47 protein-coding genes and 2 pseudogenes (1 of these 49 running past the window's edge) are annotated in these 57,671 nt (G+C 40.8%); 22 read left to right on the top strand and 27 right to left on the bottom strand.

Annotated features, from left to right (window positions below; all coding sequences use genetic code 11):
* Window positions 1–196: pseudogene (locus IQ259_RS10090) on the top strand (IS630 family transposase); the annotation flags it as partial.
* 90 nt (window positions 197–286) lie between these two features.
* Here IQ259_RS10090 and IQ259_RS10095 read toward each other — a convergent pair.
* The 6 genes from IQ259_RS10095 to IQ259_RS10120 form a co-directional block, all read right to left on the bottom strand.
* Window positions 287–2,521 (bottom strand): tetratricopeptide repeat protein, encoded by a 2,235-nt coding sequence (locus IQ259_RS10095; protein WP_370568013.1) that lies wholly within the window; start codon window positions 2,519–2,521, stop codon window positions 287–289.
* A 452-nt stretch (window positions 2,522–2,973) separates the two neighbouring features.
* A complete protein-coding gene (locus IQ259_RS10100; RefSeq protein WP_193884261.1) occupies window positions 2,974–3,417 on the bottom strand; it encodes a type II toxin-antitoxin system VapC family toxin in 444 nt (147 codons plus the stop codon).
* Window positions 3,414–3,665 (bottom strand): hypothetical protein, encoded by a 252-nt coding sequence (locus tag IQ259_RS10105; RefSeq protein ID WP_193884263.1) that lies wholly within the window; start codon window positions 3,663–3,665, stop codon window positions 3,414–3,416. The genes IQ259_RS10100 and IQ259_RS10105 overlap by 4 nt, the downstream gene beginning before the upstream one ends.
* A 402-nt stretch (window positions 3,666–4,067) precedes the next feature.
* Complete coding sequence (gene tkt / locus IQ259_RS10110) at window positions 4,068–6,080, bottom strand: transketolase (protein WP_193884265.1); 2,013 nt, start codon at window positions 6,078–6,080, stop codon at window positions 4,068–4,070.
* 367 nt (window positions 6,081–6,447) lie between these two features.
* A complete protein-coding gene (gene fabF, locus IQ259_RS10115) occupies window positions 6,448–7,695 on the bottom strand; it encodes a beta-ketoacyl-ACP synthase II (RefSeq protein ID WP_193884267.1) in 1,248 nt (415 codons plus the stop codon).
* Between the two features lie 149 nt (window positions 7,696–7,844).
* Window positions 7,845–8,099 (bottom strand): acyl carrier protein, encoded by a 255-nt coding sequence (locus IQ259_RS10120; protein WP_193884269.1) that lies wholly within the window; start codon window positions 8,097–8,099, stop codon window positions 7,845–7,847.
* Between the two features lie 450 nt (window positions 8,100–8,549).
* Here IQ259_RS10120 and IQ259_RS10125 point away from each other — a divergent pair, with 450 nt between their 5' ends.
* The gene (locus tag IQ259_RS10125; protein ID WP_193884378.1) at window positions 8,550–9,455 is read left to right on the top strand and encodes a CoB--CoM heterodisulfide reductase iron-sulfur subunit B family protein; all 906 of its coding nucleotides are present in this window, start codon (window positions 8,550–8,552) and stop codon (window positions 9,453–9,455) included.
* Between the two features lie 314 nt (window positions 9,456–9,769).
* Window positions 9,770–10,666: a DUF1338 domain-containing protein gene (locus IQ259_RS10130; RefSeq protein WP_193884271.1), complete on the top strand. Its 897-nt coding sequence runs from the start codon at window positions 9,770–9,772 to the stop codon at window positions 10,664–10,666.
* On the opposite strand, the gene IQ259_RS10135 is transcribed toward IQ259_RS10130, so the two are convergent.
* Entirely contained in the window at window positions 10,667–10,882 is a 216-nt protein-coding gene (locus IQ259_RS10135; RefSeq protein ID WP_193884273.1) for a DUF2839 domain-containing protein, read from the bottom strand.
* A gap of 366 nt (window positions 10,883–11,248) precedes the next feature.
* Complete coding sequence (locus tag IQ259_RS10140; protein ID WP_193884275.1) at window positions 11,249–12,805, bottom strand: ATP-dependent DNA helicase; 1,557 nt, start codon at window positions 12,803–12,805, stop codon at window positions 11,249–11,251.
* A gap of 128 nt (window positions 12,806–12,933) precedes the next feature.
* On the opposite strand from IQ259_RS10140, the gene IQ259_RS10145 reads away from it, so the two are divergent.
* The 3 genes from IQ259_RS10145 to IQ259_RS10155 all read left to right on the top strand — a co-directional run bounded on the left by IQ259_RS10145 (window position 12,934) and on the right by IQ259_RS10155 (window position 16,429).
* Window positions 12,934–13,896, top strand: coding sequence for a M48 family metallopeptidase (locus IQ259_RS10145; protein WP_193884277.1), 963 nt, complete (start codon window positions 12,934–12,936; stop codon window positions 13,894–13,896).
* A gap of 575 nt (window positions 13,897–14,471) precedes the next feature.
* Window positions 14,472–14,900: a hypothetical protein gene (locus tag IQ259_RS10150; RefSeq protein WP_193884279.1), complete on the top strand. Its 429-nt coding sequence runs from the start codon at window positions 14,472–14,474 to the stop codon at window positions 14,898–14,900.
* Window positions 14,901–15,280: 380 nt separating this feature from the next.
* Window positions 15,281–16,429: an AI-2E family transporter gene (locus IQ259_RS10155; protein ID WP_193884281.1), complete on the top strand. Its 1,149-nt coding sequence runs from the start codon at window positions 15,281–15,283 to the stop codon at window positions 16,427–16,429.
* 135 nt (window positions 16,430–16,564) lie between these two features.
* Here IQ259_RS10155 and IQ259_RS10165 read toward each other — a convergent pair whose 3' ends face one another.
* Window positions 16,565–18,172 (bottom strand): hypothetical protein, encoded by a 1,608-nt coding sequence (locus tag IQ259_RS10165; protein WP_193884283.1) that lies wholly within the window; start codon window positions 18,170–18,172, stop codon window positions 16,565–16,567.
* 254 nt (window positions 18,173–18,426) lie between these two features.
* Here IQ259_RS10165 and IQ259_RS10170 point away from each other — a divergent pair, with 254 nt between their 5' ends.
* Window positions 18,427–20,046, top strand: a complete 1,620-nt coding sequence (locus tag IQ259_RS10170; RefSeq protein WP_193884285.1) for a glycosyltransferase family 39 protein — start codon at window positions 18,427–18,429, stop codon at window positions 20,044–20,046.
* A gap of 119 nt (window positions 20,047–20,165) precedes the next feature.
* On the opposite strand, the gene IQ259_RS10175 is transcribed toward IQ259_RS10170, so the two are convergent.
* Window positions 20,166–20,567 carry a fasciclin domain-containing protein gene (locus tag IQ259_RS10175; RefSeq protein WP_193884287.1) on the bottom strand — a complete coding sequence of 134 codons (402 nt, stop codon included), beginning with the start codon at window positions 20,565–20,567 and terminating at the stop codon, window positions 20,166–20,168.
* A 783-nt stretch (window positions 20,568–21,350) separates the two neighbouring features.
* Here IQ259_RS10175 and IQ259_RS10180 point away from each other — a divergent pair.
* The gene (locus IQ259_RS10180; protein WP_193884289.1) at window positions 21,351–21,836 is read left to right on the top strand and encodes an allophycocyanin; all 486 of its coding nucleotides are present in this window, start codon (window positions 21,351–21,353) and stop codon (window positions 21,834–21,836) included.
* Window positions 21,837–22,069: 233 nt separating this feature from the next.
* Here the strand turns inward: IQ259_RS10180 and IQ259_RS10185 are convergent, their stop codons facing one another.
* Complete coding sequence (locus tag IQ259_RS10185; protein ID WP_193884290.1) at window positions 22,070–22,450, bottom strand: hypothetical protein; 381 nt, start codon at window positions 22,448–22,450, stop codon at window positions 22,070–22,072.
* Between the two features lie 475 nt (window positions 22,451–22,925).
* Here IQ259_RS10185 and IQ259_RS10190 point away from each other — a divergent pair, with 475 nt between their 5' ends.
* Window positions 22,926–24,797: a chloride channel protein gene (locus IQ259_RS10190; protein WP_193884292.1), complete on the top strand. Its 1,872-nt coding sequence runs from the start codon at window positions 22,926–22,928 to the stop codon at window positions 24,795–24,797.
* 84 nt (window positions 24,798–24,881) lie between these two features.
* Here IQ259_RS10190 and IQ259_RS10195 read toward each other — a convergent pair whose 3' ends face one another.
* Window positions 24,882–25,295 carry an AbrB family transcriptional regulator gene (locus IQ259_RS10195; protein ID WP_193884294.1) on the bottom strand — a complete coding sequence of 138 codons (414 nt, stop codon included), beginning with the start codon at window positions 25,293–25,295 and terminating at the stop codon, window positions 24,882–24,884.
* A 492-nt stretch (window positions 25,296–25,787) separates the two neighbouring features.
* On the opposite strand from IQ259_RS10195, the gene IQ259_RS10200 reads away from it, so the two are divergent.
* The 3 genes from IQ259_RS10200 to pyrR are packed head-to-tail and all read left to right on the top strand — an operon-like array spanning window position 25,788 to window position 27,822.
* On the top strand, window positions 25,788–26,234 hold the full coding sequence (locus IQ259_RS10200) for an RrF2 family transcriptional regulator (RefSeq protein WP_193884296.1): 447 nt from the start codon (window positions 25,788–25,790) through the stop codon (window positions 26,232–26,234).
* Between the two features lie 42 nt (window positions 26,235–26,276).
* Window positions 26,277–27,245 (top strand): adenosylcobinamide-phosphate synthase CbiB, encoded by a 969-nt coding sequence (gene cbiB, locus IQ259_RS10205; protein WP_193884298.1) that lies wholly within the window; start codon window positions 26,277–26,279, stop codon window positions 27,243–27,245.
* Between the two features lie 40 nt (window positions 27,246–27,285).
* On the top strand, window positions 27,286–27,822 hold the full coding sequence (gene pyrR, locus IQ259_RS10210) for a bifunctional pyr operon transcriptional regulator/uracil phosphoribosyltransferase PyrR (protein WP_193884300.1): 537 nt from the start codon (window positions 27,286–27,288) through the stop codon (window positions 27,820–27,822).
* 67 nt (window positions 27,823–27,889) lie between these two features.
* Here the strand turns inward: pyrR and IQ259_RS10215 are convergent, their stop codons facing one another.
* Both IQ259_RS10215 and IQ259_RS10220 read right to left on the bottom strand, forming a co-directional pair.
* Window positions 27,890–29,782, bottom strand: a complete 1,893-nt coding sequence (locus IQ259_RS10215; RefSeq protein WP_193884302.1) for a response regulator — start codon at window positions 29,780–29,782, stop codon at window positions 27,890–27,892.
* 334 nt (window positions 29,783–30,116) lie between these two features.
* Window positions 30,117–32,963 (bottom strand): PAS domain S-box protein, encoded by a 2,847-nt coding sequence (locus IQ259_RS10220; RefSeq protein ID WP_193884304.1) that lies wholly within the window; start codon window positions 32,961–32,963, stop codon window positions 30,117–30,119.
* A gap of 653 nt (window positions 32,964–33,616) precedes the next feature.
* Here IQ259_RS10220 and IQ259_RS10225 point away from each other — a divergent pair.
* A complete protein-coding gene (locus IQ259_RS10225; RefSeq protein WP_193884305.1) occupies window positions 33,617–34,102 on the top strand; it encodes a molybdenum cofactor biosynthesis protein MoaE in 486 nt (161 codons plus the stop codon).
* Window positions 34,103–34,195: 93 nt separating this feature from the next.
* Here the strand turns inward: IQ259_RS10225 and IQ259_RS10230 are convergent, their stop codons facing one another.
* The 3 genes from IQ259_RS10230 to IQ259_RS10240 form a co-directional block, all read right to left on the bottom strand.
* Window positions 34,196–36,412 carry a dynamin family protein gene (locus tag IQ259_RS10230; RefSeq protein ID WP_193884307.1) on the bottom strand — a complete coding sequence of 739 codons (2,217 nt, stop codon included), beginning with the start codon at window positions 36,410–36,412 and terminating at the stop codon, window positions 34,196–34,198.
* A 173-nt stretch (window positions 36,413–36,585) separates the two neighbouring features.
* Entirely contained in the window at window positions 36,586–38,667 is a 2,082-nt protein-coding gene (locus tag IQ259_RS10235; protein WP_193884309.1) for a dynamin family protein, read from the bottom strand.
* 16 nt (window positions 38,668–38,683) lie between these two features.
* Window positions 38,684–39,010, bottom strand: coding sequence for a DUF3040 domain-containing protein (locus tag IQ259_RS10240; protein WP_193884311.1), 327 nt, complete (start codon window positions 39,008–39,010; stop codon window positions 38,684–38,686).
* Window positions 39,011–39,513: 503 nt separating this feature from the next.
* Between IQ259_RS10240 and IQ259_RS27755 the strand changes: the two are divergent.
* The 5 genes and pseudogenes from IQ259_RS27755 to IQ259_RS10260 all read left to right on the top strand — a co-directional run.
* Window positions 39,514–39,609, top strand: a pseudogene (locus IQ259_RS27755) (Uma2 family endonuclease); the annotation flags it as partial.
* Window positions 39,599–39,784 carry a hypothetical protein gene (locus IQ259_RS10245; protein WP_193884313.1) on the top strand — a complete coding sequence of 62 codons (186 nt, stop codon included), beginning with the start codon at window positions 39,599–39,601 and terminating at the stop codon, window positions 39,782–39,784. The pseudogene IQ259_RS27755 and the gene IQ259_RS10245, both read left to right, overlap by 11 nt.
* Window positions 39,785–40,242: 458 nt before the next feature.
* Window positions 40,243–41,217: a cysteine synthase A gene (locus tag IQ259_RS10250; protein ID WP_193884315.1), complete on the top strand. Its 975-nt coding sequence runs from the start codon at window positions 40,243–40,245 to the stop codon at window positions 41,215–41,217.
* 444 nt (window positions 41,218–41,661) lie between these two features.
* Window positions 41,662–41,994, top strand: a complete 333-nt coding sequence (locus IQ259_RS10255; protein ID WP_193884317.1) for a ferredoxin — start codon at window positions 41,662–41,664, stop codon at window positions 41,992–41,994.
* Window positions 41,995–42,048: 54 nt separating this feature from the next.
* Window positions 42,049–42,894, top strand: a complete 846-nt coding sequence (locus tag IQ259_RS10260) for a DUF5331 domain-containing protein (protein WP_193884318.1) — start codon at window positions 42,049–42,051, stop codon at window positions 42,892–42,894.
* Between the two features lie 54 nt (window positions 42,895–42,948).
* Here the strand turns inward: IQ259_RS10260 and IQ259_RS10265 are convergent, their stop codons facing one another.
* From IQ259_RS10265 to IQ259_RS10305, 9 genes are all read right to left on the bottom strand, one after another.
* Window positions 42,949–43,284, bottom strand: coding sequence for a XisI protein (locus IQ259_RS10265; RefSeq protein WP_193884320.1), 336 nt, complete (start codon window positions 43,282–43,284; stop codon window positions 42,949–42,951).
* Window positions 43,272–43,688, bottom strand: coding sequence for a XisH family protein (locus IQ259_RS10270; RefSeq protein ID WP_193884322.1), 417 nt, complete (start codon window positions 43,686–43,688; stop codon window positions 43,272–43,274). The genes IQ259_RS10265 and IQ259_RS10270 overlap by 13 nt, the downstream gene beginning before the upstream one ends.
* 156 nt (window positions 43,689–43,844) lie before the next feature.
* On the bottom strand, window positions 43,845–44,699 hold the full coding sequence (gene purU, locus IQ259_RS10275) for a formyltetrahydrofolate deformylase (protein ID WP_193884324.1): 855 nt from the start codon (window positions 44,697–44,699) through the stop codon (window positions 43,845–43,847).
* Window positions 44,700–44,861: 162 nt separating this feature from the next.
* Entirely contained in the window at window positions 44,862–45,473 is a 612-nt protein-coding gene (locus IQ259_RS10280; RefSeq protein ID WP_193884326.1) for a DUF4340 domain-containing protein, read from the bottom strand.
* 52 nt (window positions 45,474–45,525) lie between these two features.
* Entirely contained in the window at window positions 45,526–47,217 is a 1,692-nt protein-coding gene (locus IQ259_RS10285) for a Gldg family protein (protein ID WP_193884328.1), read from the bottom strand.
* Between the two features lie 118 nt (window positions 47,218–47,335).
* Window positions 47,336–48,148 (bottom strand): ABC transporter permease, encoded by an 813-nt coding sequence (locus IQ259_RS10290; RefSeq protein WP_193884330.1) that lies wholly within the window; start codon window positions 48,146–48,148, stop codon window positions 47,336–47,338.
* A complete protein-coding gene (locus tag IQ259_RS10295; protein WP_193884380.1) occupies window positions 48,149–49,150 on the bottom strand; it encodes an ABC transporter ATP-binding protein in 1,002 nt (333 codons plus the stop codon). It lies immediately after the preceding gene.
* A 79-nt stretch (window positions 49,151–49,229) separates the two neighbouring features.
* Window positions 49,230–49,943: an MIP/aquaporin family protein gene (locus IQ259_RS10300; RefSeq protein ID WP_193884332.1), complete on the bottom strand. Its 714-nt coding sequence runs from the start codon at window positions 49,941–49,943 to the stop codon at window positions 49,230–49,232.
* A 717-nt stretch (window positions 49,944–50,660) separates the two neighbouring features.
* Window positions 50,661–51,977, bottom strand: a complete 1,317-nt coding sequence (locus tag IQ259_RS10305; protein WP_193884334.1) for an efflux RND transporter periplasmic adaptor subunit — start codon at window positions 51,975–51,977, stop codon at window positions 50,661–50,663.
* Between the two features lie 735 nt (window positions 51,978–52,712).
* On the opposite strand from IQ259_RS10305, the gene IQ259_RS10310 reads away from it, so the two are divergent.
* Entirely contained in the window at window positions 52,713–52,925 is a 213-nt protein-coding gene (locus IQ259_RS10310; protein WP_193884336.1) for a hypothetical protein, read from the top strand.
* Window positions 52,926–52,978: 53 nt separating this feature from the next.
* Here the strand turns inward: IQ259_RS10310 and IQ259_RS10315 are convergent, their stop codons facing one another.
* A complete protein-coding gene (locus IQ259_RS10315) occupies window positions 52,979–54,802 on the bottom strand; it encodes an ABC transporter ATP-binding protein (RefSeq protein WP_193884338.1) in 1,824 nt (607 codons plus the stop codon).
* Window positions 54,803–55,529: 727 nt separating this feature from the next.
* On the opposite strand from IQ259_RS10315, the gene IQ259_RS10320 reads away from it, so the two are divergent.
* The 3 genes from IQ259_RS10320 to IQ259_RS10330 all read left to right on the top strand — a co-directional run.
* Window positions 55,530–55,907 (top strand): hypothetical protein, encoded by a 378-nt coding sequence (locus tag IQ259_RS10320; protein ID WP_193884340.1) that lies wholly within the window; start codon window positions 55,530–55,532, stop codon window positions 55,905–55,907.
* 237 nt (window positions 55,908–56,144) lie between these two features.
* Entirely contained in the window at window positions 56,145–57,269 is a 1,125-nt protein-coding gene (locus IQ259_RS10325) for a TOMM precursor leader peptide-binding protein (protein WP_193884342.1), read from the top strand.
* Between the two features lie 47 nt (window positions 57,270–57,316).
* On the top strand, window positions 57,317–57,671 hold the 5' end (the start) of the coding sequence (locus IQ259_RS10330; protein ID WP_193884344.1) for a YcaO-like family protein. 956 nt of this gene lie beyond the right edge of the window; 355 of the gene's 1,311 nt are visible here — the first part of the coding sequence; it begins with the start codon at window positions 57,317–57,319; the stop codon falls past the right edge of the window.

Consider the following 57,671-nt stretch of genomic DNA (forward strand, 5'->3'; position numbering starts at 1 on the left):
CTTTGCTCCTAACTGCCCATCCCAAAATCCTATAGAAGATATTTGGTTACAAGCAAAAACCTGGGTTAGACGTTTTTGCGCTTTAATTCCAACATTCTCTCATTTAAAGTGGATGTTTGAGTGGTTTCTCCGAAACACTACCTTTGATTTTCTCTCTCTCCAGATGTACGGAGCTTTTTCAGAAATCAAATACTAGTCCTATATCCCTGTTCTGTCACTCTCCGAAAACATTTGCTATTGCTGAATTCTAGAGCTTTTGCATAGCAAGCGATCGCACGATTATTTTCTAATCACAAATACAAGACCCATTTTTTTCTAATAGGATAGCTTGTATTGATTGCCTCATAAGACTTCTAGCAATTGCCCTCCCGGAAAGTGACAAAAGCGGGATATCTATTTCTGCGGCTTCGCCTAAATCAACCCACTTGGGTTCACCTTTGGAGCGCAACACCGCCGCTGCATAACGTGGTTTACCCCACTTCTGAGCATCCGTTTTAGCTTTGGCATTGAATGGTTCATACTGGACAATTTCTACCAAGGCTGCATCTTTTGGTATTTTGGCTTGAATCGCGGCTAATTCTACTGGTTGGGTTTGCTGACGAAATTCGGCACTTTTAGTACTGATAGCTGCTTCTAACTTTTCTTTTTCTGCTTCGAGTTGTTCTAACTGAGTTTTTAAGTTAGCAGTTTGCTTTCCTGAATCAGAAAAAACTAATGCGGAGAGTTGCTGTTGTACTTGCAGCCATTGAGTGAATAATGTTTGAGTTTCTGGGTTTTTGTCGAGTTGAGCGCGTAGTATTTGGATGCTGCCAGCTACGGCATCTAATACCAAACCTTTACGGCGGAGTACAGTAGTTAGTGCGAGAGATGCGGCGGCTGGATTGTTGCGAGCTTCTTGTAGGGATAGGGAAATAGTAAAGTCTGTTGTCCCGCTAAAAGTTCTGACATAATCTTGTTTTCGTTGTTCTGAGCCAACAGCAAAAATTAGATTGAGATTTTGTGCTTGCACTTCTAACCCACGACGTAAGAAATCGGTAGTACGGGTAATATCACCCTTTGCCAAATACAGTAGAGCCAAATTATTCAAGCTAGTGGCGACATCAGGATGTTCTTTCCCCAGCACCTTCTCCCGAATAGCTAAAGAGCGGAGATACAATGGTTCTGCTTGGGGATATTTCCCCTGTGTGCGATACAGTAGAGCCAAATTATTCAAGCTAGTGGCGACATCAGGATGTTCTTTCCCCAGCACCTTCTCCCAGATAGCCAAAGAGCGGAGATACAATGGTTCTGCTTGGGGATATTTTCCCTGTGATTTATACAGCGCAGCCAAATTATTCAAGCTAGTGGCGACATTAGGATGATCTTTGCCCAGCACCTTCTCCCGAATAGCCAAAGAACGGAGATACAACGGTTCTGCTTGGGGATAATTCCCCTGTGATTCATACAGCGCAGCCAAATTATTCAAGCTAGTGGCGACATTGGGATGATCTTTGCCCAGCACCTTCTCTAAGATAGCCAAAGAGCGGAGATACAACGGTTCTGCTTGGGGATATTTTCCCTGTGCATTGTACAGTTCTGCCAAATTATTTAAGCTTAGGGCAACATCGAGATGTTCTTTACCATGCACCTTCTCTCGGATAGCCAGAGAACGGAGATACAATGGTTCTGCTTGTTGATATTTTCCCTGTGCTTCATACAGTCCAGCCAAATTATTCAAGCTATTAGCGACATCAGGATGTTCCTTACCCAGCACCTTCTCCCAGATAGCCAAAGAGCGGAGATACAACGGTTCTGCTTGGGGATAATTCCCCTGTGCTTGATACAGTTCAGCCAAATTATTCAAGCTATTAGCGACATCAGGATGTTCCTTACCCAGCACCTTCTCCCAGATAGCCAAAGAGCGGAGATACAATGGTTCTGCTTGGGTATAATTCCCCTGTGCGCGATACAGTAAAGCCAAATTATTCAAGCTTTGGGCGACATCAGGATGTTCTTTACTCAGCACCTTCTCCCGAATAGCCAAAGAGCGGAGATACAATGGTTCTGCTTGGGTATAATTCCCCTGTGCGCGATACAGCGCAGCCAAATTATTCAAACTAAGAGCGACATCAGGATGTTCTTTGCCCAGCACCTGCTCATAGATAGCCAGGGAGCGGAGATACAATGGTTCTGCTTGTGGATAATTCCCCTGTGCGTTATACAGTGCAGCCAAATTATTCAAGCTAGTGGCGACATTGGGATGTTCTTTGCCCAACACCTTCTCCCTAATAGCCAATGCGCGTTCTGCTATGGGAATAGCAGTACTGTATTTACCTTCTTGGTATAACTTGACTAACTGTTGATTCAGTTCGTCAACTTCCTTTAAAGCTGCTTGTTGCTCTGCTGAATATGTGGGGGTTTGCTGTTGCGCTATCCCGGTCACTGGCATACTTAAAACTAACCCTGTTGTCATCGCACCTGCTACCGTCCAAGGTGCAAGACACATACCCGCAGCATTTATCGCACTGAGTAATTTTTTCACTCTCAACTCACAAGCTTGTAGGTTTGGCTATGTATTACATCATGCCGGACTCAGCAGTTTTCGCAAAGCAGTTGTGATAAAAGTCAAAAACCTTTTTATTCCTCTGTGCGCTTCTGGGCTTCTGCGTGTTATCGCAGCGGGGCGTAGCTCAACAAAACCACATCTCACAATACCCAACGCAGAAAATTCACTGACACTTCACCCTCAAAATTAAAACGTTCACCCTTTGAACCTCAACGTTCGAGTAAAAAGCCTGAAACTTCTCACTTCAAACAAGAATGTTTAGCTTTTGAACCTCAACATTCGAGTAAAAAGCTTGAAACTTCTCACTTCAAACAAGAATGTTCGAGTAAAAAGCCTGAAACTTCGCCTTCAGAACTCGAACGTTCTCACTTAAAACAAGAATGTTGTCGTTTAGAAGCTGAAAAGCCGAGATTAGAAGAGCAATCTGCTTACTCTACTTCTAATTCACTCACCACCAAAACTCTCAACTTCGTTACTCGCTTCAAAGCTACATCATTAGTCAAAAAAGCTTCACAACCAGCCATTAAAGCCGCCGCCATTTGCAACGCATCGGGTAAATGAAGCTGATAACGCACCCGAATTCTTGCAGCTTCTCGCGCAATAGCAGCGTTAATATCCACAAAAATTACTTGTTCTTGTTGCAACACATCAACAAAAGCTTGTTCTAAATCCACTAACCCCAGACTGATAGCACCCACCAAACATTCTGATAAGGTTATCCCAGATGCTACTGCTGTAATGTCAGTTGACAAACGCTCAAAAATTGGCTCGACTAAATCTACAAACTGCGGATTGCGTTCTACAAGATAAATTACGGGTGCTGTATCGAGAAATAGGCGCGAAACTCCAACCAACGCCTCACTAATTTTCATTCCTCTCCTCGCAACAACCGTTCTCGATGCTCATCCCCTTCCCGTCGATTCCGCGAAACCCAATCCTGAGCATCCTCTCCCAACAATGGATAGGGAGCCATACCTTTCAAATCGCTCCATTTAAGTTTTTGCGGTGCGTGAGTAATATGTTTCTTCACACGTTCTACCAAATGCCCCATCACTGTCAATTGTTCCTCTGGAGTTAATTGCTCAATATCGTTTAAAATTTTTTCCAGTGATGGACTCATCAGCTTAACTCCATAAACTACTGTAAATTTTAGCGCCTCTACTACGAGACGCTACGCGAACGACGGGCTGCGCCTACGCCTTCACAACTTGATCTAGCCCAAGAGCGATCGCAATTTATTCTAAAATCAAATCATGACCGAAGAATTAGCCAGGGCCGATAATGATTCACCGTGGAAAAAAATAAGTAGTCGGACACAATAAAATTCATGGGTGGAGATAGGTGACAGGTTAAAGGTTACAGGTTACAGTCAAAAATTTGTGTAATTAATTCTGTCTGATTACTTAAATTAGACTTTTCAAATACCCTCTAAGAAACTGTCTCCAGCCTTCCACTTTCAAACAAAAAAAGGCGGGTTATAAACCCACCCTTTAAAATTCAGAAAATATGCTGGTTGTTGCTATTAACCCAACAATTGTTTAGCTTTAGCTAACACATTATCAACGCTAAAACCAAACTTCTCTAAACAAACACCACCAGGAGCCGAAGCACCAAAGCGGTCAATAGTAACAGTATCGCCTTCAGTACCAACGTACTTGTGCCAGCCAAAGCTAGAAGCCGCTTCCACAGCTATACGCTTGGTGACAGCTTTAGGTAGAACTGACTCTTTGTAAGCTGCATCCTGTGCTTCAAATAAATCCCAAGAAGCTAAAGAAACAACACGAACTTTTTTACCTTCGGCTGTAAGCTTCTCCGCTGCGGTGACACACAGGCTCAATTCTGAACCAGTACCTATCAGAATTAACTCTGGTGTACCGTTAGAATCTAAAACGGTGTATCCGCCCTTTGCTACACCTTCAATTGATGTACCTGCTAAATTGGGGACATTTTGACGGGTGAAGATTAACAACGAAGGAGCGTTATTCTTAGCTCTTTCGATCGCTACTTTATAAGCACCGGAAGTTTCGTTACCATCGCCGGGGCGAAGCACTGTCAGATTAGGAATAGCACGCAGGGAAGCTACAGTTTCGATGGGTTGGTGAGTAGGGCCGTCTTCACCTTGACCGATGGAGTCGTGAGTCATCACCCAAATCGCGCCAGCTTGAGACAGGGCGGATAAGCGAATCGCAGCCCGCATGTAATCGGTGAAAATCAGGAAGGTCGCGCCGTAGGGGATTAATCCTGAATTGTGTAACGCAATACCATTACAGATTGCGCCCATAGCATGTTCCCGCACCCCAAAGTGGATATTAGGGTTTTGGTATTGTCCTTTTTGGAAGTCGCCTTTACCCTTGATTTCGGTCAAGTTGGAGTGGGTTAAGTCAGCTGAACCACCAATGAGTTCAGGTAAAACCGCTGCCAATTTATTGAGGCAGGTTTCTGAGTGCTTACGAGTAGCAACTCCTTTGTCTTCAGGGGTGTAGGTAGGTAGTACCTTATCCCAGCCGTCAGCTAGTTTGCCACTCAAGAAACGCTCAAATTCTGCTGTTTCTTGGGGATATTTAGCTTTGTAATCGGCAAAGGTTTTGTTCCATTCAGTTTCGTAGCCTGCACCGCGCTCTACTGCTTTGCGGGTATGGTTGAGGGCATCTTGAGGAACCACAAACGGCTCATGTTCCCAACCCAGGTTTTTGCGGGTCAATGCTACTTCATCTCCACCCAAAGCCGCACCGTGAATGCCAGCAGTGTTGGCTTTATTGGGGGAACCGTAACCGATAGTTGTTGTTACTTTAATGAAAGAAGGCTTATCAGTAACAGCTTTTGCTGCTTCAATAGCTTTGTGAATTGCGGTTAAATCGGTGTTGCCATCTTGAACGTGCTGAACGTGCCAGCCGTAGGCTTCAAACCGCTTAGAGACATCTTCTGTGAATGCCACATCTGTAGAGCCATCAATGGAGATGTGGTTGTCGTCGTACAGAGCAATGAGTTTACCTAATCCCAAGTGTCCAGCAAAAGAAGCAGCTTCACCAGAAACTCCTTCCATGTTGCAACCATCACCCACAATTACGTAAGTGTAATGGTCGACAATTTTGGCATCGGGTTTGTTAAACTTAGCTGCCAGATGAGCTTCAGCTATAGCCAAACCAACTGCGTTAGCAATACCTTGTCCCAAGGGGCCGGTAGTGACTTCTACGCCATCTGTGACAAAGTTTTCGGGGTGTCCGGGGGTTTTGGATTCCCACTGACGAAATTGCTTGATATCTTCGATGCTTACACTGTCATAGCCTGTCAGGTATAGCAGTGCATACTGCAACATAGAACCATGACCGGCAGATAAGACAAAGCGATCGCGGTTAAACCACTTGGGATTTTTGGGGTTATACCGCATAAAGCGATCCCACAGCACAAATGCCATTGGAGCAGCGCCCATCGGCAGCCCTGGGTGTCCCGATTTTGCCTTTTCTATAGCGTCGACAGCCAAGAAGCGGATTGAGTTAATACACAGTTCTTCGAGGGATTGGGTTGCAACAGCCATAATAAGATTGTTTTTAACGACGGGTTAGCACTCTTCGAGCTTCTCATTTACCGGGGTCATTTAATTCCCCTACCGTATCCTCATCATCCCATTCCCGATTGTCTATGGACAAGCGGGATCTCCTGAGTTTCTGGTAATTAATCAAGCTGAGAATTTGGTCATGCTGAACCCTTGGTTCAGCTGGGAATGATATCTATAATACTTTTGTCTGGCTCATCTTAGGAGAGCAAATAAAAAAGGGATTGGGGATGATGAAGAAGCAAGGGTGCAGGGGTACAGGGGTGCAAGGGAGAAATCTTGCTGTAAGTTTTTCCCTCCATCCTTCTGCACCGATCCCTCTTTGTAATACTTAATACTAAATGCCAATTTAGTATTTTTTGAACACCAAGGTGACATTATGCCCACCAAAACCAAAAGAATTAGACAGTGCTACTTCAATTTTTTGAGCGCGGCTGGTGTGTGGAACGTAATCCAAGTCACACTCGGAATCGGGATTTTCGAGATTGATCGTCGGGGGAATGTGATCGTTAGCGATCGCCAGTACGGTTGCTACTGCTTCAATCCCGCCAGAACCACCCAACAGGTGTCCTGTCATCGATTTAGTAGAGCTAACTGCTATTTTATAGGCATATTCGCCCAAGGCTTTTTTAATGGCTGAAGTTTCGTTGGAATCGTTAGCTGGGGTACTAGTTCCATGAGCGTTGATGTAGGTAACATGTTCTGGTGTTAATCCTGCATCCTTGAGTGCTAGTTGAATGGCTCTAGCGGCACCTTCGCCGCCAGGAACTGGGGATGTGATGTGGTAGGCATCACAGGTCATGGCATAACCGACAATTTCCCCATAAATGTGTGCGCCACGACTAAGAGCGTGTTGCAGTTCTTCTAAAATTAAAATTCCCGCACCTTCACCCATGACAAATCCATCGCGATCGCGGTCAAAGGGACGGCAAGCATGAGCCGGGTCATCATTGCGAAATGAGAGGGCTTTACAAGCGGCAAATCCAGCTACAGATAAGGGTGTAACTGCTGCTTCACAGCCACCGCAAATCATTGCTTGGGCATACCCTCCTTGAATCAGGCGAAAAGCATCCCCAATGGCGTTGGAACCTGCGGCGCAAGCAGTAACAGTACAGTTGTTTGGGCCTTTAGCACCAGTGTGAATTGCTGTTAGTCCAGCTGCCATGTTGGCGATCATCATTGGGATCATGAATGGACTACAGCGATCGGGCCCACGGTTTAGGTAGACTGTTTGCTGGTCTTCCATTACCTTAATACCACCGACCCCAGAACCGATGATTACCCCGATCTGTTCTGCGTTTAGCTCGTTAATCACTAACTTTGCGTCAGCAAGTGCCTGTTTTGCTGCTGCAACCCCAAATTGAGAAAATCGATCCATGCGCTTGGCTTCTTTGCGCTCTAGATAATCGTGTGGATCGAAGTTTTTCACTTCACCAGCAATGCGGCAATCATGACTGGACGCATCAAAATGTGTGATGTAGTCAATACCATTGCGTCCGCTTAATAATCCTTGCCAATATTCGGCTGGTGTGTTGCCAATAGGTGTAATCGCGCCAACACCCGTGACCACAACGCGTTTACGTATATAATCTGTCATGACTCAGTTAAAGGTAGCGAGAAAGCTGCAAATAAAGTTCTGAGTGCTGAGTGCTGAGTTTTTGAGTAGGAAGACTAAGTTAGACAGTTAGGAAAACAATTCTTGACTCTTGACTACTCAGCACTTATTACTTAGTACTCAGCACTTTCTTAGGCGGATGCGGCAACTTGATTGTTGATGTAATCAACCGCATCTTGAACTGTCAAAATTTTCTCAGCGGCTTCATCAGGAATTTCAATATCGAATTCTTCTTCAAAAGCCATGACCAGTTCCACGAGGTCTAGGGAATCAGCACCCAGGTCATCAATAAAACTAGCTTGTGGAGTAATCTTGTCACCAGATTCTACTCCTAGTTGCTCGGCGACTGTTTTCTTTACCTTTTCAAAAGTTTCCGCTTGGCTCATACAATAAAATTCCTTAACTGGTTGCTATTAGCCGCTCTTGATGAGTGACGTGGTTTTGAGCATATACATCTTATCGGAAAGCGCGATCGCCCGTATACTACCAAGGTGTTTTCTTCTAGAAAACCTGCTCCTAGCCCCCCAGGATCAGACAAAGTAGTATGGCAAATTAAGCGATCGCATACACTGTATAAATGCTTCTACTTACCAATTGTTACTATTTTTTTGGCTAATGTTCAAATAAATTCCTAAGCTAATCGTCATTTAAATTGCACCATTTTCATGGTAATCAAAGCTGCAAACCCTCTCCCTTGCTCCCTGCTCGCTGCCCCCCTGCGGCCTCAATGTGCAAATTAAATGCTTAACAGCTTAGTGCTGAGTATTAAGTGCTGAGTGAAAAGTAGTGATACAACAGTATTATCGGGGCAACTACCCCAAGTCCAACATAATATTATGGTTTCTCAAACGCTGAAATACGCTTACTTTCCGGGCTGTGTTGCCCAAGGTGCTTGTCGGGAACTTTATCAATCAACTCAAGCCCTCACCCAAGCGTTGGGTATTGAATTGATTGAACTCAAAAAAGCTGCTTGCTGTGGTTCCGGCACATTTAAAGAAGATTCCCAATTACTGGAAGATACAGTCAACGCCAGAAATATTGCCTTAGCAGAAACATTAAATCTACCCTTACTCACCCATTGCAGTACTTGTCAAGGTGTGATCGGTCATGTCAACGAACGCTTAAAAGATTTTCAAAATAGCAACCCTCCTTACATTGAGCAAGTTAATGGCTTGCTACAAAAAGAGAACTGTTCCCCTTATCGTGGCAGTACGGAAGTTAAACATCTCCTGTATGCTTTGGTGACAGATTATGGTTTGGAGGAAATCACCAAGCGCGTTACTCGTAAGTTGAGTGGTTTAAAATGTGCAGCTTTTTATGGCTGCTATCTTCTTCGCGCTCAAAAGTCCATGCCCTATGATGACCCTTTCCAGCCAGAAGCAATGGAAAATGTATTTCGGGCTGTGGGTGCAACGCCAATTTATTATCGTGGGCGCACCCAATGTTGTGGCTGGCCCCTGGCAAGTTATGCCACTACTCAATCTTTTAAAATGGCTGGAATGCACATTCAAGAAGCCTTGGCTAATGGTGCTGATTGTTTAGTTACACCTTGTCCTCTGTGTCATTTGAATTTAGATTCTCGTCAACCAGAGGTCGAAAAAGTCATTGGAGAGAAGCTAGGTTTACCAGTGCTGCATTTACCCCAGTTGATTGCTTTAGCACTGGGAATTAGCCCTCAAAAACTGGGTTTAGAACGCCATATTGTTTCGACAAAACCAGTGTTAGAAAAATTGGGACTATAAAGGCGAAAGTAACCCTTCTCTGCGAGAGGCTGCACTCAGGGTTATTTTTGACTTCCTAGTTACTGCTCACCGAAGAGGCGGAGGGGCGGGGGCAGGGAGCAGGGGGAGCAATCCCTGTGCCGTTCGCGCAGCGTCTCGCAGAGAAGCCGTGAAGCGGAGCAGAACATGGGTATGTTCGCAAAGCGTCTCGTAGAGAAGCCCCGCCCTTCTAGGGCGCTTTTACTGGGGCGGAGTACAATCGGACGCTCAGTTTTCCCCCTTGCTCCCTGCCCCCTGCCTCTTTTGACCTATTCCCTGTTCCCTTCTTCATATATATGAAATCCGAACTTGTTGCTTCCCTCTGGGAATCACTTTGGCAAGACTACAAAGCCAGAGTCAATTACGCCCAAATCTACCAAAACATGATTACAGCAGCGGGTGGAACCGTCGCCAACGACCATATCGCCTTTCGGTCTTTGCGTTTAGTAGTCGATAGTCCACAAGGTGAAATTAACTTGGGTATCAACCACCTGGGACAAATAGCTGAAACCTTGGGTTACGAACCTGCTGGTGAGTATACATTTGCTGCAACTCATCTTTATGCCCGTCACTATCGCCATCCCCAACAAGCAGAATTCGATTTGCCCAAACTGTTTATTAGTGAATTAATTGTTGATGAATTGCCAGAAAATATTGCCCAACTAATTTATCAAACAGTATCAGCAATTCCCGCGATGCCTGTTTTACCAGATAAAAACAATCTTGAAAGCATTACCCAAAAATTAAAGCAAACTTTTACCCGCCCTTGGCAAGTTCCCTTACGTTCGGTTGTGGAAGAAGTGAATAAAGTTACACAATATGGTGCTTGGGTTTTGTTACATGGTTACGCTGTTAATCACTTCACAGGCTATATTAACCGCCAAAGTACTTCTACATATCCTGATATAGATACTACTGCTCATGCTTTAGCTAACTTGGGTGTACCAATGAAAGCCGAAATCGAAGGAGATGTCACCTGTGGTTTACGTCAAACTGCAACCCACGCGGTAACAGAAATGGTGACATTGCTAGATGACAGCACTGGTAAAGAAATCCAGATTCCTTGGACTTATGCTTATTATGAACTTGCCCAGCGTTACATGGTAGAAATTGAACCGGGAAAGCCAGCACTTTTTGATGCTTTTTTAGGGAACAATGCTCAACAATTGTTTGAAATGACACGACGATATTAATTAATCCATTACTTGCCACCAACCAAAAGCTGGGCCAATAAAACGAATAGTCACCCAAGCAACAACCATACCCCCAATTCCAATCCAGGCTCCGCGAGTAGTCCAACTCACAAATAATTCGGATTGGCGTTTGGTGATGGGAACCCAAGACAATATGCGCTCGTCTTGTCCGTATTTTTCTCCCAGTGTTTCTTTGCGACGTTTTGCTTCACCCATAATTAGCAATTCAAAATTCAAATAAGTTTATGTGTCTTCTGCCGGAGATGCGATCGCATCACTAGTACAATAAGGCAAAAGTAAAAAGAAAGAGTACTTATACCGCAAGCTTTTTACCCATTTCAAATAGTCTGCTTCTCTTACAAAGTTTGGCGAAGAGAAGTTGCGTGCGCGGGTTAAGAGCGTTGAGCAAACTTCTCCCAAGGGGAGACGCCAAGGGCGAACGGGGACGGAAACCGACACCGCCAACTTTGCGTTATTTCCGCCATGCTGTACTAGGACAATTTATGAAGTTCAAAATGATAATAGCGTTTGCTGAGATGTGATCGCTATCTGTTGACAAAATGTAAATAGTCAACTTCTTGACTAAGCAGAATTTTCCTCATCGGTGTTAGCAAACAAGCTAGGATCTAAGTAGTTAATTCGTGCTAGAGGACTAAGAGCCGCGAGAATTTGTGAGCCATAGCTACGGTTGACAACTCGACTATCTAGCAAAGCCACTACCCCTTGATTTTCTCGCAAAGGAGCGATCGCTCGTTGCAGTTCATTTAAAGCAGCTGGTAGTAAGTATAACCGGAACCAATCTTGATGCGATCGCTTGTAGTAAGCGACCCTACCAGCTACCAAGGGATTTTCTAAAGATGGCAGAGGTAAAGTAGCGATAATTAACAGATGGGGCGCAGGCAAAACATTTTGATGTTCTCGCCAATATTCCCAACCACTAATCAAAATCCCATTTTCATCTAAACAGGTTTTTTCCACCTGCACCCGTGAACCAAACTCTGAGGCCAAAATTGCCCCTACTTGCGCCTTGAGTGGGACATCTCCCACCAAAACCACTGTTAATCCTGGCGCTGTCGCGCTCAGACATAGCAGTGTGCGGACTTTGTGAATAAAAGCTGGTTGAAATTCTGGTGTGTTGGGTAAAGGTAACTGATAAGGCACATACAGTTGAATAGCTTGAGCTTGACTATCTGAGGAGAACTTTAAACAAGTGACATCATCCAATCCCAGACGCTGACGAAATACAGGTGCTTCAGTTTCCGCTTCTAAAGCACTACCAACTAATACTACTGGCTGTCGTTGCCAAATGGGCGAAAGTATCTTGCCCAGTTCAATGGGGGCGTAATGTAAAGAAAATAAACCTTGACGACGGGCAATGGTTGTCCAAAAAAGATGTGGTGGGCGATCGCTAGGCAAATTTTCGTTAATGTATTTAAACTGCTCCCAAAAATTTTGCCAAACATCAGGAATAGTTTCTAGCTCTAATTCGGCAAAAAGACTGTTAATAATTTCTGCTTCTGGCTGGGAAATTAGATAGCACTCATAGGGATTCGCTGGGTGCTGAAATACTTCTTTGGTTAGTTGTGCTTTAGCAGAAAGAATTGCTTCGACTTGGTTAGGGCAAGCAAGGGTGAGTTCTTCCCAGTCTTGAGGTTGCACATCTTGAATCAGCTGATGGCGTACCCAATCTTCTAAATCATCCACACCATCAATAATTGTGGGAATGCCTGGGGGAAAAGTATCAGAAGCTGTTAGCTGCCCTTTTAACCAAGCTTCTGGAGAAGTCAGGAGTAGCCCTTGGAACTCCGAATGAGGCCAAGCGTCACCTGTCCTGATTGGTTTTTTAGCTTGTAACCACTGTTGTAAGCGGGGAATTTCCACTTGCAACAGACGTTGTTGCACTGTTTCTGAAGCAACAATAATAACAGGGCCATGCCACATCAATGCCGATGCGACAAAGCTAGTGCGATATCGCCCTTGATAGCCACAAGCTGCCCCCACTTGAATTAAGGCGCTACGCCCTAGACGCAAGGCGCGTGCTACCAACCGTGCCATCGTCAAATGATGGGGCCAGGAAGGGAACCCTGCCTGCGATCGCAGGAAGTTATGTAGTGACAAATGAACTTCTGCCTCAATCACACGCTTTTAATCCCATACAAAGTGATTTTTAGTTCTATTAGCCCCATTTCTATTATTCAGTTATCAGTTACCAGTTATTAGACTGAATAACTTAGACTGTTCACTGTTCACTGTTCACTGATTAAATTATGCCAACTTACACAGGAATTTCCAGCGAAGCCTTTAGGCATCCACTGGATCGCCAAGCTGAACAAGCTTTACGAAATTTACCAGGATTTGATTTAATTGCTCGTAAATTTGTGGAATTTGTCTACGAACGCCCGCAGTTAGTCTATCTAATGGGTAACACCATCCAAGTCGGGCCACGGCAATATTCCACTATTTACCAGATATTTCGGGAATGTGTGCGGGATTTGGACATTTACCCAGAACCTACACTGTTTGTCTCACAAAATCCCCAAGCAAATAGCTATGCTTTAGGGCAAGAAAATCCTTTCATTGTCATAAATACAGGCATCCTAGACTTACTAGAGGAAGTCGAAATTAGAGCGGTGTTAGCCCATGAACTGGGGCATATTAAATGTGGTCATACTATTTTAATTCAAATGGCGATGTGGGCGATGAGTGCTGCCTCTGCTCTCGGTGAATTAACCTTTGGTATAGGTAATTTTGTTACACAAGCTTTGATATATGCCTTTTTTGAATGGCGGCGGAAAGCTGAATTGACAGCAGATCGCGCCGCATTGTTAGTAGTTGATGACTTAAATCCTGTGATGTCTTCGATGATGAAGGTGTCTGGCGGTAGTAACAAATATGCCCATGAATGTAGTTTACAAGAATTCATCCGCCAGTCAGAAAATTATCAGGCATTAGACCAGGATGGGCTGAATCAAATATATAAATTCTTGATGTACAATGGCGCTCAGGGTATGATGTTGAGCCATCCCTTTGCTGTAGAACGCCTACGTTATTTAAGGGAGTGGGCTGTATCAGAAGAATATCAGCAAATTCGCCGAGGAAACTATCAGCGATCGCCTGCTAACGGTGCAGTAAATGTTGCAGCAGAAACACCCGCAAGTGAAACAGAAAATTTGCAACGGCAAATTGAAGAATTACAACAAGAAATTAACAGAATGAAAAAATCTCAGTAGGTTGTAGGGTGGGCATTGTAACGCTCACCCTACAACTATTTGTTTTTATTTGTTATTAATGATGAAGTTTGACAAAATCATAATATTATCTTATGTAAATTCTGATTTTATTTGCCCAAATTATGCTAATTCAGATCCCCGACTTCTCAAAGAAGTCGGGGATCTTGTTGTTATAGCAGTAGCCAAGGCAGTTAGGACATCGGCCAATGATAAAACTCATGCACTAAAAGACTTTTAACCCTGTCACCTGTCACCTGTTCCCTATCACCTGCTATACATGGGAATTTTTAAAGAACAGGCTTTTTCTCTGCTTACCTGAATATAAATTTCTGTAGCGTGATTTATTTTTTAAGATTCCCTAATCTCCGATAATACTTTTTAGGGCAGCTTGGCAGAGATAAATATTCAGTAGAAACTTATCTTCTGCATTCTGCTGTGTGCCTTCTAGACATAGGCAACAACATCATCTAAACTACCATCTGTTTGTGGGTGGTCAACATCCAAGATTCAAAACTCCAACTTGAATCTTGCCTAACTACATATGAGCATGAAATTTCGTTTAGGCATTTCTCAAAATGGTAATTAACTTTCCCAAATGGCTGTCTGTTTTAGCTAATATTCTTGCCCTTGTCATTTTTATGCCAGGGATTGCTTTAGCTACGCCTCTACAAATTCATGCTAATTCTAGTGTGATTCTTACCCAGTATAACCAAGCTACAAGTAACTTAATTGCATATTCTGACACTGATTTGACTCCCCAAGAACGCCAACAAATTCAGGCTTTACGTCAACGGCGCAACAAAGAAATTAAGGCAATTTTAAGTTCATCGCAACGTGATCAGATCAAAGAACAATTGCGGGCGGGGAATAATATTTCTCAAGCTATAGAGAGTTTAGATTTACATCAAGATCAACAAAAAATGATTAAAGCTATTATGCAATTAATCAACTTGAAGATGAAAGCTATTTTATCTCGGCATTCGCTCCAAGTAAGACAAGACTAGATGTTGAATTGGAAAATTTTGTAGTTTTATATTTGAGTTAATAGCTGTGTCAATAAAAAGCGATCGCTCTCTGTATCGTGCAGGCGATCGCTTTTGATATGAAATTGTTATAATCGAGGCGATCGCCCTGATCTTTGGTTGCATTTAGGGTAAAGCATTAAGATTGCAGTTTTATAAGAAATATTAAAATTTTGAAATCCATTCCTAGTAAGGAATACAGACTATAATTAAGTATTATTTATTATTAAATTCTATAAAATTAGCCGAAGAGCCAGAAAGTGTATAAGTCCTGTTAAATCAACTGGGCGGAATTGCTAAAATCAGCTAACCTAACTGCATCACCAGAAAATTCTATCACCCCAACAGCTGGGAGTTAGCCTGTGAATCTTGGACAATGGATAGGCTTAATCGCCATAGTTATTTCTCTATACATCTTGTGGCAAATTCGAGAAGTGTTGTTGCTCATGTTCGCCGCAGTAGTGTTAGCAACCACATTAAATCGGTTAGCCAAACGTTTCCAGCACTTGGGGATGAAGCGTGGGTTTGCTGTGCTGCTTTCAGTGGCTATCTTTTTTGCAATTGTTGTAGGGTTTTTCTGGTTGATTGTGCCACCTTTTGTACAGCAGTTTCATGAACTAACTTATCGTGTTCCCCAAGGTTTGGAGCGCTTTAATACTTGGTTAGATGGGCTTAAAACTATAGTCCCCAGCCAATTGATTCCTTATATACCCGATCTCAACAGTTTAATAGAACAAGCTCAACCTTTTGTTAATCGGGTCTTGGGGAGTTCTTTTGCTTTTGTCTCCGGTTCTTTAGAAGTTGTACTCAAAGTTTTGCTGGTGTTGGTTTTAACAGGAATGCTGTTAGCTGATCCTTTGGCTTACCGCAAAGTATTTATCCGAGTTTTTCCCTCGTTCTATAGAAGACGGGTAGATGGAATTTTAGATCAATGCGAAAACTCATTAGAAGGATGGGTTACAGGCGCTTTGATTGCAATGGGTGTAGTAGGACTGATGAGTGTAGTTGGTTTATCAGTCTTAGGTGTAAAAGCGGCATTGGCTTTAGCGGTTTTGGCAGGATTTTTGAACTTGATACCCAACCTAGGCCCAACATTAAGTGTAGTTCCAGCAATGGCGATCGCTTTATTAGATAATCCCTGGAAAGCTGTTGCTGTCTTGATTCTTTACTTTTTCATTCAACAAGCTGAAAGTAATTTGATTACGCCTGTTGTCATGGCGCAACAAGTTTCATTATTACCAGCTGTGACATTAATTTCTCAGCTATTTTTTGTGACCTTTTTTGGCTTTTTAGGACTATTTTTAGCCCTCCCATTAACGGTTGTCGCCAAAATCTGGGTGCAAGAGGTCTTAATTAAAGATGTGTTAGATCAATGGGGAAATCAACATCCAAAAGAAACTGAGTTTGTAGTAGTTTGTAACTCTCATAATACTAATGATAATTGGACAGAAGAAAATCCAGCTAGTAATCAAGCTCCCGCAGTTGAAGATACTTTGCCGCAAGAAGATTAATTTAATAGGCGTTGCAGAATAGAGATATGAATTTAGTGCGATGGGCTACGCCCCACCGCAGGCGATCACTATGGAATGTCCAAAATGTGCATCAACTCATATTCGCAAAAATGGTAAACAACATCACATATGTGTTCAATGCACGCCTTCTTTAGCTTGTACATTAGTAGAAGACGCTGGTTTTTTACCTGAATTACGCACATTCACAACTTTACCCAGTAAGTCGAACCAAAAAGGCGCACCCATTGAAATTGCAATTCCACTGACGAACCAGCCAGCAACCATTGTTAAATAGTTAGTTATTTGAACTGTTTTTTGGCTGTTATTATTGGATACCATGTCAAGTTGCTGGTCTAGGTTAATTTTATTCCAACCAATTGGTAGAGAGATTTCTGTCAAAACTTTGTCTGTTTCATCTCTGAGTAATTTTAAATCCTGTGGTGTATCAGAAGAATTTCTTTCAACTATTTGCCCAGCATTATTTACAATGGCTGTGCGGATAGCTGAATCTTTTGACAATCTGCTGACAATATGGAAGGTATCTGCATTGGCAATAATAGCGATCGCAAAGCCAATTAACAACGCTACACCTTTAGCATTACGCTTGTAAACACCAGAGGCTCGATCCATTGATTTATCAAAGGTTTGCTCAATTTCTCGGCGTAATATATTAATTCCTTCTTCAGTTGTCTTTGCTTTTAATTGGGCGCGTTTTGCTAATGTTGCCATGTTACTTACAACAGATGGTGGTAGTTTTTGACTCAATTGTTCTAGTCTTTGACTGACATGTTGAAATGTCTGGTATGCTTCGCTATCTTTATCTTTAAATTCGTTGACAAATTCTTGATAAATTTCACTCTTAGCATTCAGCAATTCCACAACTTCGTTAATATTCGGTCGCAAGCCTTTTAAACAGATTGTCTGTTCAATATCATCAAAAATATCTTGTCTTAAAACTTTTAATCTCTGTAAAGCTTTACTAAGTAATTCATGGTCAGGCATCTCGGCTGCAAAATATCCGATATATTTATCTAAGCTCTTAGCTATACGATTGATACTAGTATGTAAATCAATTTTACCTTTCTGAAAATCGGCAGTAATTGTTTTAAAATCAATTTCAATAGTTTGATTAAATTCAAGATGTATATTTTCTAAAAATTCCCTGACGGAATCATCTGTATTATCTACCCTTTCTCTTAGCCTTAATAATATGTTTTGAATTTCATTCAACTGTTGATGTGTAAAATTTATCAGTCTTGATTCTGTTAATTTCTGCACTAATTTTGGCAACCCTAAGGTTTCCATCAGAGTTGTAGCAAAAGTTTCCGCTGGTATATAAGAAGGCGCACTGTGCTTTTGTTTGCCGAAATCTTCTTTACCATTTTTGACATAGCCAAAAATACTTTTAGTTCTCTTCTCTCCTGACAGAGAAAACTGCTCCAGAATAGAGGATAACCCCCAAACAAATTTACGAGGTAGGGTAGTTAAAAATCCTTTAGCTTCCTGATTTACGCTTTGAATTAACGGATCATTATATAAGTCATTCACTAGTTGAATTACATTATCATCTTCTGATTTACTGACATCACCGGCGATCAAAATTTCTATTGATTTTTTTAAGTGAACAGCACGCCATTGCAATATCGTCGTAATTAGTTCTTGTATTTCTGAAGCCAATAAACTTAAAATTAAGTATATAAAGACCAAACCAATAGTTATATCTAGTATAAAAGACAAGTTCATCGACAGCTTCCTTAATTAGTAATTAACACACCTGGCTGGTAATAGTTGTATCATTTTTATCAATTAATAAGTGTTAAATAAAATGAAAAAAATCATGGACATTTGCCCAAAAAAATTATCGCTAATCAGAGAAAATTGAGTTAACCTGGGAATTTAGTAATTGTAAAGATAAATGTTGTTAGAGAGTGCAACATTCGAGATGCACTTTGGTCTCTGTGTGGTCAAACCAGCAAGTAAAATGATGATCGTAGAATATGCAAGAAGGAAGCTTTATTTGGGGTCATCTAGAAAAGCCGCATCGTGCGCTTGACAAATGGATTGATCGAACTTGGGTAGTAGTGTTGTTGTTGGCAGCAGTCCTATTGTTTAGTATCAATCTAGGAGGATTGCCTCTGCGCGATTGGGATGAAGGGACTGTGGCACAAATTTCCCGTGAAATTTGGAATGCGCCAGTAGGCTCAATGCGTTGGCTTTATCCCACCTTAGGTGGTGAACCTTACCATAACAAGCCACCTCTGATGCCTGTGTTAATTGCCGGGATTTACCATATTGCCGGTGTCAATGAGTGGACAACCCGTTTACCAGGAGCAATTTTAACAGCGCTTTCTGTACCATTAGTTTATTGCATTGGTCGAGAAATATTTCGCCAACGTTGGGCAGCTATTTATAGTGCTTTAATTTACCTGACAATGTTGCCTGTGGTGCGTTATGGCAGATTAGCAATTTTGGATGGTGTAGTCGTTTGCTTTTTGCTGGTGATGATGCTGTGCGTGTTGCGATCGCGGCGTGATTTGCGCTATTGCTTGGGAGTTGGTGTGAGTTTTGGGTTGATTTGCCTAACTCAAGGGGTTGTAGGCATATTTCTGGGTGCGATCGCCATTGTATTTTTGTATTGGGATACACCTAGATTGCTTAGTAGTTACTATTTCTGGACAGCTATCTTCATTGGGATTTTGCCTGCGGTGGGTTGGTATGTCGCCCAACTCTGGCGTTATGGTTATGCTTTTGCAGAAGTTGGCTTACTGCACCAATCCCTCAACCGGGTTGAAACATTTGTTGTTAAGACTTCTCCAGCACCTTGGTATTACATGATTGATCTGCTGAAGTGGACATGGCCTTGGTTATTATTTTTACCACAAACTGTGCGTTATACCTGGGAAAACCGCAACCTTAGTTGGGCAAAACTAGTGCAGGTGTGGTGTGGTGTTTACTTGTTAAGTATTTCCCTGATGGATGCAAAGCTACCTTGGTATATATTCCCCATCTACCCAGGTTTAGCTTTAGGTTTTGGTGCATTGTTAGCAGAGACAGAAAACTTACCTTTACCGTCATCTTATCCTCGTAGTTGGATAGCTGGTCTGTCCATCCTGGCTGTGATGGCTTCTGCTGGTAGTATGTACTTCAGTTGGGGTATACCACCAAAAACCGATTTACAACTGATTTTTGCCGCAGTTGCTTTAACAATGATTTTGGCAGCCATTTTAGCAGAACGAGGTGACGGGCAATTTTTGAAAATTTTATTTTGGGGAACTTATATTTCACTATTTTTATTAGTGAAATCTAACTATTGGGTTTGGGAATTATCAGAAGCTTATCCCGTTAAACCAGTCGCCACCATGATATCCCGTGCTAATCCCGTTGTGAAAAAGATTTACACATCTTTTCCTCGCCATCGTTCCTCCTTAGATTTTTATAGCGATCGCACTATTATTCCCGCTACTGTTGGCGAACTACAATATTATTGGCACTACAACGGCAAACCATACTTTTTAATCAATGCAGCTGCTATCCACAATCTCCAACTAGAATCAATGAAAGTAATTGATCAAGCTGAAGGTTGGAAATTGATCACAAAAGAAACACCTCGTTTATGAGGGGATTGGAGTTTGCTTTCTGGATAAAAGTATTGACTAAAATATATCTACACATATGTGGGGCGGCGACTATTTGTAGTCGCCGCCCCGCATATACTAATCTCTATCTAAGCATTTACTTAGGCAGGAATCAATACAGTGTCAATAACGTGAATGACACCGTTATCAGCAGCAACATCGGCTGTTGCAACAGTTGCATCATTTACTTTGACACCATTAGAAGCGTCAATTTTCACATCAGAACCTTCAATTGTAGTAGCTGATTTCAGCTTAACCACTTCACCGGATAATACCTTGCCTGAAACGACATGGTAGGTCAGAATTTTCTTGAGCTTTGGAATGTCTTTAAGTAATGTATCTACTGTGCCTTCTGGAAGTTTAGCAAATGCTTCATCAGTGGGTGCAAAGACAGTAAATGGCCCAGCACCTTTAAGAGTATCTACCAGATTAGCAGCTTTGATTGCAGCAACTAGGGTATTGAAAGAACCAGCCTTAACGGCAGTATCAATTATGTCAGCCAAGGTTTTTACCTAGTTTGGTGCAATCTATTAATCACTATAGTCTAGTTTCTAAAAAATAGTATTTACTGTTACAGATTTGTCTAATCAATTAAATTAAAAGCAAACTAAATACTGTATGTATTTTATACAAAAAATATAATTTTAATTTTTGACTTAATACGCAATAGATGTCAAAATTTATAACTTGTAAAAAAAGTAAAATATAACTGCTATACTAAACGGGTAAGGTTAAAAATAGCTTACCTATATATTGATCAAGAGTAGCGCTCACATTACGAGGATTACAACCAAGTTTTGAGAATATAGCAGTCATAAAAAGTTAGAAAGTTTAGGAATTTCAGACTAATTACAGCAAATTTTAAGGCATCAGTTTTTAATAGAAAAAACTGAAAAACATAAATTTGAACAACCAATATATATCTAAAGTAGTGCCAATAAATATCAGGTAAGTTTGAAAGAAGCAAATACAAGCTTTATTAAACTTAAAGGGGCAAAATGCCTGATTGCAGAATTCATACCCATAATTTAAACTCTGCACATTACTTTCATGAATTCTGTTAATTAATTGACTTAGACAAATAAAAAAATTTGTGTGTCTTAATGTTAGGTAAGTCCTTGACTTGACATTTACAAGCACTAAGTAATTACTTTTTCTAAAGTTCTAAGTCTTAATTCAAAGTAACAAGAACTCTTAACTAGTAGCTGTTTTGATGCTGACTAGTTAGTAACTCTTGAAATCCCAGTATAGTGAACCTAATTTCATTTTTTTAAAGGAGTCTATTAATGAGCCTGATAGTAAAATCAATTCTCAACGCGGATGCTGAAGCTCGCTATCTTACTCCTGGAGAATTAGAGCCAATTAAAAACTTTGTCAAGAGTGGTGAGCGTCGTCTGCGCGTTGTTCAAAGTTTAACAGAAAACCGCGATCGCATAGTTAAGCAAGCTGGAAATCAGATGTTTCAAAAGCGTCCAGATATTGTCTCACCTGGTGGTAACGCTTACGGTCAGGAAATGACAGCAACTTGTCTGCGTGATCTGGATTATTACCTGCGCTTGGTTACTTACAGCGTTGTAGCTGGTGATACCACACCTATTCAAGAGATTGGGGTCATAGGTGCTCGTGAAATGTATCGGTCTCTTGGCACTCCCATTGAAGCCGTAGCCGAAGGTATTCGTGGCATGAAGAATGCAGCCACCTCCATGATGTCAGCAGAAGATTCTAACGAAGTGAGCGCTTACTTCGACTACCTAATCGCAGGTCTCCAGTAGAGCAGTTAATTTTCTGTCAACTTTAGTTATTACTACATGAGGGAGTAATTATGTCGAAAGAGAAAAAAGGTAATAGAGAAGTCAAAAAACAAAAAAAAGATCCTGATAAAAAAAAGAGAAAAAAGATCCAAATAGATATGATGGGTTAACTAAATAATTATCTAGTAATTCTAGTTGTTCAGATCCCCGACTTCTTTAAGAAGTCGGGGATCTTGTGTAGGCAATACTCGTTCTTAGTCCCTAGTTTTTTCTTGAATTGTCTCGGTTTTAGGCAATACTGGCTCGTCGTGATTGGTATTTTGCTGAGTTATAGCGATCGCACTGAATAAAATTGTACTACCCAGTGCTAGAGCAACCAAAGGCCGCTTCAGGGGGATAAAATCCCGGATAATTCTAGCTAACGGGCTGCTTTGACGGCGTAATGCCGAACAGAGCATCATTTGCCTAAAAGTAAAGGGATCACGAACATAATGACCGCTACGACAGACTACTAATCGTTCCTGGCAATACGGACAGGTAAACAAACCTATGTAAGTTTTGATTGGTTTGGGTCTAGCATTTCTTTGGCAAATTGGGCAAGTAACATAATGATTATCAAAGATGGGTGTATTCATTTACCTTGTCCGCCTAGTCCATCTACTCGCTCTATAAAAATAGTTATATTGAATTTTTGAGCAATGCTTAGTAGGCTTCCCAGTTTAGTATGACGACAATAGCCAATCATAAATCCAGTGTTCTACTAGGGATAACTCAATGGTAGCAACACGAGTATAGCTAGATTTTAGTGAGGATGGCTCCTGTTTGTTGCTTACCCTTAGTACATATACTTAATTTATCGATACTTTCTTGTATCTATAGAAAATTGATCAACTGTTCACTTGTAGAATACCAGCGATCGCAGACCATTGAATATTAATTTTCCCTTACATAAGCTGTTCTCCCCAGAAAAATTTCACCCAACCAATTTTTTGATCAAAGCTTGATAAATCCGGGCGCTCTAACTCACTTGTCTGGTTGATAAATAATGACTCACAATGGGAAGTAACAGATAAAAATTTAAATTTTCTCTCACATTTACCCCAACTTTCAATGACTCTCCTGCCTCCCAGCGATCTGAGGAAGGTAATGGAACAACCTGCATTTCCTACACCTTCTACACGTCTAACACATCTGATTAACCGTTTTCAACCTTCACCTGAAACAGTTGTGCTGTTTTTAGCAATGCTCATTGGTGGTGGTACTGGCATGGGTGTAGTGACATTTCACTATTTAATTCAGCTGATTCACCATCTAATGCTAGAAGATTTGATGAGTGTGATTGGTGCTTGGGGAGCCTGGACTTTAGCCTGTGTCCCGATCATGGGCGGACTAATTGTGGGATTAATGCGCTGGCGCACTCAAGATTTTGGGCCTGGCTTGTCATCTTTAATTGCGGCTGCTCAAGGAACGGCTATTAAGCGCCCCTTAAGGCCAGTCACAAAGATGATCGCTGCATCTGTTTCCTTGGGAAGTGGTGCTTCTTTGGGGCCAGAAGGGCCGAGTGTCGAAATTGGTGCTAATTTTGGGATGTTGTTGTCTCTCATCCTCCAAGTCTCCCAAGAACGCCAGCGTTTGCTATTAAGTGCTGGGGCGGCGGCGGGATTAGCGGCGGGATTTAATGCACCGATCGCTGGGGTATTTTTTGCGCTAGAAGTAGTTATGGGCGCAACATCCTTTGCGACTTCTGCTGTAAGTGTGGTACTTCTAGCCGCCGTTGTCGCCGCATTAATTGCCCAAATAGGTTTAGGGGCGCAACCTGCCTTTGCTTTACCTGTATACCAAGTCCGCAGTCCCCTAGAATTACCTCTCTATCTAGGTTTAGGTTTAGGAGCAAGTCTAGTTTCTCTGGCTTATACAGAATTAATTCGGTTAGCCAAAGCTGGTTTTGCTGGCTCAGTTCCTGGTTTTGAATTTTTCAAAGGCATTCCTAAGTCAATTCATCCAATCATTGGCGGCGTAATTGTCGGGTTAGTAGCTTTGCAATTTCCGCAGATTTTAGGTATTGGTTATGGTACTGTCCAAGCCATGCTGCAAGATGTGGAGTTTTCCTTAAATCTTTTAGTGGCGTTGCTGGTAGTCAAATTGCTGATGACTGCAATTAGCGCTGGTAGCGGTTTTGTGGGCGGTTTATTTGCCCCAGCTATGTTTTTGGGTGCTTCTTTTGGCTCGGCTTATGCGAAAATTTTGTGTCTCCTAGCTCCCGGACTTGACGCATACATGGCTGCGCCACCAGCCTATGCAATGGTGGGGATGGCGGCGGTGCTGGCGGCTAGTGTGAGAGCGCCATTGACGGCAATCTTAATGCTGTTTGAACTAACTCGTGACTACCGCATTGTTTTACCTTTAATGGCAGCAGTGGGTTTGAGTGTGTGGTTAATAGATCAAATTAAACCAAATGTTAACTCTAACTCGAAACTACAGCAATTTGGTCTAGCTGATTTAAAAGATGAGCAAGCAGAAATTTTGCAGGAAATTTTAGTGGAGGATGCTGTACTTTCCTGTCCAAAAAAATTGCCTGCAACTCTCGGATTGTTAGAAGCGGCGATGGAAATGACCCGCGATCGCTCACGCAGTGCTTTAGTAATTAATGAAGCCGAACAATTAGTCGGGATTATTTCTCTAGAAGATATTAATCGCTCTCTTAATCGCTGGAAAAATTACCAAAATTCTGCTAAAGAAATCAATAGTGAATTATCCAATCAAACTCTCATGGATATCTGCACCACTGAAATTCTTTATGCTTGGCGGGATGAACCTTTATCGGAAGCTTTAGATCGCATGGCTTTGCGTGGTTTGCATCAGTTACCTGTGGTAGCGAGGGACAACCATGAACGGATTTTGGGTTTATTAGAAAAAGAGCAAATTGCTTTAACATGCAGTTTGGCAGTCACCCGAAAAACGCTCCACCAATCTATTCTTTAGTCAATAGTCAATGGTCTTCATCGGTTATTTGTCATTATTTCGACTGCGACTGTTGACTTTGAACTATTGACTCTTGACTATTTACTAAGCCGTAGCTTCTACTTCCTCAAGACCTTCTCTGTCTTCTGGATCTACTTGTCGCAGACGAATGTGCTTCTTCCCTAAAGTGATCAGAAACTCATCTCCTGGCTTAAGATTCATCTGTTTTGTATAAGCTGAACCTATCAATAAGTTACCGTTGGATTGTACACTAATTCGATAGCTGGCACTGCGTCCACCACGTCCATTTGCATTCGGCGCACTATCTAACTGAATGCCTTCGGCATCAATGAGCGCGTTCAAGAATTTCATCATATTGACACGCTCTATCCCATTTTTGGTAACGGTATAGTAGCCGCACTCCTTAGCTTTTTCTTCTTTGCTAAGGTTCTCTAGCTCTTTGACTTTTCTGAGCAGTTCTTCCCCAAGTAAGGGTTCAATTTTTTTCTGTTTAGGCATCAACTTAGATTGAAAATGAATGGTTGAAGTAGTTGAATCGATTTTATTTTAGCTGAGGTTGAGTTAGTAGGAACAAAATCCTTTAGTTTTTATATCAACCTAGCCAAGTATATTACAATCCTAGCCAGAATTGTTGCACAATTATCAATATTGTCAAGACAATCTATTGTGTAGATATCGACAATGCTGATTACTATATATAGTGTGTGAAAAACTGCTAAACTATACTTGTTTAAGTTTTATAAACTAAGGCAAAAAATTCATCTACTCAGTCAGCTTGCTTCTGGGAACACAAAATGATAAGCAAACCTGATCTCTCGTCATTAGTCAACAGGCAAAAGTTAATATTTGAACGATGAACTATGGATTTTTGACTATCTACTGACAGACTAAGGACTCTTGACTATGGATTTTTGAATCAGAATTATAGATTGGTGACTATCTATTTTATGGACTATAGACTTTTGACTATGGACTTTTGACTAAAAAATAATGAAACTAACAACCAAAGGACATTATGGTGTCAAGGCACTGCTAGATTTAAGCTTACAGCCAGATTATGGGCCTGTATCTGTAAGAGCGATCGCCAACCGTCAAAATATTCCGGCACCTTACCTAGAAAAATTGCTAATAGAAATGCGCCGTTCTGGTTTAGTAAAATCAATTCGTGGCAGCATTGGCGGCTACCAACTAGCAAAAGAACCAAGACAAATCTCTATCGGACAAATATTAGAAGCCGTGGGTGAAACCATTACCCACATACCAGATGATCGCCACCCAACACCAATACAGGCAGAAGATTGGGTAACACACACTCTCTGGCAAAGACTAAACCAAAAACTTAAAGAAGCTTTATACAGTATTACATTGGCAGACCTCTATTATGATGCCCGCAGTTGGCAAGCATCTTTAGGGGAAGAAGCAAGTTTTGTTGTTTAGTCAAGAGTCATTGGACAACCATTGACAAAAAACAAAGAATAAATGACATCCATCATTGTTTTCACCATCGCCGCAATTTTAGATTTCTTAATAGGTGATCCTTGGGTTTGGCCTCATCCAGTACAAGTGATGGGATGGGTTATTTCTCGCCTCACGAAATTTTGGTTGCACTTATGTCAGAATTCCATAACACAAAAAATTGCTGGAATTGTGCTGGGAATGATTTTAATCATTGGTAGCGGTTGCATAGGTTGGTTAATAATTCAAGCCGCCAGATGGTTACATCCACTATTGGGGATAGTCATAGAAAGTATTATCCTTGCCAGTTGTTTTGCGTTGAAGAGTTTGCGAACAGCCGCAACAGATGTTTTGCAACCTTTAATTGCGGGAAATTTACCAGAGGCGCAGAAAATTTTAAGTAATTATGTTGGTCGAGATACAGACAACCTGTCAGAAACAGAAATTTTGCGAGCAGTTTTAGAAACCGTCACCGAAAATTCTACAGATGGAGTTATGGCTCCACTTTTTTATGCAATTGTTGGTGCTTGTATACCAAATCTGGGTGCAGTTCCTCTAGCTTTGGCATACAAAGCCAGCAGTACCCTAGATTCAATGGTGGGTTATAAGGAAGCACCTTACACTTATTTGGGCTGGTTTTGTGCGCGGTTAGAAGATTACTTAACTTGGTTCCCTTGTCGCTTAACGGTTATTACCTTGGCACTGTTATCAGGTAAACCATTGCCAGTTTGGCGCATTTGTCGCAGAGATGCCATTCTAGACCCTAGTCCCAACTCTGGTTGGAGTGAATGTGCTTATGCTGCTATTTTGGGTGTACAGATGGGGGGGACAAATTGGTATCGTGGAGTAGCCAAGGAAAAACCATTGCTAGGAGATGCCATTTACCCAATTACGCCGACTACAATTCATCAGGCGTTGCAACTAACTCGCTATAGTTTTTTATTGTGGTTAGGAATAGCGATCGCTATACTATTTTTACTCCCAAACAAGTAATGATAGAAATAATGAGCCTAAGGTCATTTGACCATATCCTATGTCTGCAAAAGTAGTTGAAATTCTCTCATCAGAAGACCTACGGCGCACCTTAACCCGCTTGGCTTCTCAAGTCATCGAAAGGACGCGAGATTTATCTCAATTAATACTCTTGGGTATTTATACCAGAGGAGTACCCTTAGCAGAATTGTTGGCGCGTCAAATTGAGGCACTCGAAGGTGTAAACGTACCTGTGGGAGCCTTAGATATCACCTTTTATCGGGACGACCTTGACAAAATAGGGTTGCGGACTCCTGCTAAAACCAACATCCCCTTTGACCTGACTGGAAAAACTGTGGTTCTTGTGGATGATGTAATTTTCAAAGGTAGAACAATTCGCGCTGCTTTGAACGCTGTCACTGAGTATGGTAGACCAGAAATTATTCGTTTAGCTGTTTTGGTAGACCGAGGTCATCGAGAAGTACCAATTCACGCAGATTTTGTTGGCAAGCAACTACCCACAGCTAAAGAAGAAGTGGTTAAAGTTTACTTACAAGATTTGGATGGACGAGATGCAGTGGAGTTAATTGGAGATTAATAGGCAAATGAGGATGCAGAGAGAGAATCACAAATGACTATTGACTATTTATTGCCGACAATTGTGATTAGTTAATATTTTTGATAACGCTAATCGCTTCTAATAACTGGTTAGCAGTGTAAGGTTTAGATAAAAAAGCTTGAATACCAATATCATAAGCTGCATCCACCTTATCGCTAGAAGCTAGTCCACTGATGGCAATAATTTTGACATTTGGGTTAATTTTTTGCAGTGTGCGGATGGTGGTGATGCCATCCATAGACGGCATTAACATATCTGTTAATACTAGCGATATTTCTTCACGATGTTCGGCGTAAAGAGCTATAGCCTCAATACCGTCGCTGGCTGTGATGGCTTTGTAGTTATAGCTTTCTAGAGATGTTTTAGTAACATCCCGAATGGCGGCTTCATCATCGACAATCAAAATTAGTTCTCCGTTACCGCGAGGAAATTCTGGTTCTAATTCTTCTATGGTTTCTGTTATTTCCTGTGCAGGTAAATATACTTTAAATTGGCTGCCTAGTCCTTCTTCACTGTAGACACTGATAAAACCACCGTGGTTTTTGACAATGCCAATGACTGTAGAAAGTCCAAGTCCAGTACCTTTCCCAAGTTCTTTAGTTGTAAAAAATGGCTCAAATATGCGATCTAAAATTCCTGTGGGAATACCAATGCCTGTGTCAATCACAGAAATCACAACATAAGCTCCAACCTTAGCATCAATGTGCATTTTGGCATAATTTTCATCGACTAGGAGATTTTCAGCGGTAATTTTCAATATTCCACCATTAGGCATGGCATCACGGGCATTAACACATAAATTCATCAACACTTGATGTAGTTGGGTAGCATCACCGGAGATTACCCAGAGGTTTTGCGGAATTCGCGTAGTAATTTCGATAGTTTTGGGAAAAGTTTCTTGAATAATATGTTGGATTTCGACGATTAAGTGCTTGAGTTGCAAAAGGGTACGTTCTCCCTCAATACCACGAGTGAAAGATAGTACTTGCTTGACTAAGTTTGCTCCGCGTTTAGCGTTGGCTGTTAATATTGGTATTAGTTTCCGCGATCGCTCATCTTGTAACTGTGATTCTAAAAGTTGGGCTGTCATTAAAATCGGAGCCAGAATATTATTCAGGTCATGAGCGATACCACTAGCCAATGTGCCAATACTTTCTAATCTTTGGGCGCGGAGAAATTGTGCTTCTAACTGTTGTTTTTGGGTAATATCAGTATTTACTACTAGAATTGATTGGGGTTTGTGTGCAAAATCTCGCACTAGTGTCCAACGGCTTTCGACAATGATTTTTTTGTTGGATGCTGTTGTTTGATGTAGTTCTCCTTGCCAAGAGCCGTTTTTGATTAATAACCGTAGTGCTTCTTGCAAGGGAGACAAGTTTTTTTCCTGCCACAGTTCTTGTGTTTTTTTAGCAATGGCTTCGTTTTGTTTCCAACCATAGAGACTTTCAGCGGCTTTGTTCCAGAATAAAATTTGGTCGTCTAAATCACGTACAAAAATTGCATCGGTGGCCACATCAAGTAATGCTGCTTGTTCGCGGATTTTTTGTTCTGTTTGTTTACGTTCTATGGCATAACGAATGGAACGCTCTAGTAAAGGTGCTGTTAACTGACTTTTTTCTAAATAATCTGCTGCGCCGGCTTTCATGGCTTCGAGGTCAATTTCCCAGTCTCCTTGACCTGTGAGCAAAATTATTGGTGCAGAACAGCCGTTGGCAACTGCTTCGCGTAAAAGTTCTAGTCCGTTGTGGATTCCTAAACGATAATCTACAAGATATATATCATGTTGATGAGTTGCGATCGCCTGTTTTGCCGCTACGTAATTATCTACCCATGACAACTCGCAGCAAGCCACCTGAAATTCACTGAACCAATCACGAGTTAAAATATAGTCGTCTTCGTCATCATCAACTAGCAGAACTCTGATTGGATTTTTGTTCATTTCTTCCTCCCACTACTACTAGTGGTAATTCCACAATTTCACACAATTAAATTCATGCTTTTTCCCAAAATTGCTCCCAAGTTAAAGAGTCTATTTGTAAAATAAAGCTTATTTTAGGTAAACTTAGTAATCCCTCTTTAGGAAGAAAAATTATGTAGGAGGTTTTGTCCTTTTTCTTGGGTTATTTTGAGCAGTTAATTCTACCAAAATGGCGTTTGGCAATTTTCATGTAAACGTTGAAAAATATTAAAGATGCGATCGCTCGCCATACTTCTGTGTATATTAGTGATTAATTTTCGCTCCTGCCTTTACCTACAGTGTGTCTCATCATTTATCACTGTTGATGCAAAATTTTATGCAGAACTTGCAATAATTCTGGTGTTGTGTAGGGTTTGGGTAAAAAAGTTATGTGTCCAGATGATTGATTAGTTAGTACTTGCTCGCTAGTGGCTAGTCCACTCACAGCAATAATGGGTAATTGGGAATTCAGATTTTGTAATGTCCGAATGGTGGTGGCTCCATCCATGTTGGGCATCATCATATCGATAATTGCCACACTAATTTTATTTTGATTTTGGGTGTAAATTGCGATCGCTTCCATGCCATCATTAGCACTAATTGCTTGATAATTATGGTTTTCGAGAGAGGATGTAGTAATTTCTTGAATTGCCGTTTCGTCATCCACAATCAAAACCATTTCTCCCTGTCCATTGGGCATTTCTACATCTGCCGATACCTGAGTTATCTCTGTATTCACCGCTGGTAAATAGATTTTAAATGTTGTGCCTTTGTCTATACAACTGGATACGGTAATAAAACCACCATGTCCTTTAATAATGCCTATGACTGTTGATAAACCTAGCCCCGTACCTTTACCAAATTCTTTAGTCGTAAAAAATGGTTCAAATATTCTATCTAATAAAGCACTATTAATGCCAGTTCCGTCATCACTAACTGTCAAGACGATATATGCACCAACTTGAGCATCAAGATGGATTTGTAAATTATCTTCATCAATCCAGATATTTTCGGCTGATATGCTCAAAGTTCCACCATTGGGCATAGCATCACGGGCGTTAACACATAAATTGATTAATACTTGATGTAATTGGGTGCTATCACCACAAACTGGGGATAAGTCTGGCTGAATTTCAGCAATAAATTCGATAGATTTAGGAAAAGTTTGGTGAATAATCTGCTGAATATCAGTAATTAGGTGCTTAACTTGAATAATGGTGCGATCGCCTTCAACTCCCCGCACAAAGGAAAGGACTTGTTTCACTAAATTAGCACCACGTTTCACATTAGTTTCGATAATTGATAATATCTGATGATTACTTTGGTCTGTGGCTTTATTTTTCAATAGCTGCACAGACATTAAAATTGGCGACAAAACATTATTTAAATCATGAGCAATCCCACTCGCAAGTGTGCCAATACTTTCCATACGTTGGGTGCGTAAAAATTGTTTTTCTAGTTGTTTGCGTTGGGTAATATCAGTGTCTACAACTAAGATAGATTTCGCTTGATTGTGTTCATCGCGTACCAGTGTCCAGCGACTTTCTACAATAAGTTCTTTGCCAACACGGTTAGTTTTGTGCAGTTCTCCTTGCCAATGCCCAGATTTTAATACTGTATTGCGAATTTCTGAATATGGCGATGAAGACCCATGATTTAAAAGTTGGTTTGCATTTTTACCAATTGCTTCTGCGGTTTTCCAACCGTAAAGATTTACAGCACTTTGATTCCAAAGTAAAATTATGTCTGATAAATCTTGTAAAATAATTGCGTCTGTAGCAACATCTAATAATGCTGCTTGTTCACGGAATTTTTGTTCTGTTTGTTTCCGGTCTGTGATATCTTCAAAAATATATAACCGGACACAATATTGATTGTAACGATCGCAAATTTGGGTAGAAAAACGCCGGATAGTACGCCCATTAGTCAAGGCTATCTCATCTTCAACTACACAACAGTCGTCGTCTGTTTGTTGCAATACTTGACAAGAATTCACAAAACTGGGAATATCTACAACTGATTTAAAGACTTCGGGAAGAATATCTTGGTGCTGCAATTCTCCTTGTTCCATCAGTGTTTTGAGATGGGTAATGCCCCAAATTTCACAGAAGCGATCGTTAAAATACAAGATGTTATCGGTGTATTTATCGACAACATAAAATGCCAGTGGCGAGACACTATTCATTGAGTGCAACAGTGTTTCTTTCCAGCGTAATTGTTCTTGGGCTTGCTGCCGTTCACTAATGTCTTCTAATATATATGCAAATTGCGATCGCGTAGCGTCTCCTTGGGAGAATCGCTCAGACGAACTCCCAGCAATTAGCGAGATTGTTGCTGACAGCCATTTTCTGCCTTGAGGAGTGTCGTAAACATCTTCAAACCTCACAGGCGATTGAGTTTGTTCTGCTTGCTGGAAGTAATGTCGCCACTGCTGCAAACATAAGTGTGCTGTGCCTATTTCTTGTTCACAGCAATTTTGCGTAGCTTCTGAGGTAAGCCCAAAAAATCTCGCCGCACTCAGATTATCAGAAATATGCAAAATATCATGATCTACTAACTCTACAATGCCCATCATCATCGGCGCACTGTCGAAGAAACTGTGGAGGGTAGACTTACTTTGGTGCAGTGCTACTTGTGCTTGCTGGTACTCTGTTTTGATGTATGACAGTTCCGCCAAGTTCCGCCGGATTTCTAGTTGTCTAACTATCAAGCGACTAATAGCTTGCAGTGATTCCAGGTGTTTTGGGCTAATTTCCCGTGGTGTGCTGTCTACTATAGACACAGTACCAATTACTTCTCCTCCCGGTGCAAATAAAGGCACACCAGCGTAAAATCTTACATGTGGCTCTGATATCACGACTACTTCTGTGCTAAACCGCACATCTAACAGAGTGTCAGGAATCACCAAAGTATCTTTTTGCTCAAGACAAAAGCGACAAAAGCCCATATTTAAAGGCATTTGTTGGATATCTAACCCAACTTTGGCTTTAAACCACTGACGGTTAGCATCAATAAAATTAATTAAAGCTATGGGTGTGTCACAAATCTGCGCCGCTAAAAATACTAAATCATCAAATGCTTGTTCTGGTGCAGTATCCAGAATTTGATACTGATGTAAAGCCTTTAGCCTTGCTGCTTCATAGTTACACACTACAGTTTTCATTACACTTTTCCTAAATATTTATTGATTGATTTACCGCTTGCTTTTGCATTTATCCCAGTTTTTAAAAGAGTAATCTGACACTAAACCGTTGCTGACCAGAAGTCTAGTTTTAAGCGCTATATTCACTTACTTAATTAGTAGCCCAAATAAATAAAGTTGGTTATTTACAAATTTTACGGTGAACGCACTTAAGCCTAAACAAACCAATAAGTAGAATTATCTAAAAGAGTCAGCAGTTTTTATTATTCTAATTATAGTAATCTTCCCTAAGAAGGATGACACAAAAAAGTTTATATTTGAACCACTTTACGCCAAATTTTGCTAATTTCAGATATTATTTAGGGTTTATGCTTGATTTTGCCCGATTACTACAGATCGGATCAGAATTTTCACAAACCAAAAATATCTGTAGAGACGTTGCATTGCAAATTCTCTAAGTAGGTCGGTGTTAAAAATTGTCGTTATGACAAGGCAGGAGGCAGAAGGCAGAAGGGAAGAGGTTTTCAAGCTACTTTACTTTCCGTTACATAGTTCGGTTTATTTGCACCTTTCTACTTACAATCCACCGATAACGTTAAATAAACCGTATTAGGGCAGCCTTTTAATTAAGCGTAATATACTTAGTAGTGGGTATGCTTACTTCTAAGAATATTATGACTAATACATTTACTGCACCTGTTAAGCCTAAAACTGAAGATAGTTTTGCTATTACCTTTGCGCCATTATCCCTTGAAGAAATCTATGCTAAGGCTAATGCACCAACGAATGGTGCGGTGGTGGTAATGAGTGGTATGGTGCGAAATAACACTGATGGACAATCAGTAGTTGCTTTAGAATATCAAGCATACGAACCAATGGCAATGGGCGTGTTTTATCAAATTGCTGCTGATATACGCAAATCTTGGACTGATGTCAATCGAGTCGTAATTCATCACCGTATTGGACGGTTACAAGTTGGGGAAATCAGCGTTTTAGTTGCAGTTGGGTGTCCTCATCGGGGTGAGGCTTTTGAAGCATGTCGCTACGCTATTGATACCCTCAAACATAACGCACCCATTTGGAAAAAAGAACACTGGGAGAATGGTTCTAGTACTTGGGTAAGTATTGGCGCTTGTGAACAATCTGGGGAAAACTGTTAACTTAAATCTTGCATCGAGAAATACAAAAGTCAAATCCTTGACTAAATAGAAGAAGAAACAAGACTATTTGGAGAAAAATAATTTTTAAATGAATCAACTTTTAACAGTAGATAATACTGTATAAGCTTCATTAAGTAAACGCATTTTTTCTTGCGCTTGTTTCTGCATTTGAGGTTGGTTAACAAATAAATCAGGATGCCATTTTTTGACTAAATTTTTATAAGCCTGTTTAATATCAGCAAAAGCCGCATCTTGTGGCAATTCTAAAATTTTATAGGCGCGAGCAATTTTATCTTTTTCACCTTGGCTTTCGGGTGGTTTCTGTGCTTGAGTATTTTGATTTGTCTGCTGCTTATTCTGAAAACCGGGAGAACGCATTTCGGCTTTCATACGTGCTATTTCTTCATCCATTTCCCAGTTACGAAACTTTGCTTCTAACTCTGCTGGATTAGGCGAAGGAGTAGTTTTTGGTGGTGGTGCATAAACTTGCTGTTTTGGAGGCTCAACCTTTTTTTCAGTAGTTTTAGCTGTGTTTTCCCGTTGTGGAGGACGAGTATAAATTCGTTCTTGCTTTCGATAAGATTGTTGTTGAGGTTGAGGGTGACTAACTTTTGGTATTTCTGTGTAAGGTTGATATTTAGTAGGAATTCTAGCCTTTTCTAGCTCACTCAGTAATTGATTAAATCCCTGTTGTAGTCGCAGTAGATTTTCTCTTGTTTGAGTAACTTCTTCGGGTTCTTGAGCAACTTGAAAGTAAATGACTTTCTCAGCTTGGCGTTCAAACTCAGATAATATTGATAAAGCTCGACTACTAAATTGAGATAAATATTCTTCAGTTGCATTTACACAAAGTTTAGCAACTTGCTGATGATAAGATTCGGTTGTTAATTTTTCTTCTTGCTGTTGAATATTCTTGTTTAATAAATAAGAAATACTACCAGCAACCGCAGCACCTACAGGGCCACCTAAAAACCAACCAATACCACCACCAATTGCGATGGAACCCGATTCACTCAATTTATCTGTATTATCTGGCTTAGGTGGTAAAATTATTTGTGGTTCGCAAGGAAAGGGGATGTGCAAATCTTCTGGCCTTTCTGCTTGGAAAAATTCATAAGCTTGATATAGCCATTTGACTACAGCTAATTGCAACTGGGTGAAGTCTTTTTTGAGAGTGTTTGTTTGCCAAGTTTTAAAATTATTTTCTGCTAAAGCAACTGCGGCATCAGCTTGATATTTTGCTAGGAGTTTGGGTAAACTTAACCAGTCACACAACTCAGAAATACTGCTATTAAAGCCTTGATTAATTAAATTAACTGCTTTTTGTTTAATTTCAATTTTAGCGTTTTGCTTTTCTGTAAAAGTTTGAATTTCAAGATAAATAGGGTCAATTTTAGATTTTAATGCTTGTTGGAGTTGAAATGCGATCGCCTGTACTCTCGGCAACCGTACACTACCCCGATTTTGCTGTAAAATGCCAACAATATTTTGCAAAGCCGTCTCAAAGGCTACTAAACCACTACTACTAGCCGCAGCCACATCTCCTTTTAACCTAGCGCGTAAGGCTGGTAAAGCATCAACCCGATATAAATTACTAAACCCCGCAGGTAATTCAGCGCGAAAACTTTCTGCAACAAATAACAGGCGGTTTTGAACTTGCTTTTGCTCCTCTGGTTCAAGTAAGTTCAGAAAATTAGCAACAAAAATAACTGTTTTAATTCCTCTATCTAATAGCCAATCTCGCAAGTTTTCTCGTTCACCTAAAGTCATTAACTTACGTGCATCGAGTAATTGTACAACTAAGTCTGCACCAAGTAATTGTTCTCTAACTAAACTATCTTGTTCATCTCTGTCATTTGTTCCCGGTAAATCAAGAAACTCTACACCTGTTTCTAAAAAAGTATGAGGACAAAAAACTTCCACAGACACCACATCTTTTCGCATCTGTCTGTTGCCGTCAAGAATTGCAAATTGCTGTAATATTTCTATGCCATTGCGGTAAACTTCTGTACCATCTGCCAACATGATGCGAGTCCGTATATTACTACCATATTTAACAGTAATTGCTGCACCTGTTGTAGGAATCAAATCAATTGGTAACGTGCGAGTTCCTAATATGGCATTTAGTAAGGTAGATTTGCCATGATTAAAGGGGCCAAATACCGCAATTCTAAAGTTAGGATTAGTTAGATAGTTGCAGACAGAATTTACATCTTGATGCAGTTGTGAGGTGCGTTCTAAATTTAGTGATTCAGATGCAGATTTTAGAGAGGTTGCTAATTTTTGGTAATTTTCATCCTGTTTTGACATATTTCCCTGGTTATTATCTGCATTTAAATTTAGTGTAGCTTTGTTTTAACGCAAAGTTGCGCGGAGAGTTTTTTAAGACAATTTGTTATGTTCCAAAATAATTGGGTGTATATGAAAACCACAGATATATGAAGATGAATTATCTTTGTATGTCTGTGGTTGAATTATGTAACTTAACTATAGTAAGCTAATAGATTACTATAACTTGCCTCAATTTTTTGCAGTTGAGTTATCACATCTTCTTGTAATGTTTTCAAGCGCTTCAATTCACTTTCACGATTAATTTCCCGTGTTTCTTTTTGCTTCACCAAGTTATCTAACTCAGATTTGCGAGAAGTAATATCATCATTAATTCGCTGACTTACTTCTTTTTCGTAAGCATCAAAACATTCTTTAACTGCATTGTATACAGTTTGTGATTGCTCATTAGCGACTTGTGGTAAGTATCTGATTAACTCTTTTTTGGCAGTTTTAACTAACTCTTTACGCGCTTGATCTGCTTGCAAAAAGCCCACACCCAAGCCAAGTAAAGCAAAGCCAATTGGCCCAAGAAAAATGCCTGTAACTGCTGTAATTACACCGCCAATACCAATTACAGTGAAGTAATTGAGCAAGATATTTTTCCAATCAAATCCTGCGCCAGCTAATGCGACACCTGCTAAATTTCCTTTAGTTAAAGATAATAATCCCATTGCCCATTTTGCCCAACCAGGAGAGTTATCACTTTCATTGGAAGTAGTAGCGTTAATGTTAACTTTTTGACCTGTAAGTTTTTCGGTGATTTCATCGGTAACTTTGTTGTATGATGCGCCATATTGTGAAGCACTGCGAGATAGTTCTTTAAAGGCTGTATTGATATCTTTTTCTGCATTTAAAGTCCAAGCCGCAGATTTATCAGTGATATACTGCTCAAAGGCTTTTTGTAATGCTGCATTAAAGGCTTCTCGTTTACCACTGCTGAGGAAATCTAACAAATTTAATTCTGGTTGATAGCGCAAGAAATCAGTTTCAAAGGTATTACCTAAGTTTAAAACGTAGCTGCGGAATGATTCTGATATTGTTCGCGCTTGAGTGTCTCTAGTGTTGATGATTTCTTTTTGAAATTGATCGCGGATACCTGTAAGTTTTTTGAATTCTGGTTCTACTGACTCAAGGCGTTTTTTTAATTCTTCTACATCTTGATCGAGTAAAGGTATACGTCTAGCAACGGCTTCGCGGGCATGGTTACAGGCTTGTCTAGCTAAAGTTCTAACTTGACGGAGTTCTGCGATCGCTCTTTCTCTGGTAAGAAAAGTATTAATAGCTCCCATAAACTCTGTAAAGCCAGTTCCGCTTAAATCAGCTTGGGGATTCTTCAACCGTCGTCTGAGTGCTTGGATTGAGGAGATTTCAAACACTCGCTCATCATAAATATCTTGACCATCTACATAACAATAATCAGCCAAATTCGCTTTAAATACTTGTCTGAGTCTATCTTCTGCTGCTTTTAATTCTGCTGTATCGTCGGGGTCAATTAATGATTCTTTCACCTGATCCCAAGCGTTGATTAAGAAGAAAACTGATAACCCCCGACCTTTAATGTAATTTTCTAAATAGCGTCGTTCGCCCAGTGTACAAGGTTGCGAAGCTCTCATGACAAATAAAATTGCATGGCAGTTATTCACATAACCTAAAGATAGTTCATTCCGCGCTTCTGTATCATTCAAGCCTGGGCTATCAACAATTTCAATGCCCTTTTCTAGCAATGTTAAAGGATACTCAACGACTGCATAATCAACATCAGGAAACGCTTGTTTTTTTTCTTGTTCTAATTTTTTTGCTTCTGCCGGATCGATGGTATATTTATACTTAAAACTCTGAAAGTCTAGCTGTTGTGGAATTTTACCATCATTAAAATGAATGGTAACTTTTTTTTCTGCCCCATAGCGTAAAATTGTTAATACAGCAGTACAGGGGTTAACATCACTCGGTAATAAATTCTCTCCAATTAAAGCATTCAAAAATGTACTTTTGCCCCGCTTCATATCGCCTAATACTAAAAGGCGAAATACCCCTTGACGCAGATTTTTACTAGCTAATGTAATATCTTCAATATTCCGTTCTAAGCTCAGTTTTCCTGAAGAAGAGTCTCCTGCTAACTCAGCTTTAGTGATTGTCTCAGCCAGATTATTCAAATATGTAGAAATATCTGAACGTACTTGAGCTACTCGTTCTAAATCTTTCAGAAACTGGTCAGTTAATACTTGATTACTCATTACAATAATACCCTAATTAAGGTTTGCTTTTTTGGGATTCAAAAAATAGTTTGTAAGACATCCATACCAGTGCTGCAAGAATAATTACGCCAGCAACGGCTGAGGCTATTTTGGCAGCAACCAGTGCCGCAACACCCAAAGCAAATAGCTTTCCGGCGAGGATAGCTTTTTTTACCCAAGGCTTTTGAGAATTTTCTGGCTGATGCTTCACAGTTTGATGAAAAGTTGCTTGAGAACCATGAATGTCAGTTTCTATTTCCCGAAGTCGTAATTCAACTTCTCTCTCGCGCAGTATACGTTCTCGCTGTTCCAGTTTTTGACGGTGATCTTCTTCAGATTTCATCGGTGTTTACTCCGTTTAGAACAAAGAAATGATCTCGGCACTCAAAAGTTAGTCACTGTGTATGTTAACTTACAAAAATCCTCATGAACTCCAGTAATATTACGGCTTTAGCCGCGTCGCTTGTTGAAATCAAGCTAAAAGTTAGATTCCACAAAATCCATTTGCATTCCAGAAATTTTAGAGAAAAATTATCATAAAACTAGTATTTTTTAGTCTGATTTAGTTGTGATATTTCTTTACTTAACTAATTAAACCTCGTCTACTTTGAGAATCGTAGTTTTTTATCGAGATTATGAGATTGCTTCCTTACGTCGCAATGACACAACAAAATAATCAAAAACTCCAGATCCCAAGATAGATGAGGTTTAGGTATGAAAATTTCTCTGAATACTTGCAGGATGACATGGGAATCTCATAAATGTTCCTCCTAACAATAATGGTTTGCGGGAAAATAAAAATTAAGTTGAGCGCTTAGTTTAGTAGCCAACTGGGAGAAAACTACTATGCTTTCATCGCCTTTAGTCGTGCGAATTCCGCCATCAATGCAAATGACAGACGCACAGTTTTTTGAGTTTTGCCAAATTAATCGTGACTTACGGAACGCAATTAATTTGGCGAGATATCAATTTAGGAGACAAGCAAGGGGCGATCGCCAACTACAATCAAGCAGTACAACTTTACTTGCAGCAGAACAAGATAAGTAATTTAGGACTTACGCAAGAACTCTCTGAAACCTTCTTAACTTTGTGTCCTACCCTGCGGGTTCGCTCTTAGCGTTCTTGTAGAGTAGCCGCTTGCGCGTCTATGTGTCCTTCTCCCAAGGGTAGACGCTATGCGTAGACTTCGGCGTGAGCTCAGTCGAACGCTTGCTTAAGCGCAAGGGTATGCGGTAGCCTACGGCAAGCCCTTCGGTCTACGTTTTTCCATAATTTTGCGTAAGTCCTATAATTATCAAGATGCTCTTGATCGAGTGAAAAAACTGGAAAAACCATTTTGGGGAAGGTTGTTCTCATGAACAGGAATTTATTTTGAACTTGAAAACTTAAGCAAGAACTCTATCAAACTCTTATAACTTCATGTCCTTTGCGGCTTGTTTCTTCATACTCTTGCTTAAATCCTGAACTTCACTAAAATTTAGTAGTTGATTTAGCAGAAAATCTATATAGAAACCGTAAATACTGCCACCGCCATAAGCCAAAATTTTTATAGGCAAGAATTCAAGTAGATGAAAAATGGACATTAAAAACGGCTTTATCGGCGCTGTAGGTAATACTCCCCTGATTCGGTTAAACAGTTTTAGTGAAGAAACAGGATGCGAAATCCTGGCTAAAGCAGAGTTTCTCAACCCTGGTGGTTCAGTTAAAGACCGAGCCGCACTGTATATCATCCAAGATGCGGAAGAAAAAGGTTTACTCAAACCCGGTGGTACTGTGGTGGAGGGAACCGCTGGTAACACTGGTATTGGACTGGCGCATATTTGCAACGCCAAAGGCTACAAATGCCTAATTATCATTCCTAATACTCAGTCTCAAGAAAAAATCGATGCACTGACAGCATTAGGGGCTGAAGTTCGTCCTGTCCCCGCCGTACCTTATAAAGACCCAAATAACTACGTCAAGCTATCTGGTAGAATTGCCGCTGAGTTAGACAATGCCATTTGGGCAAATCAATTTGATAATTTAGCTAATCGCCACGCCCACTACGAAACTACAGGCCCAGAAATTTGGACACAGACAGATGGTAAAATAGACGGATGGGTGGCGGCAACTGGTACTGGTGGAACCTTTGCTGGTGTGGCGTTGTACCTGAAATCAAAAAATCCGGCGATTAAATGTGTTGTTGCCGATCCTTTAGGTAGTGGACTTTATAGCTATATCAAAACTGGTGAAATCCATCTAGAAGGTAATTCTATTACTGAAGGCATTGGTAACAGCAGAATTACAGCAAATATGGAAGGCGCACCTGCTGATGATGCTATCCAAATAGATGACACAGAAGCCTTGCGCGTCGTTTACCAATTGCTACGGAAAGACGGCCTTTTTATGGGTGGCTCGACAGGTATTAATGTGGCGGCGGCTGTTGCTTTGGCGAAGCAATTAGGCCCTGGTCATACCATTGTCACTATCCTTTGTGATAGTGGTTCCCGCTATCAATCACGGATATTTAACCGCGATTGGCTTGCCTCCAAAGGACTTTCAGTAGATTAGTCAAAAGAAGGCTGAAGTATGAAGTGTGAAGTATGAAAATATTTTACCAATTACGTGATATGGCTTGAGTTGAGGAAAAAATATTGATTTTTTAACCGACCAAAAGCGAACATTTACTGAGTTCATTGTTTAACTCTCATCCTTTACACTTCATACTTCGTTAGTCGCTGGTCATTTGTTTTGAAGCTTAGTTAACGTGAATTCGATGGCAAGAAAAACCCCTCTCCAAACCTCTCCCCTGAAAGGCTTTAAAACTTTAATTTTTCAGTTCTTTACGCCCCTCTCCGCGTCGGAGAGGGGTTTGGGGAGAGGTCGCCAAAAAAACTTGTCGAATTCACGTTTAGTTAGTAAAGGTGCAAAGAACAAAAAAGTATGAATTATGAAATTTTATCTTTTAGCCTCCTACCTTTTGACTAATGACCAATGACAAAGGACAAATAATAAATGTCAAACGTAACTCAACCATCAAACTCGGTAACCAGTTGTCAAGTGTCTACCCAGAGGTGTGTGCGGGTGTGCCAAAATCGCACCTGTAAAAAGCAAGGCGCGACTAAGGTATTAGAAGCCTTTACGAAATTGCCAGTTCTAGGTGTGACTGTAACAGCCAGTGGTTGCTTAGGACAGTGTGGTAACGGGCCGATGGTGCTGATTCTACCCGATATGGTCTGGTATAGCGGCGTTAAACCACTTGAAATACCTCTATTGGTAGAACAACATCTACTATGTGGTGAAAGAGTCAAACATATGCTTTATTATCGGTTTCATACCCAGGGATAAAGCCAATTACAAACAACCAGGTCTGCACTATTTTTGACTCAAGTGAGGCATCCGATGAATATTCAACAGCTACGTCAATCGTTGAAAATGAAGTGGCTGAGTTACTACAAACAAAATCGTCCTTGGCTGGTGAAAATGCGAGTTTGGGGAAATTATAATGGCCTGCGACGACCATCATCGGGTTTTATTTTGGCTACTTTATCGGTTTTAGAGCCAGAATTTGAGCAGATGTTGGCTTTTATGATGGATTTGAATAATAATCCTGATGCGATAGTCTCAGCTTTGGGGCTTAACTTCAATCCCGATGAAGAGTTACGTTTGACAAACTCAGATAATGCTTCATCTGTACAGCCAAATCAAAGCGAATTTTTTGAGGAAAAACCTGTGCGATTCTCCCAAGGAGACGCTATGCGATCGCTAGTAGTTAAAACTGAGATTGTTCCTCCGTCTCCAGCTAAAATAAAACATGCCGAAAAAATCGCCTCGGATTTACCACAGGCACACAAACCTTTACCAGCGTTTGCAGTTGCTACCAAGGTCACTCTCCAATCTTCTAGCAAGATACCAACCTCTAGTAAATCACGCCAAAACAAGCCAACATCATCTTTAGCTTTAACTGCGACATTTCCCAGCAACGGTAAAACCATAGCCTTAGCAGTGGAAATTCCTAATCATGGCAAAGTAGTGCATAGAAGCGTTGTAACTTCTCATAAAACAGCAGTAGTAAGTCAAACGAGAACGCTACCATCATCGGCTGTGACTCCAGAAATTTCCCGCAATGGTAAACTAACAGAAAAGCTGGAACTACAAAACACACCTAGCAAAACTCAGACATTTCCTAGCACTAATGCTCGTAGTGTAGCTTCTTGGATAGATGAATTTTGTCAGGGTAAATTGTGAGGAGTTTGCATCATTATATTAGCTGAAACTGTCACTAGCGAGTCAGATGGATATTTAACCCACAGCATAATCTGTAAATTGGCGCTTAAATGGCGAATGAAAGCCTATGACAATATCGTGCTTAGGGATACCTAAATTTGCTAAATCTTCTCCTACTTCATTTTCTGTCCCATTGTGTTGCACCCAAACTTTACCATCTTTGATATCTAAATGTATAAAACAACCATAAACACGACGGTCATTTTTCCAGCCAACATTTACAAGTTGATAGTGGTGATGTTCTGTGTCAAAAATTAACTGGGTTTCAATTTCTGGATCTTGACCAGAGATTGAAGCATATTCTTGGAGAAGTTGCTGAATTATTTGTTGGTATTTTGTTAGTTTATCCATCCGACTATCTCTTGCATTACAGGTTTATAAGTAATCAATTTAAGTTGATATGTTTTAATAATGTTTTGTACAAGTCTGATAGTAAAGAATGAAGTATATGTATCGATAGGAACTGCTAAATAGAGAGTACGGTCTGGTTCTTGTTCATACAATGCTAGTCGATAGTTAATAAACTGTCCTAAAGCTGTGTGAAATTCAGAAATGGCGGATGTTTTAAAAAAGCTTTTAACTTCAACAGCAATTTTTTCACCCTCTCTTTCTGCCGCTAGAATTCTTTCTGCACCTAAGTCTATATACATATCTCCTAACTCGAAACTTACGCGTAAGGGATCATGGGTAATTTTCCACCCTTCTTTTTCTAGTCCTTTTTTGACTGCGTTGTGAAAGATATCTCGTGCTGGCATAATATAACATTATAAAATTTATTTCTCAATCATCAGGAGAAATAACAGGTCTATCACAATCATTCTTTACTATCGCCGCTTTTTTATATAATACCAAACATCTTCAGTAAAGATTTGAGTAGGTATATGTAGTGTAACAAAGCTCAATTACATCATTCACTCAAAAACGACTGTGCGATTGCCATAAACCAGCACGCGATTTCGTAAGTGTAATCGCACTGCCCTTGCTAAAACAACTCGCTCTAAATCCTTACCTTTTCTGACCAAATCTTCAACTTCATCGCGGTGACTGACTCTTACGACATCTTGTTCAATAATTGGCCCTGCATCTAAATCTGTAGTGATATAATGGGAGGTTGCACCAATAATTTTTACCCCTCTTTCAAAAGCTCTGTGATATGGATTTGCGCCTACAAAAGCTGGTAGAAAGGAGTGATGAATATTAATAATTTGCGGAAATTGAGTAATAAAATCAGCACTGACAATTTGCATATATTTTGCTAATACAACTAAATCAATTTTATATTGACGTAATAATTCTATTTGTTTAGTTTCTTGCTCTGGTTTATTTTCTTTGGTAATGGGAATGTGATGAAAGTCAATACCAAATTGGTCTGCTACTACTTTTAAATGAGGATGGTTGCTAATAATTAAAGGAATCTCTGCTGCAAATTCTTTAGCACGGTGTCGCCAAATCAAATCGTAGAGACAATGGTCTTGGCGGCTCACCCAAATGGCTATACGTGGTATAGTATCAGAAAAATGTAGTTGCCATTTAGCACCTAAAGGTTGAGAAATTGCATTAAACGCTGGCGCAATCAAATCTTTAGGTAAATTAAACCCATTTAATTGCCATTCTATACGGGTAAGAAATAACCCAGCCGAAAAATCTGTGTGTTGATCTGCATGAATAATATTGCCACCATTGGCATAAATAAAGTTAGCAATTTTCGCAACTAGTCCTCGTTGGTCGGGGCAAGAAATTAGCAAAGTTGCAGTTGGGTTAGACATATAATAATTCGTAATTCGTAATTCGTAATGGCGCTCTCTACGAGACGCTGAAAGCGTAGACTTCGGCGTGAGTTCAGTCGAACGCTTGCTTCTCGGCAGGAGTACGAAGACTCGCTAACGTAATTCGTAATAAAAAATTTAACTTCAGACTTCATCCTTTATCTATGGTGTTGGTAGAGGAAGATTACTAGGTAAAGGTGTTGATTTATTATCAATTGGTTGTTGCCATTCTGATATTTCTCGATTGACGGCATTAGCAAAATCTTTAGATACTAATAATACATTTATATTACCGTTTGGTTGCGTAGGCGAGTTAGCTTGAGCATACACAAAACGATTATTAAAATCAGATTTGCCTAAAATTAACTGATGGGCTTTCTGATTTTTCAGTTTAATATCAATAGTGGCGTTGGGTTGAGCTAAACCAAATTCTGCCAGTTGGTTAGCGGGAATTGATACAGTGCTATCGCTCTTACCCTTAACTAACAAATCCATTAAGTAAGCAACAATAGCATCATTTGCTGGCTCTGATATTGGCGATTTCAAAAACCATTTGGGATTATTCGACTGAGGGTTGCGTTCTAATACCACAGTGCTATTTTTAGTTTTCACTGTCAAAGACTGCACATCATCTTCTGCAAAAGTAAAAATCTGTTGCTGTTTCTCTTTGACTTCTTGTTGCTGAGTCGCACCTTTGATTTCATGGAAATACACGAAAGCACCCAAACCCAGCGCTAACAATATCAAAATTAAAGTCGTTTTTGGAATAGTCATTGGTCAATAGTCAAAAGGTTGAAATTTCATACTTCATACTTCATACTTCTTCTTACCGTCTTCGCCACCACATGAAAGCAGCTGTTAAGAAGCCAAGCACAGGTAAAAATAACAGAGACGATAGTGTTAAGACATTAGCTTGTGACGTAGATAGAGTAATCCGACGGTTTCTTGGTTCTTTGGGACGAATTGAAAGGGGTTGCTGGTCTTGTTGACTCAGCCAAGTTACAGAATTGAGAAATACATCGCCATTCAGTTGCTGTTGAAAAAGCCCATCGGTAGCGAAATCAGAATTGCCGAAGACTACTAACCGTGATTCTTTGGATGTTTGTTCAGATTTATCTTCTGTTGCGGGAGTAGCTTGACTTTGAGTTGTGGGTGAGGGAGTAGTTGTGGCTGTGGGAGTTGGACTAGCTTGACTTTGAATTGTAGGTGGGGGTAAAGGTGAGGGAGTAGTTGCGGGTATGGGAGTCGGGTTAGATATAGCTGGCAATTTTCTTGTCAACGCCACACCTAAGGTCAGCGGCCCTTTGAGGTCTTTGTCAGGATTGAATTCTAATTTTTCGCTTTGCAGGTCGCTTTCCGCCCAGGTATTGGGATAGGGTTTGGTTCGTAGTAGGGGAGTGGACTGAACACCAGCCACAGAGGTAATTTCTATCGGTCTAGCCAAGCGATAAAAAGAAATACCGTTACCGAAATCTTTGGTAATTGGGTGTTGTCCATATTCGTTGATGATGGGTGCGGCTGGGCCAAGTCCAACACCAGCACCGGAGACATCAACGGCTAAACGATTATCTAAGCGCACACCCCACTCTTGTAATAAGCTGTTAAGTTTGGGGTCAGTATCGGGATCAATCATCAGTAGTAAGTTACCGCCACGATTGAGATAGTCTTGTAAAGCTTTCACCTCAGCGTCAAAGAGTCCGCGTTTAGCACCTGCTACTACTAAAACCGCAGCATCTTCAGGAACTTGAGGTTTTTCAACTAAATTCAACGGTTCAACGGTATAACCTTTGTCGGTTAATCCTTGTATAGCTTGGGAAATTCCACCTTCACCACCTGTAAAGGGACGTTCGCCGTGTCCTTGGAGAAAGTAGGCTTTGACGACTGTGGAACCAGTGAGTTGCTGTAATCGGTTGGTTAATCTAATTTCTGATAAGCGTTCATTAATATTGACATTCTGCACTAATTGGCGGTTATTTCCAGATTCTAGATACACTTCGCCATAATCTTTAACCCCAAACTTCTCTGCTATTCCTGGCCTGGTTTGGGGGTCAATATATTCAAACTGAAACTTGGAACTTTGTCGCCGATAGTTTTCTAGTAATTCTCTGTCTTGGGGATTTTGAGTAACGTCAAATACCCATATTTTTACGGGCTGGGGGAGACGACGAACTAATTCTTGTGATTGGGGTGCAAGGGTAAATAACTGAGTTTCAGTTAAGTCTTGGCGTAGTTGATAGCGATCGCTCAAAAAGTTAATTAATCCTAAAATTATTAAGACGGCCACAGTTGCAATTAGGGCATTAGTCCCAGCTTGGGTAGAACGACTAGCCCACCAACGGCTTTGCTGGCTTTGCCAAACTATCCAAAATATAACAATGGCAATTCCGGGAATTATAAATGCTAAGGGTATTATTCCCCAGCTACCAGATACTAACCCGGTTGTGAAGCCGACCATGAATAAAAATGGCCCTAGCCAAAATAAGTATTTCCAAGGTTGCTTTTTTGTAATTTTTTTCATGTTATTGTCAAGAGTCAATTGTCAATAACGAACCGCAAAGGACGCTAAGGACGCTAAGGAAGAAGGGAAATAGAAAACATGTTATCCTAGCAAATTTAGTGAGACAGATCACTACTAACTATTGCCGTTGAAAACGCAGGGCATCAATTGATTGGGCTGTGAGAAAGATACCTAAAAAAATATAACTAGCAAATAAAGTTAAGGCGCTGGTATCGAAAATTCCTTGGATAAAGGTGTTGTAATGTTTGAGTAAAGACAAATGTGCTAAGGCTTCTCCTACAGGCCCGCCAATACTTTTGGCAATTAAATCGACAAACAACAATAACAAAACCAACGCAAAGGTGAGGACGGCGGAGAGGATGGTGCTGTCTGTTAATGAAGAAATGAACATTCCTAATGATAAAATTGCGGCTGCCAGCAAGATTAAGCCAAAATGACCGAGTAGGGGGATTGCTGGCGATATGGGAGGGTTGGAACCACTGAGGGCGATCGCTTCAAATATCAGCATGGGTGCAACCATTGTAATTAAGAATGTCACCACTCCTAATAATTTCCCGACGGCTACTGCCCAGTTAGTTAGGGGTGAGGTGGCTAACAACTCTAATGTGCCACGCTTGCGTTCTTCGGCGTAAAGTCCCATTGATAAAATTGGCAAAATAAACAGCAATAGCCAACCCATACGATCTAAATATGCTCGGATAAATTCGTAGGGGACATCAATTAAGGGTACTGGTACACCCAGTTGTTGACCCTGTAAGTCTATGGCTGCAACGGCTGGTAAAATTCCATCGGGGCCAAACAAAATTGTTACGAAGAACAACCCAGATATTAACCAAAATACGCCAGCGATCGCATAAGCTAATGGCGAGACAAAATAACTCTGTAACTCTCGGCGATAAATGGCAATAATATTCGCCAGTACTATACCCATTTATGCTGCTTCTCCTTCTTTGGCTATTGAGTTTATCTCTGGTTCAAAATGCTTTTCTTCTGTGGTCAGTTGTAAGAATACATCTTCTAAGGTGGCGCTGACTCGACGCATTTCTTGTAAACCAAATCCAGACCGGATTAAGGTGGCGGCGATTTCTCGTCCCGGTTCTGTTCCCGGTTGGGAAATCACCCGCAAATAAGCACGACCGTCTGTAGCATGGGTGAGATGATGACCAGGAATTGATTCTACCAAACTCACGCCCGCGACGTTTTGCAATACTTGTTTCGCTAGGTTAGCTTCGCCTTCAATTTCTACTTCATATCCTGAGCCACCTGTCAATTGTGTCATTAAATTTTCTGGGGTATTGGTGGCTACAACTTTGCCGCGATTAATGATGGCGACACGAGTACAGGTCATGCTCACCTCTGGCAAAATATGCGTAGACAGAATAATTGTGTGTGTCCCAGCTAGGTTTTTAATTAAATTTCGGACTTCGATGATTTGTCGGGGATCAAGTCCGACTGTGGGTTCATCGAGGATGATGGCTGGTGGGTCATGAACGATCGCCTGAGCAATGCCTACCCTTTGACGATATCCTTTAGAAAGTTTGCGAATAATTACTCGTTGCTTATCTTCTAAGTTACATCGTGCGATCGCTGCTTGGACTTTTGCAATGCGATCTCCTGCTGGTACTCCTTTAATTCGCGCCACAAAATGCAAAAATCCTTCGACCGTCATTTCTGGATATAACGGCGGTGTTTCTGGTAAATAGCCAATTCGTTGACGTACAGCCAGAGAATTATCGTGGACATCAAACCCTGCAATCTTCGCTGTACCGCTAGTTGCTGGTAAGTAGCCAGCCAAAATTCTCATGGTTGTGGTTTTACCAGCGCCATTCGGCCCTAAAAACCCTAAAATTTCCCCTGGTTCAACCCGAAAAGTTACATCGGTAATCGCTGGGGTAGAACCGTAAGTTTTACTGAGATGTTCAACTTCAATCATCGGTAAGCGTGGCGATCGCAAACTAGAGAATACCCAACAATCTTATATTATGGATAAAAGTTGTATTCAACTTTGGGGTTTAACGGCAATCCCGAAATCCATTAGAAAGTTGACGATATACTACCACTGCTAGTTGCGCTCCTAAAATTGGTGCTATCCAATAAACCCAATGATTTTGCCAAATTCCTCCTACAAAAGCTGGTGCAAAGGAACGCGCCGGATTCATACTTGCACCAGTTATTGGCCCCATAAATGCGGCTTCTACGCCTACAGTTAAACCAATTGCTAACCCAGCAAAACCAATGTGGGCGCGTCTATCTAATCCTGAACCGAATATAATCAGCATCAAAATAAAAGTTAGAACAAACTCTAGCACTAAAGACTGCAACCAATTCCCATGCAGTGGTAAAGTTGCGCCTAAATTGCCAACTTTTCCTAAACTAATTACTAATAAAGCTGAGGCCGCGATCGCACCTCCTAACTGTGCCAAAATATAGGGCAACACTCGCCGTTTGGGAAAAAAACCACTCGTCCAAAAAGCCAGTGTTACTGCTGGGTTGAAATGTGCGCCGCTTAAATGTCCTAATGAATAAATTAATGCCGCAACCACAGCGCCGAAGACAATACTAATACCCATATGTGTGACAGCGCCTTGACTTATGCTGTTCACCATCACTGCACCAGTACCTGCAAAAACTAAAATAAAGCTTCCAATTGCTTCAGCTAAAGCTTCTCGCCAGCAATTAGCCAGCAATTTTGGTAAAACTGAGTTTATTGCTTGAAGGAAGAACATTTGCACCTGACATGTCAAAAAAGTTAATTTGTTACTCAAGTTATTTCAAAAAAACTTGATATGTCAAGGAGAATTGAAATTAAAAAAATGCTGAGTGAAGCTTTGTAAGTAGTCGGACACAATAAAATTCATGGGTGGAGATAGGTGACAGGTTATACCAATTCACGAAAATCTTGATACAAATTAATGGTTTTTAATTCTTTCCCTCTGCTCCCTACCCCCTGCCCCCCTGCGACCTACTTGTATCAAACTTAAAGTGAAACGGTATTAAAGGCTTCCGCCGTGAGCGTCAGCCGAACGGTTACAGGTTACAGTCAAAAATTTGTGTAATTAATTCTGTCTGATTAAGTAGAAAGGTGCAAATAAACGGAACAATGTAACGGAAAGTAAAGTAGCTTGAAAACCTCTTCCCTTCTGCCTTCTGCCCTCTGCCTCCTGCCTTGTCATAACGACAATTTTTAACACCGACCTACTTACTTATTAATTCGGAGTTTTATATTGCTTGTGCGATTTTAGTTTGGCTGAGACTGAAAAATTTAGCCTATCAAACAGGTAAATCTCTGATGGTGCGTTAGGACTTTAGTCCTAACGCACCCTACTGGCTGCAACCCTGTTTTGATCAAAAATCTCAGGCTACGCCGGGGGATGTAGAAACCCCTGGCTCAACGAAGTAGCCAGGGGTAGTTCATGACAGTTGCTACAATAGGGAAATTAGCACTAAGATTCAGGAACAATAGGCACGCCATCCCGGACATTCAGCAGTCCTGAGATAATAATTTCATCTTCTGGCTGTAATCCTGCTAAAACTTGGTAATAGTTACGTTTGATATTGCCTAACTTCACCCGCCTTTGTTGAGCTACCAATTGCGAAACTCCTTGAGGGGTTGTTTCTGTTTTCGCTACATAAACAAAAGTTTCCCCAGCTACGCGAGTTACTGCTGTAGTAGGAATTAAAACCCCTGAACGCTGACTCCAAATAATTCTTGTCCGTACTAATTGGCCTGCTCTTAGCTGCCCTTGGGCGTTGTTAAACAGTGCTTTAATCAATATTGATTGTGGCTCATTGTTGACATTGGGAGCAATTAAAAATACTCGACTTGTACCCAGAATTTCCCCTTGGGCGTTGATAATCTCTACAGGCATTCCTTTACGTAATTGCGAACTTCGTTCTAATGGTAGAGATAATGTAACTTCTAAAGGTTGGTGTTGAGCAACTGTAACTAGTCGTGCGGAATTATTGACAAAATCACCAATTTTTACGGGGATATCACCCACCGTGCCACTGAAGGGAGCGGTAATTTTGTCATACTGAAGCTGGACTGGTTGTTGTCTAATGTTTGTATCGACTTGCTGGATAGCTGTTTCGGCCTGGAAGATACTGGCTTTTTGGGCTTGAATTCTCGAATCAACAGCACCAAGATTAGTCTTCGCTGTAGCCAGCCTGTCGGCATAAAAATCCTTACTTTGTCGTGATACTGCGCCTTGGTCTGCCAAGGTGGCATATTTTTCGTACTCTAGTTGATTTAACCGCACATCGGCAACTTTAGAAAGTCTTTCTACTTCTAAGGCGCGGAGTGTGGAGCGGGCATTTTCGAGTAGTACTGCGGCCACTTGAGTTGCACCATTATTTCCCACGACTGTTGCTTGTTGCGGTTTATAATCTATTTGGATAATTGGTGTTCCTGTGGTGACAGTATCACCCGGCTTCACAAATATCTGAGTAACTTGCCCTGGAATTCTTGACTGGAGGTTGATAGAACGCCGAGATTCCAAACTGGCAATATAGTCTGAACTTTCTTCGATTGTGCCTATTTGTACAGATGAAATTTTGGCTCTTACCCCTGATAGTTGAGCAGTTGTTGACGGTGTTTGATGTATGGGAGTAATTAAACGCCAAGCGATCGCAACTCCACCCCCTAATATTAGTATTAAAGCTAACAATAATCGCCACCACCGCCATTTTTGTTGAGGTGGTTCATATGATGTCTGAGAGAGTTCTTTGCCGAAATCAGTTTGAGGCTCAGGGGATGTCATGACTTATCAGATTACCTAAAAATAAAGTAAATAACTGTTGGGCTGTTGAGATGCAGTTTACTGATTTAGCATGAGAAGCAAGGACAAATTCTATGTTAGCTCGTCCAAATATACTGTTTTTATATATGAGGTCTAATCTATCAAAAGGTCAATGATAAAAATTTAAAGCATGATAAGTTTTTTAACTGTCTTGTCAGTTATTGTAGAAAATCTGTAAATCTTGCTATCATAGTTTGTTTTAAAATACTTTGAGCTAGAGAATAAGCAATACATACGAATTACGCACTACTAACTATATAAATAAGTCTTAAAAAACCACCAAATAGCTACATATTGTCAAGTGAGTTAGGTATGTGGCCGTTATTTATTCATATTATTCTTGTGGGATGTAGGTTGTGAAAGTTTGTAGCTATATCGCTCCAATTATCTAGTGTTTGTATTCAAAATAACTTTTTGCTGTAATGAATTATCCTTCCTAGCATCCAAAAGATGGAATTTATGTTCTATCTTTTGCGTTATTAATCCTTAACAAAGAATGTTTAATGTCAAATAACTAGGTATACAAATACCTGATTTTATAAGTGAGGTCAACAATTATGCTGATGTAAATCATCCAGCATTTGATCTAATGCTTCGTGTTTTTTGAACACTTATTGTGGTTTCAAAAATGCTTTGTTTGCAGTTTAATGCCCTGATATTTACAATTCGCTACGTGTCAAACAGGAGTAAATTGATATGTCTGCAACGCTGAAATCTTTGTTAATTGCAACATCCTTGATAGGCATCTGTTTGCCTATAGATACACCAGCACTTGCATACTCTAAACCACCTCAAACACGAAATTCTGAACAACTAAGCATATCTTCGCAGCCTAGTGAAGATCGAATATCACAAATACCTGGGCGCGACAGGGGTCGGTTTGGCCATCGTGACCGGGGTCGTAAGTAGGATGATGATAGGCAACATCATGGGGGATATTAGTATTCAGTCTCTACGCGCGACTACTTGTAATCAGAAACACCATAATGTTGTGCCTGCATATTCCACAGTGCCGTATATTCGCCTCCACGCTGTAAAAGTTCCTGGTGAGTGCCATCCTCAATTAAGTGACCTGCTTTGAGAACTAGAATACGGTCAGCCATCCGCACTGAAGCCAGCCGATGAGTAATTAGAATAGTCGTTTTGCCCTCTGTTAACTCAATAAAACGCAGGTAGAGATCATATTCGCTGCGGGGGTCAAGTGCCGCAGTCGGCTCATCCAACAGCAGTAACTGGGCTTCTTTGCGAACAAAAGCACGAGCCAGAGCTAACTTTTGCCATTGACCACCAGAAAGTTCTGTACCACCAAACTGCTTACCCAGTGGTGTATCCTCCCTTGCGGGAAAATCATCCACTAGTTTAACAATATCGGCTTTTTCCACGGCATCTCTGAGAATATCAGGACGCTCTAGAGCAGCTAGGTTTCCCAAAGCGATATTTTCCCCTAGAGTGAGAGCATAGTGACCAAAGTCTTGAAAAACTCCAGCAATTTGCTGCCGCCACTGCTCTAAATTTAAATTTCTCAGGTCTATACCATCGACTAAAATACATCCTTGTGTGGGATCGTACAGCCTCGTCAACAACTTAACTAAAGTAGTTTTACCTGCGCCATTGTCTCCTACTATGGCTACTGTTTGCCTAGGGTAAAGGGTAAAAGAAATATCCTGGAGAGCTAATCGACCATCTGGGTAGCGAAAGTCAACTTTCTCAAAAGTAATACCTGAACGAATCGGGGTTGGGACTTTCTCTCCAGGTATACTTAGTGCCATTGGGATTGGGCAATCGAGAAAATTGAAAAATTGCTGCATGTAAAGGACATTTTCAAACAGTTCTAGCCAATTAGCAACAAATCTTTCTAGATTATTCTGGAAGTAAGTCAATGACTGTACAAACAAAAGTACACTACCTGGGCTGAATTCTCCTCTAAAAGCCTTCTGTACCACCCAGTAGAAAGAAAAACCATTTCCCAATGTACTTAAAATAGCTAAACTAGACGACCAAAATGCTTGCTTGCCCCTCAAATGACGCATAGTTTGATGTAGAGACTGAAATGCTTGCAGATAACGCTCCATAAAAAATGAACCTAGCTTAAACAGTCTGATTTCTTTGGCGTAGGTATCAGTGAGCATCACCGAAGTATAATAATCCATTCTCCGAGCTTGAGGACTGTTCTCAAATAAAGTTAGCCAAATAGCTTTTCCATACTGAGAAGAAACTACTATCTGGGGTATAGTTGCGATCGCAATCACCAGAGGTATCCAAAAAGCTAGGGGAACTAGTAGACCAACTATCACGACCAAAGTCACAAAAGACCGACCTAATTCAACCAAGTTCTCCAGTAAGCTCAATGGTTTATAGCTGACTTGTTCTTGGAGAAGTTGTAGTTCATCATAAAACTGAGAATCTTCAAAACGACTCAAATCTGAAAAAGTATCAGCTTTACGCATTAACAATAAGCTAATGTGAGCCGTTAACTTGTCATTGAGATTACCCTGAAGTGCGAATATCCAAGGAGATAAAAGCGTCTCTAGCAGCAAAGCTCCAACCCATCCTGCTACCAAAGGAGCAAGGATTGCATAGCCTAATTCTATGCCGGATGTCAAAGCTGTTGTCACAGTATCTACCACTACCTTGGTAATCCAAACACTTATAGCCGGAAGAAACCCTTGTAATAAAGTGACAGCAATCAGAAAGAGCATTTCTTTAGGCGCTGCTGTCCATAACAATGGCAGAGAACGAAATAAAGCTCTAGTGTAATCTGTAAACCAAATTCTTAAATCGCTCATCAATTAAACCTGATTTTTTATTCGATGTTAAATAAAATACGCTTTATCTTAAGTCCAGTTGATTAATAATGATTCGATACATCTGTGCAAAAATCTAAAACTCTTTCCTCGTTGCCCCTCTGCGGTCTTAATGATATCCCTATAAGCAGTATTACAAAGTTGTCCTTCATTATCAGAGGGCATTTTATTCTAAAGTTTCTCTAGTTTCTCTGCATCAGTAATCTAATGCAGCAAGTTATATTAGGTGCTATCTAAACTAAAAACAATACTACCTAAGAAAGAACAATATTACTATTAAGTGTAAAAACAATACTACTTAGGAAAGAATAAAAAGCTCTGGAAAAAGATAATGTTATAGAAGTTAGATGATCAAAAAAGACAATGTGACGCTAACAGTAGCGAAAATTTTCTCAAAGACTAGGTTTTAGGGAATATAAATCCCACAGGGAAGTTCTCTGCACTCACAATAAAGTGCTTTTGACCTTTTGTGGACTAGTAAGACTCTGAATAAGAGGCTTAGTGTTTTTGTTTAACTATACCTGTGTAGGGATGATAGTTAGGCATTAATCATTGTCTGATTTTTTGGTCATTCTTTACACTCACTAGTTCAAATATGAATTCTTTTGTGAAAATGGATTGATGCAAAAACAGCATCCAAATTTTTCATGAACTTGAATGCAGATTTGTAACCAAGCTAATGAATTGAAGTTAACAGGAGTAAGTCACCATGCTTGCAGAAAAAACACTGACCCAACAAACAATAGATATGCGTTTGGTAGACAAAGCAGACAAACTAGAACAACTTCTATTATCTGATGAGGAAATAGCAGCTTTAGAAAAGTTAGCAATGCCAGGAGAATTTGACTCTCCGATTACCCAAAGATGGTTTGCTAATTGCGGCGGATGTGGTGGATGTGTTGGATGTGTTGGATGTGTTGGATGTAGAGGATGTTTTGGCTGCCGTGGATGCCGTGGCTGCGGATGTCGTGGATGTGGCGGATGTCGTGGATGTGGCGGATGTCGAGGCTGCGGATGTAGAGTTAGTGATGCCGGAACAGTATCAGCTGTACTAGAAGACAATGATGAATTCGGATTTGGATACTAAATAACCTGGAGATAGAGCAGCAATTCAGTAATTCTATAAACCAAATTTCTTGAGTTTAGAGTTACAAAATCTGTCTCCAATAGCCGATAAAACCCTGTTTTTTGTACACTTTTTTTAAATTCACCAGTGTTATAGCCGTAAAAACAGGGTTTTCATTTTCTGAATATTGCTGGATAAAATCGAGTTTTTTGATATTCCTATTTCTTTTATAGAGCTTGGGATAATAAAACAAAGCCTATGAAATTAAACGATGATCAACGCTTGCGTCTACTAGAACATGTTGTTATTCACGTTGTACCTCCAGATTGCAATGGTGAAGAAACTATGATCTTCAATACGACGCGACGAACGCTGACAGTGAAGGGTCAAGCACTGCACGATGTAGAAAAGATTGTCTTACCTTTACTAAACGGCTCCCAAACAATAGGAGAAGTCCGGGATAAGCTTGGGGAAAAATTGACAGATGCTTCATTAAATCAATGTCTAGAATTTTTGATGGACAATCGCTTAGTTGAAGAGTTTGTAGAAGAGCCAGTTGATTTAGATAATCGGGCTTATTTACTCCCTCAAATCAGCCTTTATCACGAGCTAGGCTTTGAGCAAAAAGATGTCCTGAAACACTTAGCTAATGCTAGAGTAGCTATTTTTGGACTTGGAGGTTCGGGGCTGGTAGCAGCAACCAATTTGGCTACTGCTGGTATCGGTTTTCTTCGCCTGTGCGATGATGTCTGCACTGTTGAGTCTGATTCCCTGATGATGTCAGCCTGGATAAATAAAATCGGTGCTTTTCGAGGTGTGGAAGCGGCTAGACAAATAGAGGCGATCGCAGAAGTAATCCAGACTGAGATCGTGACAGATTCTTTGACGGACGACGCTACAGTAAATGCTTTGCTGGATGACGTTGATCTCGTAATTGTCGCCACCGATGCCGTATCTGTGAATTTAGCATATCGCCTGAACAGACTATGCCTGAAAATGCAGCGCCCACTGCTCCCAGGCGGGGCGGCTGGTGTTGGAGGAACTGTCGGGCCATTAGTCTTTTCTCAGGAAAATCCCTGCTATCTTTGCTATCGAATGCGGTCTATGGCTTGTGCCAAGCTTCCAGAAGCAGAATTGGCGATTGAACAATTTCTTAACCGAGAACGCCGTTCTCAACCACGGCTGCGAGAAAGCTTGCCCATAGGTCAGATGTTGGTTGGAAGTTACCTAGCTCTTGAAGCAGTGAAGATGTTGCTCGGTTTACCGATCGCCACTGATGGTAAATTACTGCATCTAGACTTGCTCGGCACAAAGCTAACTCACAACGTTGTGCTAAAGAAACCAGGTTGTCCGCATTGCTCACCAAAACAGGTGACAGTGTAAAAAGTCAACACTCAATACTCGCTACTGTCAAGACAGGAGAGAATACGGTGAATGCAGCAGTTGCTAGTCCACGCTGGCGCGATTTAGTTAGCCCCCATACAGGAATTATCCGAGCCATTGATAGATTCACCAAGCCTTATACAGAGTTTGATCTGCCTGTTTTGTGGCAAGCCGAATTAGCAAATTTTCAGCTTCGCAAGCAGCAGGATGATTTACGCTACGGTGTAGGTAGGGGGATGACTGATGAGCAAGCAATTTTTGGTGCTGTAGGCGAAGCTATTGAGCGCTACTGCGGGGGTATTGTTGATCCTCGGCAACTAATTTTTAGTAGCTACGCAGAATTAGGCGATAATGCCGTCTATCCTCCAGCTTTTTTCTCTTTTTCTGAAAAACAATACTCTG

It is taken from the genome of Fortiea sp. LEGE XX443, from assembly GCF_015206815.1.
In the GTDB taxonomy this organism is placed as follows: Bacteria; Cyanobacteriota; Cyanobacteriia; order Cyanobacteriales; family Nostocaceae; genus Nostoc_B.

Coding starts and splice junctions, on each gene's coding strand:
- IQ259_RS10100 (WP_193884261.1), bottom strand. CDS start 3,417: ATGAAAATTAGTGAGGCGTTGGTTGGAGTTTCGCGCCTATTTCTCGAT.
- IQ259_RS10105 (WP_193884263.1), bottom strand. CDS start 3,665: ATGAGTCCATCACTGGAAAAAATTTTAAACGATATTGAGCAATTAACT.
- tkt (WP_193884265.1), bottom strand. CDS start 6,080: ATGGCTGTTGCAACCCAATCCCTCGAAGAACTGTGTATTAACTCAATC.
- fabF (WP_193884267.1), bottom strand. CDS start 7,695: ATGACAGATTATATACGTAAACGCGTTGTGGTCACGGGTGTTGGCGCG.
- IQ259_RS10120 (WP_193884269.1), bottom strand. CDS start 8,099: ATGAGCCAAGCGGAAACTTTTGAAAAGGTAAAGAAAACAGTCGCCGAG.
- IQ259_RS10125 (WP_193884378.1), top strand. CDS start 8,550: ATGGTTTCTCAAACGCTGAAATACGCTTACTTTCCGGGCTGTGTTGCC.
- IQ259_RS10130 (WP_193884271.1), top strand. CDS start 9,770: ATGAAATCCGAACTTGTTGCTTCCCTCTGGGAATCACTTTGGCAAGAC.
- IQ259_RS10135 (WP_193884273.1), bottom strand. CDS start 10,882: ATGGGTGAAGCAAAACGTCGCAAAGAAACACTGGGAGAAAAATACGGA.
- IQ259_RS10145 (WP_193884277.1), top strand. CDS start 12,934: ATGCCAACTTACACAGGAATTTCCAGCGAAGCCTTTAGGCATCCACTG.
- IQ259_RS10150 (WP_193884279.1), top strand. CDS start 14,472: ATGGTAATTAACTTTCCCAAATGGCTGTCTGTTTTAGCTAATATTCTT.
- IQ259_RS10165 (WP_193884283.1), bottom strand. CDS start 18,172: ATGAACTTGTCTTTTATACTAGATATAACTATTGGTTTGGTCTTTATA.
- IQ259_RS10170 (WP_193884285.1), top strand. CDS start 18,427: ATGCAAGAAGGAAGCTTTATTTGGGGTCATCTAGAAAAGCCGCATCGT.
- IQ259_RS10180 (WP_193884289.1), top strand. CDS start 21,351: ATGAGCCTGATAGTAAAATCAATTCTCAACGCGGATGCTGAAGCTCGC.
- IQ259_RS10185 (WP_193884290.1), bottom strand. CDS start 22,450: ATGAATACACCCATCTTTGATAATCATTATGTTACTTGCCCAATTTGC.
- IQ259_RS10190 (WP_193884292.1), top strand. CDS start 22,926: ATGACTCTCCTGCCTCCCAGCGATCTGAGGAAGGTAATGGAACAACCT.
- IQ259_RS10195 (WP_193884294.1), bottom strand. CDS start 25,295: ATGCCTAAACAGAAAAAAATTGAACCCTTACTTGGGGAAGAACTGCTC.
- IQ259_RS10200 (WP_193884296.1), top strand. CDS start 25,788: ATGAAACTAACAACCAAAGGACATTATGGTGTCAAGGCACTGCTAGAT.
- cbiB (WP_193884298.1), top strand. CDS start 26,277: ATGACATCCATCATTGTTTTCACCATCGCCGCAATTTTAGATTTCTTA.
- pyrR (WP_193884300.1), top strand. CDS start 27,286: ATGTCTGCAAAAGTAGTTGAAATTCTCTCATCAGAAGACCTACGGCGC.
- IQ259_RS10215 (WP_193884302.1), bottom strand. CDS start 29,782: ATGAACAAAAATCCAATCAGAGTTCTGCTAGTTGATGATGACGAAGAC.
- IQ259_RS10220 (WP_193884304.1), bottom strand. CDS start 32,963: ATGAAAACTGTAGTGTGTAACTATGAAGCAGCAAGGCTAAAGGCTTTA.
- IQ259_RS10225 (WP_193884305.1), top strand. CDS start 33,617: ATGACTAATACATTTACTGCACCTGTTAAGCCTAAAACTGAAGATAGT.
- IQ259_RS10230 (WP_193884307.1), bottom strand. CDS start 36,412: ATGTCAAAACAGGATGAAAATTACCAAAAATTAGCAACCTCTCTAAAA.
- IQ259_RS10235 (WP_193884309.1), bottom strand. CDS start 38,667: ATGAGTAATCAAGTATTAACTGACCAGTTTCTGAAAGATTTAGAACGA.
- IQ259_RS10240 (WP_193884311.1), bottom strand. CDS start 39,010: ATGAAATCTGAAGAAGATCACCGTCAAAAACTGGAACAGCGAGAACGT.
- IQ259_RS10250 (WP_193884315.1), top strand. CDS start 40,243: ATGGACATTAAAAACGGCTTTATCGGCGCTGTAGGTAATACTCCCCTG.
- IQ259_RS10255 (WP_193884317.1), top strand. CDS start 41,662: ATGTCAAACGTAACTCAACCATCAAACTCGGTAACCAGTTGTCAAGTG.
- IQ259_RS10260 (WP_193884318.1), top strand. CDS start 42,049: ATGAATATTCAACAGCTACGTCAATCGTTGAAAATGAAGTGGCTGAGT.
- IQ259_RS10265 (WP_193884320.1), bottom strand. CDS start 43,284: ATGGATAAACTAACAAAATACCAACAAATAATTCAGCAACTTCTCCAA.
- IQ259_RS10270 (WP_193884322.1), bottom strand. CDS start 43,688: ATGCCAGCACGAGATATCTTTCACAACGCAGTCAAAAAAGGACTAGAA.
- purU (WP_193884324.1), bottom strand. CDS start 44,699: ATGTCTAACCCAACTGCAACTTTGCTAATTTCTTGCCCCGACCAACGA.
- IQ259_RS10280 (WP_193884326.1), bottom strand. CDS start 45,473: ATGACTATTCCAAAAACGACTTTAATTTTGATATTGTTAGCGCTGGGT.
- IQ259_RS10285 (WP_193884328.1), bottom strand. CDS start 47,217: ATGAAAAAAATTACAAAAAAGCAACCTTGGAAATACTTATTTTGGCTA.
- IQ259_RS10290 (WP_193884330.1), bottom strand. CDS start 48,148: ATGGGTATAGTACTGGCGAATATTATTGCCATTTATCGCCGAGAGTTA.
- IQ259_RS10295 (WP_193884380.1), bottom strand. CDS start 49,150: ATGATTGAAGTTGAACATCTCAGTAAAACTTACGGTTCTACCCCAGCG.
- IQ259_RS10300 (WP_193884332.1), bottom strand. CDS start 49,943: ATGTTCTTCCTTCAAGCAATAAACTCAGTTTTACCAAAATTGCTGGCT.
- IQ259_RS10305 (WP_193884334.1), bottom strand. CDS start 51,977: ATGACATCCCCTGAGCCTCAAACTGATTTCGGCAAAGAACTCTCTCAG.
- IQ259_RS10310 (WP_193884336.1), top strand. CDS start 52,713: ATGTCTGCAACGCTGAAATCTTTGTTAATTGCAACATCCTTGATAGGC.
- IQ259_RS10315 (WP_193884338.1), bottom strand. CDS start 54,802: ATGAGCGATTTAAGAATTTGGTTTACAGATTACACTAGAGCTTTATTT.
- IQ259_RS10320 (WP_193884340.1), top strand. CDS start 55,530: ATGCTTGCAGAAAAAACACTGACCCAACAAACAATAGATATGCGTTTG.
- IQ259_RS10325 (WP_193884342.1), top strand. CDS start 56,145: ATGAAATTAAACGATGATCAACGCTTGCGTCTACTAGAACATGTTGTT.